The 55,848-nt window shown below is 63.6% G+C and carries 55 protein-coding genes (1 of these 55 only partly in view); 26 read left to right on the top strand and 29 right to left on the bottom strand.

Going from position 1 to position 55,848, the window contains the following annotated elements; all coding sequences use genetic code 11:
- Nucleotides 1-1,550 (top strand): [protein-PII] uridylyltransferase (glnD, locus tag V7P99_RS09140; protein WP_333794500.1); only part of this gene is annotated, 1,550 nt, incomplete at its 5' end.
- Between the two features lie 47 nt (nt 1,551-1,597).
- The gene (locus V7P99_RS09145) at nt 1,598-2,080 is read left to right on the top strand and encodes a nucleoside deaminase (protein WP_333794501.1); all 483 of its coding nucleotides are present in this window, start codon (nt 1,598-1,600) and stop codon (nt 2,078-2,080) included.
- A 40-nt stretch (nt 2,081-2,120) separates the two neighbouring features.
- Here the strand turns inward: V7P99_RS09145 and V7P99_RS09150 are convergent, their stop codons facing one another.
- Complete coding sequence (locus tag V7P99_RS09150; RefSeq protein ID WP_333794502.1) at nt 2,121-3,515, bottom strand: NAD(P)/FAD-dependent oxidoreductase; 1,395 nt, start codon at nt 3,513-3,515, stop codon at nt 2,121-2,123.
- Between the two features lie 236 nt (nt 3,516-3,751).
- On the opposite strand from V7P99_RS09150, the gene V7P99_RS09155 reads away from it, so the two are divergent.
- A complete protein-coding gene (locus V7P99_RS09155) occupies nt 3,752-4,957 on the top strand; it encodes a glycosyltransferase family 2 protein (protein WP_333794503.1) in 1,206 nt (401 codons plus the stop codon).
- 51 nt (nt 4,958-5,008) lie between these two features.
- Nucleotides 5,009-6,160 (top strand): UDP-galactopyranose/dTDP-fucopyranose mutase family protein, encoded by a 1,152-nt coding sequence (locus tag V7P99_RS09160; protein WP_333794504.1) that lies wholly within the window; start codon nt 5,009-5,011, stop codon nt 6,158-6,160.
- Here V7P99_RS09160 and V7P99_RS09165 read toward each other — a convergent pair.
- From V7P99_RS09165 to V7P99_RS09195, 7 genes are read right to left on the bottom strand one after another with little or no spacing between them, the layout of a single operon-like run.
- Complete coding sequence (locus V7P99_RS09165; protein WP_333794505.1) at nt 6,105-6,872, bottom strand: aspartate/glutamate racemase family protein; 768 nt, start codon at nt 6,870-6,872, stop codon at nt 6,105-6,107. The two genes, V7P99_RS09160 and V7P99_RS09165, sit on opposite strands and share 56 nt — an antisense overlap.
- Before the next feature lies 1 nt (nt 6,873).
- On the bottom strand, nt 6,874-7,575 hold the full coding sequence (locus tag V7P99_RS09170; RefSeq protein ID WP_333794506.1) for a class I SAM-dependent methyltransferase: 702 nt from the start codon (nt 7,573-7,575) through the stop codon (nt 6,874-6,876).
- A 21-nt stretch (nt 7,576-7,596) separates the two neighbouring features.
- Nucleotides 7,597-8,841 (bottom strand): DUF711 family protein, encoded by a 1,245-nt coding sequence (locus tag V7P99_RS09175; protein WP_333794507.1) that lies wholly within the window; start codon nt 8,839-8,841, stop codon nt 7,597-7,599.
- Entirely contained in the window at nt 8,838-9,509 is a 672-nt protein-coding gene (locus V7P99_RS09180) for an NTP transferase domain-containing protein (protein WP_333794508.1), read from the bottom strand. Before V7P99_RS09180 ends, V7P99_RS09175 begins: the two co-directional genes overlap by 4 nt.
- The gene (locus V7P99_RS09185) at nt 9,506-9,913 is read right to left on the bottom strand and encodes a hypothetical protein (protein WP_333794509.1); all 408 of its coding nucleotides are present in this window, start codon (nt 9,911-9,913) and stop codon (nt 9,506-9,508) included. Before V7P99_RS09185 ends, V7P99_RS09180 begins: the two co-directional genes overlap by 4 nt.
- A complete protein-coding gene (locus tag V7P99_RS09190) occupies nt 9,891-10,658 on the bottom strand; it encodes an NTP transferase domain-containing protein (RefSeq protein WP_333794510.1) in 768 nt (255 codons plus the stop codon). The genes V7P99_RS09185 and V7P99_RS09190 overlap by 23 nt, the downstream gene beginning before the upstream one ends.
- Complete coding sequence (locus V7P99_RS09195; protein WP_333794511.1) at nt 10,655-12,199, bottom strand: hypothetical protein; 1,545 nt, start codon at nt 12,197-12,199, stop codon at nt 10,655-10,657. Before V7P99_RS09195 ends, V7P99_RS09190 begins: the two co-directional genes overlap by 4 nt.
- Before the next feature lie 276 nt (nt 12,200-12,475).
- On the opposite strand from V7P99_RS09195, the gene V7P99_RS09200 reads away from it, so the two are divergent.
- Both V7P99_RS09200 and V7P99_RS09205 read left to right on the top strand, forming a co-directional pair.
- On the top strand, nt 12,476-12,727 hold the full coding sequence (locus V7P99_RS09200) for a GlsB/YeaQ/YmgE family stress response membrane protein (protein ID WP_333794512.1): 252 nt from the start codon (nt 12,476-12,478) through the stop codon (nt 12,725-12,727).
- 350 nt (nt 12,728-13,077) lie between these two features.
- The gene (locus V7P99_RS09205) at nt 13,078-13,737 is read left to right on the top strand and encodes a methyl-accepting chemotaxis protein (RefSeq protein ID WP_333794513.1); all 660 of its coding nucleotides are present in this window, start codon (nt 13,078-13,080) and stop codon (nt 13,735-13,737) included.
- Nucleotides 13,738-13,833: 96 nt separating this feature from the next.
- Here the strand turns inward: V7P99_RS09205 and rpmB are convergent, their stop codons facing one another.
- A complete protein-coding gene (gene rpmB, locus V7P99_RS09210; RefSeq protein WP_333794514.1) occupies nt 13,834-14,127 on the bottom strand; it encodes a 50S ribosomal protein L28 in 294 nt (97 codons plus the stop codon).
- A 380-nt stretch (nt 14,128-14,507) separates the two neighbouring features.
- Between rpmB and V7P99_RS09215 the strand changes: the two genes are divergently transcribed.
- The 5 genes from V7P99_RS09215 (at nt 14,508) to V7P99_RS09235 (ending at nt 21,283) form a co-directional block, all read left to right on the top strand.
- Entirely contained in the window at nt 14,508-15,365 is an 858-nt protein-coding gene (locus V7P99_RS09215) for a DUF3108 domain-containing protein (protein WP_333794515.1), read from the top strand.
- Between the two features lie 216 nt (nt 15,366-15,581).
- Complete coding sequence (locus V7P99_RS09220) at nt 15,582-18,848, top strand: helicase-related protein (RefSeq protein WP_333794516.1); 3,267 nt, start codon at nt 15,582-15,584, stop codon at nt 18,846-18,848.
- Nucleotides 18,845-19,264, top strand: a complete 420-nt coding sequence (locus V7P99_RS09225; protein ID WP_333794517.1) for an RNA-binding S4 domain-containing protein — start codon at nt 18,845-18,847, stop codon at nt 19,262-19,264. The genes V7P99_RS09220 and V7P99_RS09225 overlap by 4 nt, the downstream gene beginning before the upstream one ends.
- 113 nt (nt 19,265-19,377) lie before the next feature.
- Nucleotides 19,378-19,716 carry a ferredoxin FdxA gene (fdxA, locus tag V7P99_RS09230; RefSeq protein WP_333794518.1) on the top strand — a complete coding sequence of 113 codons (339 nt, stop codon included), beginning with the start codon at nt 19,378-19,380 and terminating at the stop codon, nt 19,714-19,716.
- A 610-nt stretch (nt 19,717-20,326) separates the two neighbouring features.
- Entirely contained in the window at nt 20,327-21,283 is a 957-nt protein-coding gene (locus V7P99_RS09235; RefSeq protein WP_333794519.1) for a CarD family transcriptional regulator, read from the top strand.
- A gap of 105 nt (nt 21,284-21,388) precedes the next feature.
- Here V7P99_RS09235 and V7P99_RS09240 read toward each other — a convergent pair whose 3' ends face one another.
- Both V7P99_RS09240 and V7P99_RS09245 read right to left on the bottom strand, forming a co-directional pair.
- Complete coding sequence (locus V7P99_RS09240; protein WP_333794520.1) at nt 21,389-22,291, bottom strand: thermonuclease family protein; 903 nt, start codon at nt 22,289-22,291, stop codon at nt 21,389-21,391.
- The gene (locus V7P99_RS09245; protein ID WP_333794521.1) at nt 22,291-23,349 is read right to left on the bottom strand and encodes a hypothetical protein; all 1,059 of its coding nucleotides are present in this window, start codon (nt 23,347-23,349) and stop codon (nt 22,291-22,293) included. Before V7P99_RS09245 ends, V7P99_RS09240 begins: the two co-directional genes overlap by 1 nt.
- A gap of 227 nt (nt 23,350-23,576) precedes the next feature.
- Here V7P99_RS09245 and V7P99_RS09250 point away from each other — a divergent pair, with 227 nt between their 5' ends.
- Complete coding sequence (locus V7P99_RS09250; RefSeq protein WP_333794522.1) at nt 23,577-24,020, top strand: hypothetical protein; 444 nt, start codon at nt 23,577-23,579, stop codon at nt 24,018-24,020.
- Between the two features lie 90 nt (nt 24,021-24,110).
- Here the strand turns inward: V7P99_RS09250 and ppk2 are convergent, their stop codons facing one another.
- Nucleotides 24,111-25,037: a polyphosphate kinase 2 gene (gene ppk2, locus V7P99_RS09255; protein ID WP_333794523.1), complete on the bottom strand. Its 927-nt coding sequence runs from the start codon at nt 25,035-25,037 to the stop codon at nt 24,111-24,113.
- 236 nt (nt 25,038-25,273) lie between these two features.
- On the opposite strand from ppk2, the gene V7P99_RS09260 reads away from it, so the two are divergent.
- Nucleotides 25,274-26,590 carry an ATP-binding protein gene (locus V7P99_RS09260; RefSeq protein WP_333794524.1) on the top strand — a complete coding sequence of 439 codons (1,317 nt, stop codon included), beginning with the start codon at nt 25,274-25,276 and terminating at the stop codon, nt 26,588-26,590.
- Nucleotides 26,591-26,646: 56 nt separating this feature from the next.
- On the opposite strand, the gene V7P99_RS09265 is transcribed toward V7P99_RS09260, so the two are convergent.
- The 7 genes from V7P99_RS09265 to V7P99_RS09295 form a co-directional block, all read right to left on the bottom strand.
- On the bottom strand, nt 26,647-27,246 hold the full coding sequence (locus V7P99_RS09265) for a hypothetical protein (RefSeq protein WP_333794525.1): 600 nt from the start codon (nt 27,244-27,246) through the stop codon (nt 26,647-26,649).
- Between the two features lie 200 nt (nt 27,247-27,446).
- The gene (locus tag V7P99_RS09270) at nt 27,447-27,902 is read right to left on the bottom strand and encodes a DoxX family protein (RefSeq protein ID WP_333794526.1); all 456 of its coding nucleotides are present in this window, start codon (nt 27,900-27,902) and stop codon (nt 27,447-27,449) included.
- A 292-nt stretch (nt 27,903-28,194) separates the two neighbouring features.
- Nucleotides 28,195-30,039 carry a succinate dehydrogenase flavoprotein subunit gene (gene sdhA / locus V7P99_RS09275; protein ID WP_333794527.1) on the bottom strand — a complete coding sequence of 615 codons (1,845 nt, stop codon included), beginning with the start codon at nt 30,037-30,039 and terminating at the stop codon, nt 28,195-28,197.
- 4 nt (nt 30,040-30,043) lie between these two features.
- Complete coding sequence (gene sdhD, locus V7P99_RS09280; protein ID WP_333794528.1) at nt 30,044-30,424, bottom strand: succinate dehydrogenase, hydrophobic membrane anchor protein; 381 nt, start codon at nt 30,422-30,424, stop codon at nt 30,044-30,046.
- Complete coding sequence (gene sdhC, locus V7P99_RS09285; protein ID WP_333794529.1) at nt 30,421-30,846, bottom strand: succinate dehydrogenase, cytochrome b556 subunit; 426 nt, start codon at nt 30,844-30,846, stop codon at nt 30,421-30,423. Before sdhC ends, sdhD begins: the two co-directional genes overlap by 4 nt.
- 236 nt (nt 30,847-31,082) lie before the next feature.
- Nucleotides 31,083-32,135 carry a MaoC family dehydratase gene (locus V7P99_RS09290; protein ID WP_333794530.1) on the bottom strand — a complete coding sequence of 351 codons (1,053 nt, stop codon included), beginning with the start codon at nt 32,133-32,135 and terminating at the stop codon, nt 31,083-31,085.
- 105 nt (nt 32,136-32,240) lie between these two features.
- Complete coding sequence (locus tag V7P99_RS09295) at nt 32,241-33,131, bottom strand: HpcH/HpaI aldolase/citrate lyase family protein (protein ID WP_333794531.1); 891 nt, start codon at nt 33,129-33,131, stop codon at nt 32,241-32,243.
- 184 nt (nt 33,132-33,315) lie between these two features.
- Between V7P99_RS09295 and pdxY the strand changes: the two genes are divergently transcribed.
- Together pdxY and nhaA are read left to right on the top strand one after the other, a co-directional pair.
- Complete coding sequence (gene pdxY / locus V7P99_RS09300) at nt 33,316-34,143, top strand: pyridoxal kinase (protein ID WP_333794532.1); 828 nt, start codon at nt 33,316-33,318, stop codon at nt 34,141-34,143.
- Nucleotides 34,144-34,214: 71 nt separating this feature from the next.
- A complete protein-coding gene (gene nhaA / locus V7P99_RS09305) occupies nt 34,215-35,426 on the top strand; it encodes a Na+/H+ antiporter NhaA (protein WP_333794533.1) in 1,212 nt (403 codons plus the stop codon).
- A 65-nt stretch (nt 35,427-35,491) separates the two neighbouring features.
- Here the strand turns inward: nhaA and V7P99_RS09310 are convergent, their stop codons facing one another.
- Nucleotides 35,492-37,054 carry a SulP family inorganic anion transporter gene (locus V7P99_RS09310; RefSeq protein ID WP_333794534.1) on the bottom strand — a complete coding sequence of 521 codons (1,563 nt, stop codon included), beginning with the start codon at nt 37,052-37,054 and terminating at the stop codon, nt 35,492-35,494.
- Between the two features lie 381 nt (nt 37,055-37,435).
- On the opposite strand from V7P99_RS09310, the gene V7P99_RS09315 reads away from it, so the two are divergent.
- Nucleotides 37,436-38,074 (top strand): carbonic anhydrase, encoded by a 639-nt coding sequence (locus V7P99_RS09315; RefSeq protein ID WP_333794535.1) that lies wholly within the window; start codon nt 37,436-37,438, stop codon nt 38,072-38,074.
- 36 nt (nt 38,075-38,110) lie between these two features.
- Here V7P99_RS09315 and V7P99_RS09320 read toward each other — a convergent pair whose 3' ends face one another.
- From V7P99_RS09320 to ccmA, 5 genes are all read right to left on the bottom strand, one after another.
- Entirely contained in the window at nt 38,111-38,731 is a 621-nt protein-coding gene (locus tag V7P99_RS09320; RefSeq protein WP_333794536.1) for a DsbE family thiol:disulfide interchange protein, read from the bottom strand.
- Between the two features lies 1 nt (nt 38,732).
- Nucleotides 38,733-38,912: a heme exporter protein CcmD gene (ccmD, locus tag V7P99_RS09325; RefSeq protein WP_333794537.1), complete on the bottom strand. Its 180-nt coding sequence runs from the start codon at nt 38,910-38,912 to the stop codon at nt 38,733-38,735.
- 4 nt (nt 38,913-38,916) lie between these two features.
- The gene (gene ccmC, locus V7P99_RS09330) at nt 38,917-39,669 is read right to left on the bottom strand and encodes a heme ABC transporter permease CcmC (protein ID WP_333794538.1); all 753 of its coding nucleotides are present in this window, start codon (nt 39,667-39,669) and stop codon (nt 38,917-38,919) included.
- Nucleotides 39,670-39,784: 115 nt separating this feature from the next.
- Nucleotides 39,785-40,453, bottom strand: a complete 669-nt coding sequence (gene ccmB / locus V7P99_RS09335; protein WP_333794539.1) for a heme exporter protein CcmB — start codon at nt 40,451-40,453, stop codon at nt 39,785-39,787.
- The gene (gene ccmA / locus V7P99_RS09340; protein WP_333794540.1) at nt 40,450-41,115 is read right to left on the bottom strand and encodes a heme ABC exporter ATP-binding protein CcmA; all 666 of its coding nucleotides are present in this window, start codon (nt 41,113-41,115) and stop codon (nt 40,450-40,452) included. The genes ccmB and ccmA overlap by 4 nt, the downstream gene beginning before the upstream one ends.
- A gap of 244 nt (nt 41,116-41,359) precedes the next feature.
- Between ccmA and acnA the strand changes: the two genes are divergently transcribed.
- Both acnA and V7P99_RS09350 read left to right on the top strand, forming a co-directional pair.
- Nucleotides 41,360-44,089: an aconitate hydratase AcnA gene (gene acnA / locus V7P99_RS09345; protein ID WP_333794541.1), complete on the top strand. Its 2,730-nt coding sequence runs from the start codon at nt 41,360-41,362 to the stop codon at nt 44,087-44,089.
- Nucleotides 44,090-44,385: 296 nt separating this feature from the next.
- A complete protein-coding gene (locus V7P99_RS09350) occupies nt 44,386-45,132 on the top strand; it encodes a DUF1223 domain-containing protein (protein ID WP_333794542.1) in 747 nt (248 codons plus the stop codon).
- Nucleotides 45,133-45,152: 20 nt separating this feature from the next.
- Here the strand turns inward: V7P99_RS09350 and V7P99_RS09355 are convergent, their stop codons facing one another.
- Together V7P99_RS09355 and V7P99_RS09360 are read right to left on the bottom strand one after the other, a co-directional pair.
- Nucleotides 45,153-45,878, bottom strand: coding sequence for an extensin family protein (locus V7P99_RS09355; protein ID WP_333794543.1), 726 nt, complete (start codon nt 45,876-45,878; stop codon nt 45,153-45,155).
- A gap of 155 nt (nt 45,879-46,033) precedes the next feature.
- Nucleotides 46,034-46,261, bottom strand: a complete 228-nt coding sequence (locus V7P99_RS09360) for a DUF1674 domain-containing protein (protein WP_333794544.1) — start codon at nt 46,259-46,261, stop codon at nt 46,034-46,036.
- Between the two features lie 138 nt (nt 46,262-46,399).
- On the opposite strand from V7P99_RS09360, the gene htpX reads away from it, so the two are divergent.
- Complete coding sequence (gene htpX / locus V7P99_RS09365) at nt 46,400-47,365, top strand: zinc metalloprotease HtpX (RefSeq protein ID WP_333794545.1); 966 nt, start codon at nt 46,400-46,402, stop codon at nt 47,363-47,365.
- A gap of 68 nt (nt 47,366-47,433) precedes the next feature.
- On the opposite strand, the gene hisS is transcribed toward htpX, so the two are convergent.
- Nucleotides 47,434-48,933 carry a histidine--tRNA ligase gene (gene hisS, locus V7P99_RS09370; protein WP_333794546.1) on the bottom strand — a complete coding sequence of 500 codons (1,500 nt, stop codon included), beginning with the start codon at nt 48,931-48,933 and terminating at the stop codon, nt 47,434-47,436.
- Between the two features lie 319 nt (nt 48,934-49,252).
- On the opposite strand from hisS, the gene rlmN reads away from it, so the two are divergent.
- The 4 genes from rlmN to V7P99_RS09390 all read left to right on the top strand — a co-directional run bounded on the left by rlmN (nt 49,253) and on the right by V7P99_RS09390 (nt 52,227).
- Entirely contained in the window at nt 49,253-50,503 is a 1,251-nt protein-coding gene (rlmN, locus tag V7P99_RS09375; RefSeq protein ID WP_333794547.1) for a 23S rRNA (adenine(2503)-C(2))-methyltransferase RlmN, read from the top strand.
- A gap of 6 nt (nt 50,504-50,509) precedes the next feature.
- Complete coding sequence (locus V7P99_RS09380) at nt 50,510-50,932, top strand: hypothetical protein (protein WP_333794548.1); 423 nt, start codon at nt 50,510-50,512, stop codon at nt 50,930-50,932.
- A gap of 129 nt (nt 50,933-51,061) precedes the next feature.
- The gene (locus V7P99_RS09385) at nt 51,062-51,490 is read left to right on the top strand and encodes a hypothetical protein (RefSeq protein ID WP_333794549.1); all 429 of its coding nucleotides are present in this window, start codon (nt 51,062-51,064) and stop codon (nt 51,488-51,490) included.
- Nucleotides 51,491-51,801: 311 nt separating this feature from the next.
- Nucleotides 51,802-52,227: a hypothetical protein gene (locus V7P99_RS09390; protein WP_333794550.1), complete on the top strand. Its 426-nt coding sequence runs from the start codon at nt 51,802-51,804 to the stop codon at nt 52,225-52,227.
- Nucleotides 52,228-52,238: 11 nt separating this feature from the next.
- On the opposite strand, the gene V7P99_RS09395 is transcribed toward V7P99_RS09390, so the two are convergent.
- The gene (locus V7P99_RS09395; RefSeq protein ID WP_333794551.1) at nt 52,239-53,015 is read right to left on the bottom strand and encodes a hypothetical protein; all 777 of its coding nucleotides are present in this window, start codon (nt 53,013-53,015) and stop codon (nt 52,239-52,241) included.
- A gap of 357 nt (nt 53,016-53,372) precedes the next feature.
- On the opposite strand from V7P99_RS09395, the gene V7P99_RS09400 reads away from it, so the two are divergent.
- The 3 genes from V7P99_RS09400 to V7P99_RS09410 form a co-directional block, all read left to right on the top strand.
- Nucleotides 53,373-54,608, top strand: a complete 1,236-nt coding sequence (locus tag V7P99_RS09400; protein ID WP_333794552.1) for an argininosuccinate synthase — start codon at nt 53,373-53,375, stop codon at nt 54,606-54,608.
- 143 nt (nt 54,609-54,751) lie between these two features.
- On the top strand, nt 54,752-55,048 hold the full coding sequence (locus tag V7P99_RS09405) for a hypothetical protein (RefSeq protein ID WP_333794553.1): 297 nt from the start codon (nt 54,752-54,754) through the stop codon (nt 55,046-55,048).
- A 166-nt stretch (nt 55,049-55,214) separates the two neighbouring features.
- Nucleotides 55,215-55,848 carry the 5' portion of a hypothetical protein gene (locus tag V7P99_RS09410; protein WP_333794554.1) on the top strand. 152 nt of this gene lie beyond the right edge of the window, so only the first 634 of its 786 coding nucleotides appear in the window; its start codon is at nt 55,215-55,217; the stop codon falls past the right edge of the window.

The raw sequence follows: 55,848 nt of genomic DNA on the forward strand, positions 1-55,848 counted from the left end.
GCTTCTTCGCGCAGGCCGAGAACACCAACACGTTCCTGCATCCGAACGCCATCCGACAGCTTCGCCATTCGCACCGGCTGATCGACGACAAGCTGCGTGAGGACGCGGAAGCGAACCGCATCTTCCTGAAGCTCCTCACCGGCCGCACCAATCCGGAGCCGACGCTGCGGCGGATGAATGAATGCGACGTTCTCGGCCGCTTCATCCCGGAGTTCGGCCGCGTGGTGGCCATGATGCAGTTCAACATGTACCACCACTATACGGTCGATGAGCACCTGATACGCACCGTCGGGCAGTTGATTGACATCGAGCGCGGCCGTGCGGCCGACGATCTCCCGCTTTCGACGGAGGTGATCAAGACCATACAGAATCGGCGCGTGCTGTTCGTTGCCGCCTTCCTGCACGACATCGGCAAGGGCCGCATCGAGGATCACTCGCTTGTCGGCGCCGAGATTGCGCGCCGGCTCTGCCCCCGGTTCGGGCTCACGCCGGCCGAGACGGAGACCGTGGTCTGGCTCATCGAGCAGCATCTAACGATGAGCAATATCGCCCAGAGTCGGGACATAACGGACCCGAAAACCGCGCGCGACTTCGCCGATATCGTGCAGAGTCCCGAGCGCCTGAAGCTGCTGCTGCTGCTCACGGTCGCCGATATTCGCGCCGTCGGTCCGGGCGTATGGAATGGCTGGAAAGGCCAGCTCCTGCGCACGCTCTACGCTGAAACCGAGCCGCTGCTTTCCGGCGGCCACACGCAGGTGCCGCGCAGCCAGCTCGTAGCTGAGGCTGAGGCCGAGCTCCGTGCCGCGCTTTCCGACTGGCCGCCGGCCGAGGTCGATCGGTTCATCGATCGCCACTATCCCGATTATTGGCTGCGCACCGATCCGCGGCGGCGGGCCGACCATGCGCGCCTCCTCCGGCAAGCCGAGCGCGACGGCAAGACGTTTGCCGCGGAACATCGGACGGATGCCTTCACGGCCATCACCGAGCTTACGGTTTTCGCACCCAATCATCCCCGCCTGCTCGCGCTCTTTGCAGGCGCCTGCGCGGCCAGCGGCGCCAATATCGTTGGCGCGCACATCACGACGACGCGCGATGGCTTCGCGCTCGACACCTTTCTGCTAGCGCGTGAGTTCGAGCATGATGACGACGAGTTGCGCCGCGCCCGACGCATCGAGGAGACGATCGTTCGCCTGCTGCGGGGCGAGACCTGGGTCGCGGAACTGCTCGAAGGGCGGCGCTCCGCACCGCCGCGCGTCGAGGCCTTCACGGTGGCGCCTGAAGTCTACGTCAACAACGCGCTGTCCGATGCCTTCACCGTCATCGAGGTGGCGGGTCGCGATCGAACCGGTCTCCTTTACGAGCTAACCAATGCGCTGTCCGATCTGTCACTCGACATCGCCTCCGCGCATGTGACGACCTTCGGCGAGAAGGCCGTGGACGTATTCTATGTGACCGATTTGACGGGCAAGAAGGTCGGCAGTGAAACCCGACAGGCGGCGATCAAGGAGCGGCTGGCGCAGATTCTGGAAGGCCCGGCTATGCGTGCGTGAGGCCATACGGTGCGGATTTCGAGCGCACCGCCGGACACGAGGTTGGAATGGATATCGATGACAGAGAAAAAAGCTTCCTGCGCAAGGCGATCGAGCTTGCGCAGGCCAATGTCGAGAACGGCGGGCGGCCCTTCGGCGCCGTCGTCGTCAAGGACGGCGCGATCATAGCGACGGGCGTCAACGAGATCCTCAGCACCAACGATCCGACAGCGCATGCCGAGCTCACGGCCATTCGCGTCGCGAGCCAGAAGCTCGGCTCAGCCCGTCTGGACGGATGCGCGGTCTATGCCAGCGGCCATCCCTGCCCGATGTGCATGGCCGCGATGCGGCTCGCCGGCATCGGCAAGGTCGCCTACGCCTATTCCAACGAGGACGGCGCGCCGTTCGGCCTATCGACGGCCGCGATCTATGAGGACCTCGCCAAGCCGTTCGCTGAACAATCCATGGCGATCAACCACGTCCCGGTGCGTCTGGAGCAAGGCCCAGATCTCTATGACGGCTGGAAGCGCCGGCAAGCGGCAAAGCCCTGAGCGGATCGTCTGCGACGCAGAATGGCGCCCTTGCTCAGCGCTACCGTCCCCTTGCCATCAGCCCATCGGCCGCGTCGCGAAGCCGGTACCAGGTCTCGACGATCGGAACCGCGCGTGTCGCCACCGAATGCAGCGGGTAGCTCGGGAAGGTCAGATCGTCGAAAGCAGTGCGGCTGTCCCGATCGCCGAGCACCTGCAGTGCGATCTTGTGGCCGAAGTAGGTGGCGCGCGAAACGCCGGTCCCGCAGTAGCCAAGCGCATAATGGACGCCTGTGGCCGTGCGACCGAGATGGGGCACCTCGTCGTAAGTGTAGCCGATGCGGCCCTCCCAGGCGTGAGTGACGGCGGTGTCCGCGAGGTCCGGGAAGACCTTGAGGAGATTTCGCGCGAGATGTCGGAAAGATAGGGGCGACGTGTCGCCAGCCATCCGCCCCACGCGCCCGCCCCACAGCAGCCTGGGTGAGTCAGGCGCGGTGCGGAAGTAATCGAAAACGCGGTTTGTGGTGCCATAGACGCGGGTGTTGGGCATAAGCCGGGCGAGCATTTCTCGGGGGATGTCTGCCGTCGCGATGAGGCCGGAGCCGATCGGGACGATCCGCCGTGAAAGTTCCGGCACGAGGCCGCCGGTGTAGCCGTTGGTGGCAATGATGACGTTGCGGCAAGCGATTGTGCCGCGCGGGGTCGACACGGAGAAGCCCGCGCCATCGTGCGAGATTGCCTCTGCGGGAGATTGGCCGATCACCGCACCGCCTGCCGCCTCGATCCGCCCTACGAGGCCTTTGTGGTAGAGGCCGGGATGGAGCGAGGCGTCGCCCGGCAGAACGCAGCCGCCGAAGAACGCGTCCGATCCGATCTCGGTGTGCTGCTCTCCGCGCGGCACCATGAAGCTTTCGACGCCGGCGATCTTGTTGAGATCGTCCATGTCGCGTGCCATGGCCTCGTAATGCTGTGGCCGGACGGCGGCACGGAATCGTCCGCAGCGGGTGAAATGACAGTCGATCCGCTCCGACGAAATGAGATGCGTGATGTAGTCGAGCATGCGCACGCCTTCGCGCAGCATGGTTTCAGCCTTTTTGCGCCCGCGCAGCGCGATCAGCTGTTGCACGCGGAATTTCTGGTTTCCGCTGCCGACCTGCCCGCCGTTGCGCGTGCTGGCGCCAAAGCCGGGCGCGTCGCGATCGAGCACCACAACCGATCGCCCTTGACGCAGCAGCGTCAGCGCAGCCGAAAGGCCCGTGAAGCCCGACCCCACGATGGCAACATCCGCCTGGGCCGGGAGAGGCTGCGGCGCATGCCGAGGTGGCGCGGCATCCCACCAGTAAGGCCGATAGATGAGGCCCGCCGACGGCGGAACCGGCCCCCGCGCGAGACTGCGGAGTGCGGGGCCCCGCTCGGCATCGGGTTCAATACCCGGAGTTGGTGAATTATCTGACATGGGACGTGCCCCGAAAGGTGGCAAAGCTTTCCGCCTCGCGTTTCGTACAACAGGCATTTACCACCATCGGCCCCAGGCCGCACGACTCCCGTTTCCCCCGAGGGGCTCCCGGATTGGCGACAGGCGCGAGCAATTCAAACAGCTTCAGCACAAGGTTCGGAAAAGCCAGGCAGGCTCTACTGGCGCGCGACCCGCCGCTGGTTGAAGGCGCACGCCCACCGGAACCGATGAGATCGATGTCCAGACGTGATATCCTGCTGTCGATCTGTGTCCCGACTTACAATCGGCAGTTCCTCCTCGAGAGGAATGTCACCTTTCATCTCGAGGCGTTCCGCCGGCTCGGTGTCCCGTTCGAGATCGTCATCGTCGACGACTGCTCGACCGACAGCACCGACGATTACGTTCGATCGATCGCGAGCGAGCCGGAGGTCAACGCCTATCGCCGCATCAAGAACTCGGGCTTCGTCAGCAACTATGCGTTCGCGATGCAACGCGCGCGGGGCCGTTACGCTGTGTTCCTGGGCGACGACGACCTTCTGATTCCCGACAAGGTCGTCGAATATCTCGACATCATGAAGCGCGACCCGGCGATCGGCATGATCCAGGCGCCCTGGATGCTGGTCGACGGCCGTCCCGGCGGCGGCGATATGGGCCCGTTCTATGGCATTCCCGGCCAGGCGCGGCATGCGAAGGGCGACTTCAAATCGCTTCTGAGCTTCATCTTTAAGCACCACGTCTTCCCGGAGTTCCTGATCGTTCGCCGCGACGTGCTGGCGAGGTCGATCTCGGGTGCGACGCCGTTCATCTTCTGGGCGTTTCTCTACACCACCCGCGCACTGGACAAGGCGGACGTGGTGTTCATGCCGGAACCCTTCGCGCGCGTGACGGCGATCTCGGACGATCCGCGTATGCAGCAGGGAAACACCGAATGCATGTTCCAATGGGACACGTATCGGGGTGGCCTTGAGTATCTCGCGTCCCAAGCGTGGAAAGGCAAAGCCCCGGAGGCGAAGGACCGGCAAGAGGTCCATTCCCAAATCGTGAAGTTCATGCTCGTGCGCCAGTCCGTGGCCTTGCGGTTGCACATTCAGGCGAAGAACTGGGTCGAGGCCTACATCCTCTATCATCGGATGGCGGCCTATCAGGACATCGCTCTGCGCGGCACCTCGATCGATACCATTCAGAAGCTGGCCGCCGTTGTCGTCGCCGCATCGGAAGCGGCGAGCTACAGCGAACATCCGGTCATCGTCGACCCGCTGGTTGGGAATGAGATCGTCGATCTGCTACCGGCGGCATTGAAGGAGAGAATGACGCGAGAGATCCCGGCGGCCGATAACGGGGCCGCCCGCGCTTGGCTTCGTCTCAGCCCCGGGTTTGGCGAACCGATGAAGCAGAAGGACGCCGTCTTCGATCTCGGGAGCTACATGGAGCAATTCATCTGAGGACGATCCTCGGTTTGGATCGTGCCAAAGGGCGGTTTAAAGGGGTGGCCGGTGACACATCGTATCTTGATCGTCGGCGCAGGCCTGTCGGGCGCGGTCATCGCACGTAAGCTCGCCGACGCCGGCCATGCGATCACCGTCATCGACAAGCGCTCCCATATCGCCGGCAACTGCCACACCGAGCGCGATGCCGAGACGGGCGTCATGGTCCACGTCTATGGACCCCATATCTTTCACACCGACGACGAGGAGGTGTGGGCGTACGTCAACGCTTTCGAGCGCTTCAAGCCGTATGTGAACCGCGTGAAGACGACGGTCGGCGGGCGCGTTTACCTGCTGCCGATCAATCTCCACACCATCAATCAGTTTTTCGGCAAGACCTTCCGGCCGGATGAAGCGCTGGCGTTCATCGCGTCGCTGGCGGAACAGACCGATGGCGAGCCCCGCACGTTCGAGGAGCAGGCTTTAAAGTTCGTCGGCCGCGAATTGTACGAAGCCTTCCTCAAGGGATACACCCTGAAGCAGTGGGGATGCGATCCAAGGGAACTCCCGGCGAGCATCCTCAAACGGCTTCCGGTTCGCTTCGATTACAACGACAACTACTTCTTCCATCGCTTCCAGGGCATGCCGGAGAATGGCTACACGGCGATGGTCGAAAAGATCTTGCGCCATGAGCGCATCGCGCTCAATCTCAGCACGGAATTCACCCGCCAAGACGCAGGCAACTTCGATCACGTTTTCTATTCGGGTCCGATCGATGAATATTTCGGCTGCGACCTCGGCCGGCTCGGATATCGCACGCTCGATTTTGAGATGTTCCGCTACGACGGCGACTATCAGGGTTGCGCCGTGATGAACTACGGCGACGCTGATGTGCCGTTCACCCGGATCACCGAGCACAAGCACTTCGCCCCGTGGGAGGCGCACGAGAAGAGCATCTGTTATCGGGAGTATTCGCGTGCTTGCGGCCCGGATGACATTCCCTATTATCCGATCCGGCTCGCCGCAGAAGAGGCGCTAATCGGCCGATATCTCGAGCGCGCCGCGCTGGAGGCGGGCGTCACCTTCGTGGGTCGCCTCGGCACCTACCGCTACCTCGATATGGATGTGACGATCCGCGAGGCTTTGGATGTGAGCGACGCCTATCTCAGGAGTGTGGCGGCGGCTTCTCAGTCGACGCGGGCTTACGAAGCAACCGTATAGCGGCGCGGGCGAGCGCCACGTTGGAATCGAAGCCTTTGAGGCCGTGGCTGGTCAGTCGGTCCAGCAGTGCCGAAAGCTCCGTGCAGCCGAGCAGGCATGCGTCGACGCCCTCGGCCAGCAGTTGAGACGCGAGGCGGTCGATGCGCACTAACGCCGCTTCCGAAGGCGCGCCGGTCTGTTTGACCTCTTCGATGATCGTTGAAATGAGATGTTGCTCGCCGGTGTTGAGGCGCCGGCATTTGAGGCCGTGGCGCTCGGCGATGCGACCATAGAGGTCGAAACCCGCAAGCGACGATGAGGTGAAGAAAGCGGCATGCGTTGCTCCGGCCTCGGCTGCCAGCAGCACAGTTTCCTCCACGATGTGAGGAACAGGAACCGACGCATCCTTCGCCCATGTCTCATAGAGTACATGGGCGGTGTTACACGGCACGACGACGACGTTTGCCCCTTGCATATGGAGCTCGGCGATCGTTGCGGCGATGAACGGCGAGGGATCATCCTCGCCCAGTTGGAAATGCCGGCCACGGCTCGGGATCTTGGGATTGATGTCGGCGATGATCCGAGGATAATGCCAGTCCTTGGTTGCCGGGATTTGCGCGTAGAGCGTCTTGCAGAAGTCGAGAGTGGCCCAAGGCGCAACGCCTACGACGCCGATCGAGCCCTCATCCTCAGGCCAATCGACATCTCCGCCTCTCGGTTTGATGGTCGGCATATCAGCGGGCCGGCCGGAAGCGATAGATCCTGAGGCGCGTCTCAGGATATTTGTTCAATGGGCAGCCATCGTCGAACATGTTCTCGTCCTCGATCAGCTCGAAGCCGGCTGCCTCGAAGAGACGGATATACTCTTCGCGCGTCCGGTAAGTCGCCGAATACAATGTCTGGAGGTGCTCGGAAGGGCGATCGTCGATCTCGTGCCGCTTTTCGAGGCCCGTGCCGTCCCTCAAAAGTACAACGGTATCTGACCCACAAGCGCGAGGTAGATTGCGCAGCAGCTCCTCAGCCTGCTGGTCGGTCATATAAACGAACAGGCCCGAGATGAAGGCGACATCGTAGGGCTCTTGCGCAATGAATTTCTCGGCTGGCGAGCAGACGAAGTCCAGATTGGTCGTTTCCCGTACGGCTGCCTCCGCACGGCCGATCTCGACAAGAGGCGCAGAATATTCGACGGCGGTGACATGCCGGGCGTCCCGCTCAACAAATCGAAACGCCCATTGCCCGACGCCGGCGCCGAGATCGAGAATGCGCCGACCCTGCACGTCGCCCAGCCACCGGAAGACCTTCTCTGTCTCGAGCTTGATCTTGAGGTCGAGGTTCGCCGGATCCTGTTCGAGATTCGCAATGCTCTCGAACGGGAGAGACTTGTACATTGCAGCGCGGCTATCCCAGAAGCGCTTCACTTTGACTTTGTCGATCATGGAAGTGGCCCTGTCTGGCAATCAGCGGGGAAGAACGCGCGGAGAGAGCAGACCGAACGCATGGTCGTGGGTCGTGAGTGAGCGATCATGGCCCGCCAGACTCAGGATGCGGCTGTCGCAGAGAAATTCCATATTGAAGTTCGTGAACTCGTTGGCCGCCCGATTGGGAATGGGAAGCAGGCGAACACCGAGCGGCTTCCGTAGCGAGATGGCCATGGCCGCAATATCGAGCATGACGGCGGCGATCTCTTCCGGGAAGCTGGTGCCGCTCACGGGCACCATGTCGATGCCGCATCCGCAAACAGCCGATGCCGCCATCAGCGAATCGAAATTCATATGGCGCCGGCTGTTGGCGGCGGCCAGCATATTGTCCTCGAGCAGAGAGAACATGACGCCATTGAAGCCCACGGCCCTGGCGCCGCTGCGCTCGATGGCCGCGCGCAACGCATCGGTCAGAACGCCGGTGATGAAGACGCTTCCCTGGCTGCCGAATTCGGCGCCTAGCAGTTGCGCAATGAGCGCAGCGACGGACATGCGCCCGTCCGGAAAAGGCGCGAGGGACGCGTCCAGGCCTCGGTAAATGCAATCGGTGCGGTGCTCGATCTCGAGGCCTAACTCGTCAACTCGCGCGAGCATTTCGGACAACCGCTCTACGAGCCGGTCGCGATAGCTGTCGATGGGCGCTGCCTTGGCAAACTCGTCGGCCACGGCGAGCGCCAGACCCGTCGTTTCCAGCGCGAAACTGAAGGCGATGCGCTCTCCCTCATGACGAGAGAACGGAAAGAAGGGCGCATTGGCCGGGCAACCGCAAGAGGCGCCGACGCGGAAGTTGTCGAACCCGTTGTTGCTCTTGCGCGCAATGCGGCTGACGAGCAGCGCAGCGTCGTTGATCGCCGGAACGGAGAGCGACCGTTCGTCGCTGACGATCAGGTTCATGAAGAGGCGCGGGAAGCGGCTTACGATATCGAGCGCTGTTTCGAGCCGGTGGGTGCGCCTTGCGTCGCTCAGAAAATCGAAGGGAAGGCAGTACCAGCGCACATCCGTTTCCGCGGCCAGGCTGTCGACCCAGCGTAGGAGCGACTGCACGACCCCTTCGTCTTCGCCTTCCGGCCCAACGGCCGGTAGTGTGTAGCGAAACGTTCTCGGCGCGATATCGTGTGCGTCGAGGATCGACCGGGCGGTGGAGATAAGATGGCGTGTTCCATTGCCGATCTCGACAGGCGAGGCCGCGCCGACGGGAATGCCGATTGTCAAAGATCTGATCATCGTGCGCGCTGCTGCTCGAGAAAGCGGAGGTAATCGGCGGCCGTGTTGATCTCCACGAACGCGTGGTCGTTGCGCGGCACGGCAAATATTGGCGCACCGTCGCATGGCAGCGCCTGGCCGACGAAGAGGTTTCCATGCCGGATGCAGAGATGTTTCCAGCGCTTCAGCAGCTCTCGATCGGTGATCTTGAAGAGACCGATGGCTTCCGGATGCCGAACGTCCCGAACCGGACCCTGGTACGTTTCGGAGATTGAGCCGTCATCGCGAAGGGCGCAATGGATGGCTGTCAGCGTGCGGTTTTCGCGAAGTTCCGTCAGCGCCAGGTTCGGCGCGGCCTGATCAAGCTCCTCAATCAGGGGGCGGTCAAAAAAGATGTCGCCGGATGTGACGTAGCTTGGCTCGTCGCTCAGCGCGAGGCCCAGGCTCATGGCGTTATTGGTGACGGCCCACTCGTGATTGATCACGTAGTCGAGCTTGGGATACTGCTCCATGATCTGGATGGCGCGGAAGCCGACAACGACCGTGATTCGCTTGCCCGCAAAGGCTTCGATCAGGTGATCGAGAATCGTCTTGCCGGTTCCTGGATGCCTGATCAGGACCTTGGTCGCCCCGTCGAGCTGATGTCCGCGTCCCGCAGCGAGGACGATGACCCGATCGACGCTACTCATCGAAGATCATCCAATGTGAAGCGGCAGGCGGGAAGTGGCACCGGGAAAGCATGTTTCACGGTCTTATAAGGATAGATGTCGCCTGCCAGGGCCCGCTGCGTCACCATCCGCCAATCGAACGAGTATTTTTCAGGCCGCAAGCTCCAAATGGTGACGTCCGCATAGCTGTACTTTATCGCAGGAACGCATCGCAGCTCGAGCGCGCGCGCGACTTCCATGCGGTGCTGGCCGTCCATGACGAGGGCATGTCTGTCACACAGCGCGAGCGGCTTGTTCCAGATTCCTTCCCTCAGGATCTTGTCTTTCAGCCAGTCCACGCGGCGTTGGCTGAAGCCTTCGATATGACGCAGGTCGGCAACGGCAACAAGCTCCACGGTGGGTTCAACCAACACCTCTTGTTCCATGAGAACCACCCCCTTTCTGATACTCATGATCGACGCGACGGTAGGTTTCGATATCGTTGAAGGATGCGCCGTAGCAGCCTGTGAGATCAAGCTGGCGGCAGGGCAGACCTTGGAGATGGTCGACCCAGGGCGCCATGTAGTATTGCGCGATTGAACGATCGATCGCTTCGCGGCGGAGCGCTCGATCGCTCGCGACCTCGCACTCGCCGACGTAGAGAGCTCCGAGAAGCTTCGGCCAGCCTTCGAACTGTTGATCGTAGTGCGGCGCGTAGACGATTTGCTGGACAGCCCCGGTGTCGTCGGCCTTGAGCGCGCCGCCGGTGAGCTGCGCGTGGTAGTGGCCGAGCGTCGCCCATTTCGATTGAGGCTCCTTGCAAGAAGCAAACAGCCGTCGCCAGCCCTCAGGAACCATCACGACATCGGTTTCAATGATGAGATAGCCCCGCTCGGGTGCGGCGAGCGCGTCGACGCCGATCTGTGTCGAGAGAATATTGGTATCCTCTGCGTAGCGGGGGTTGAGCACGCAGCGGATGGCGCGTCCGTATCGCCCGGCGATAAGCGTCTCGATGTCGTCGTGGCGATAGCCTGTTACGATCACGATATCCTGGGCATCGGCTTGCATGATTTCGTCGAGCAAATAACTCAGGGCCGGCTTGCCCGAGACCGGCAGCAAGGATTTGTGCGTTGCCTGTGTCAGCTCCGAGAGGCGGCTGCCTCGTCCCGCGGCGAGGAGAACGATATTCATGAACCGCTCCCTCCTCGAATGCCGTCATGGATTGAATCCAGGATCACGCTGGCTGCGGGCTTATCGTTCGGAAAGAGCATGCTGAGGAGCTGTTCGCGCTCCGCCTCGAATGGCCAGGCTTTCCCTGCCTTGTAGGCGAGCGCCGCCTGCTTCATGTCATCGAAGGATCCCACGCGGTGCGCGCACGCCTCGGCAAGCGCTCCGATGGTGTTGAAGGGCACGTGCCGCCCGGAATCGATGAAGATCAGCGGCTTGCGGAAGAGCTGGTATTCCGTGAGGAACGAAAGCCCGTCGGTGATCATCAGATCGGAGGCCGCAAAGAGCTCGGCATACTGCCCGGTGCGAACGCAGCAGTTGTCGAGGCTTTCCCACTCCCTCAGGTAGGTGTCGAGAGTGTCCTGCGTGAGCCTCCCCTCGAGGATGAGGGATTTCATGAGAGCCGGATGGGGCTTCAGAACGAAGTCGATATCCGGTGCGCTCCGCGCCCAGTCGAGCATCTGGCGATACATGAGATGGAACACGCCAAACGCCAGCCACCTGTCGCCGACGGAATGATGCGGCGCCCAGATCACGCGAAAGGCGCGCTCGCCCCTTGGGGGAAGCGGCCAGTCTTCTCGTTGTCCGGCACGCTGCAGGCTTTCGAGCTTTGGAAACCCCGAGAGCACAAATTTTTCAGGATCCGAATGCTGAAAGCCCTGGAAGTAGGATCTCGTGACGTCCGTCTCGCAGAAGATCCGCCAGGCCACACGATGATAGGTCTGATCGAACGCAAATGAGCTGACGTCTCCGTCAACACGTTCGTCGACCATGAACCTTTGGACCAACGATGTGCCGTAGGGCACCGAGCAGAGACGAGCGAAGCCGAGTTCCGGCGTCCTGAATCCCGGTGGGACGTCGTTTTCCCAATGCGATTGCCGAAAGATGACATCGGGCGCGAGGGATCGGAGGATGTCGAGCGCCTCCATCGAATCGCTCAGTCCCAGCCGCAGGTGACGCACGCCGATGTCGCTCAGCGCCTTGCTTGTGCTCTCCTCGCCGCCATAGCCCTTATCGCCCGGAAAGCGCCGATGGATGGTGGCGACCAACGGCTCGAATCTCTCATCTTCGAGCATCGCCTGATAGACGTCGGAGAGGGCATCCCAGGCTTCGAAGACGTGCACGAGAAACACGCAGCGGATGCGACCGGAGGGCGGAAGCTTGCGGACGGCCGCATTCGCAGCTTGCTTGACTTGATGGATCTGCCTCAGCAGTTCTACCGCCACGCGTTCGGTGTTTTTCTGAGTTTGATCCGAATAGCGGGCGATGATCTCGGCCAGCCCACGCCCGGCATCCTGTGAGCCGGCACCGGCGTCGCTGCGGGCTTTGTCCTTGATCGCGGCGAGCATGGTCTCGTGTCGTGCTCTGCCTTCGTCCCGCGTCGCCTGGAGGAACTTGACCAATTCGAGTTGAAACTGATTGTCGACAGTCTGCTGGGCCCGTATCGCTGCAACTTCGGCGGCCAGCCGGTCCACCGTCTCGGTCAGACTTTGAAGCACTGCCATCGCATCGGAAGAAGCGGTCGGTTGCATTATGCGAATTTCACCCGAGGGAACCCAAGGCGCGATAGCATTCTAAGCTTGCGCCAAGCTACAGCTCCACGATGCCCGTTGGTTCCCCCTCGCCGATGTGAGCACCTGCACACAAGGCAGGTATCGGCCTGCCGCGAACTCAAGTAACGTCGCGCTACCTGCTCGAAAGCGTCCTGCTTCGAGGCAGATGGAGATGTATGAGCGACTGAAGCACCCGTCTTGCGTCACGTTGAAACGGAGGGAAGACTTATGGCTTTGGAAGGCCTCATCATTTGGCTGATTATCGGCGCAATCGCGGGCTGGCTGGCTGGCCAGATCATTGCGGGCGGCGGCTTCGGCTTAATCGGAAACATCGTGTTGGGTATCGTCGGTGCGGTGGTAGCGGGCTGGCTGCTGCCGAGGCTCGGCCTCTACATCGGCGGCGGTCTGATCGGCGATATCGTCAACGCGGTGATCGGTGCCCTAATCGTAATCTTCATATTGCGTTTGGTCGCGCGTTAGCGCGCTCCCAGCGGCGCCGCACGCAAAGGCGGCCCTTAGAGCCGTTCCGATTTAAGTGGAAACCGGGAACGGCTCTAAGTTTTTGTTTCTTCGTGCTTCTTGTCGGAAAACTGGTTCCCGCTTTTCCGGAAGCACTCTCGAGCCAGATCGTTCTCGGTGAGCGCGCACGCGCCGAGAATGTGATCAATCTCAAACAGGAACTTAAAAGTACGTTCGCGCCGCAAAGCCGGGCCCATCAAGCATGAACGTCCTCTCGGGGGTGGCCCTGTTCCGGACATGGCGCATGCATTTTCCGCGCGAATCGGTGCAAATTGAAGTGTACGTCTACGGAACTTCGGAGCGCGGCGGTGATGGCGCAAGAGCCGGCGATCTTTTCTGCCGAGGACTTTCTGAATAGCATCGGCATCCGCATCGACGGATTTATGTACCGAGGCTACAACAGCGACGACTACGCCATGATGTGGCTGTCGGACGGCTTCACGCGTCTCACCGGCCATGACGGCGCGTCTTTCATCCGCAACCGGACGGGCTTTGCCTCGCTGATCGTGGCGGAGGACCTTCCAAAGGTGGACGCGGCAGTTTCCGAAGCCCTATCGCGGCATGGCAACTGGCAGATGAGCTATCGCATCCGTCACCGTGATGGACATATCCTTTACGTCCACGAGACCGGAGGCGCCTCGGCCACCATCAATCCGGAGACCGGCGAGCCGGCCTATCTGGACGGCATCATTCTCGAGGCCGGTACGATGTCCCGGCTCGCCGAACGTCTGACCCACGGTGCGTCCGCGCTCGATAAGGTCGACATCGCTGCCGGCGACATCCGGACCACGCTGAAGACCCTGCGGCTCCTGGCCCTCAATGCGCGCATTGAGGCCGCCCGCGCCAATGAGCATGGCGCCGGTTTTGGTGTCGTGGCCCAGGAGATGACGAGCCTTGCCGATCAGGGCGAGCTGGTGACCAATCGGATGGCGAGCGAGCTCGAAGGTCTGCGCGGCGCGATCGCGATGTAGCCAGGGGCTCTCCCCCGCACACCGCAACGAAACATGCGCCGAACCGCTTGCCGGCCGGCGCATGCAATGTCTCTAACGAAGATACTCAGAGCGTTTTTAAGCGGCCTGTTCGGCCTTCGCCTTGGCGATCTGGCGCTTGAGCTTCTGGCATTCGAGCGAAAGGTCGTCGGCCTTCGCCTTGGCGAGGAAGGCATCGAGCCCGCCGCGATGCTCGACCGACTTCAGAGCATGCGCGGAGATGCGCAGCTTCACGGAGCGATCCAGCGTCTCGCTGATCAGCGTCACGTTCACGAGGTTCGGACGGAACTTGCGCTTCGTCTTGTTCTCGGCATGGCTTCTGAGCTGGCCCGAAAGCGGCAGCTTGCCCGTCAACTCACAGCGCCTGGTCATAGTAGGATCCCTAGCTCGGTCGCCCCACGACCAAGCGCCCGCCTCCTGGCGGACCCGAAATCACGGGGAAAATCAATGAAAATAGCCCGCCGATCGATACCGGCGGGGCAATTGGGGTTTTCTATACGCGAGCTGTGTTCTTGTCGTCAAGTCGGCGCTCACGCCGATTGAGCGGCTGAAGCGCAACAGGGCGCCCAAATGCCGACCGAACAATATGCGATGCTTGTGGATTGATGCTGCAGGTGCGTTCCAGCGCGGCGCATCCGTGAGCGAATTATTAAGCGTTGGGCGCGCATACTGCACGCCGTGTTTGAAGTTCCTGTGTAACAGCTGGCCCTTTCCGCGAGGAGCATGCGCGGCGGGGGTGGGTGAGAGTGATCATGTACCAAGTCTCGTCCCGTCGCGTTCTTGCGTATTCTGCTGGTTTTGGCGCCCTGATCCTGGCCGCCTTTTTCCTCGCTCCCCCGCCGCTAGCCACCGCCGCGCCGCCTCCGGGCGTTTCGCCGCTGCGTGTGCAGGCCACCTACAAGATTTCCCTGAACGGCTTCAACCTGGGCTCCTTCCAGTTCAAGTCCAACGTCGGCCGCACGCGCTACACGCTGGAGACGGACGTCGAGATTTCGGCGCTTCTCGGTGTGTTTAAATGGAAGGGAATCACGCACACGTCCGGCTCGCTCAGCGAGCGGGCGCCGAAACCAGCCGATTTCCGCTTCGATTACGAGAGCACGGTGCGAAACGGCTCCGTGTCGATGGGGTTCGATAAGAACGGCATCGAGCGCGTGACGGTGCTGCCGGTTACCCTGGAGGCGCCCGATACCGTGCCGCTCGGCCCGGCTCATCTCAAGGGCGTGGTCGATCCGTTGAGCGCCATTCTGGCCCTCACCCATTCCGATGCCCCCACGCCGTGCGGCCGCAAGGTTGCGATTTTCGATGGCAAGCAGCGCTTCGACCTCGCGCTGCGTTTCGTCCGCAACGAGCCGGTTGCAGGCATTCCGGGCGAGACCGCGATCGTATGCCGGGTCAAATATACTCCCATCGCCGGCTATCGTCCGACCGAGGAGACGCGGCAGCTCGCCGCGACGAACGATATCGAAATCTCGTTCCGCATGGTCCCCGCGGCCAAGCTGATGCTGCCCCAGTCCGTCGCCTTGCCGACGATGGCCGGTGCCGCCCGCATCGATCTCGAGCGCGTGAGCATCGAGGTTCCGGATCGCGGACAGCTGGCTTCGGCCGACTGACCGCCGGATTGTGGGACTGGTTCCGTAAGGGCACCGCCGGCCAAGGTGGTGCCCTTATCATCTTGAAGAAGTGGGGCCCGGCAGGCCCATGCTGCGACTTTTTCCCGATCGTATCGGACGCCTGCGGTGAAGCGTGGCGTGCAGCGGAACGAAAAGCTTGATCTCCACGCACACCAATGCAATGCCAAGGCGACTTCCCCTTTGGAGATACCGCGTATGGCCAGCGATCTGGAAGCGCGCATCCGCAATGTGACTGCGGTCCTCGGCCCCACGAACACCGGTAAGACGCATCTCGCCATCGAGCGTATGCTCGGTCACGAGAGCGGCATGATCGGTCTGCCTCTGCGTCTCTTGGCGCGCGAGGTCTATGACAAGATCGTCGCGCGCATCGGAGCCGACAAGGTGGCTTTGATCACCGGCGAGGAGAAGATCAAGCCGGAGCACGCCCGCTATTGGGTGGCAACGGTCGAGGCCATGCCGCGTGATGTGGATGTGGACTTTCTCGCCATCGACGAGATCCAACTCGCGGCCGACCCCGAGCGCGGGCACGTCTTTACCGACAGGCTGCTCCATGCGCGCGGCCGCGCGGAGACGCTGCTTCTCGGCGCCCAGACCATGCGCGATGCGATCCAGGATCTGATCCCCGGCGCCAACTTCATTTCGCGTCCGCGCCTCTCCCGCCTCACCTACGCCGGCCAGAAGAAGATCACGCGCCTGCCCGGCCGCTCGGCCGTCGTGGCGTTCTCCGCCAGCGAGGTCTATGCCATCGCCGAGCTGATCCGCCGCCAGCGCGGCGGCACGGCGGTCGTGCTCGGCGCCTTGTCCCCGCGCACGCGCAACGCCCAGGTGGCGCTCTACCAATCCGGCGATGTCGACTTCCTCGTCGCCACCGACGCTATCGGCATGGGCCTCAACCTTGACGTGGATCACGTGGCCTTCTCGGCCGCGCGCAAGTTCGATGGCCAGAACTTCCGCAATCTCACGCCCGGCGAGATTGGCCAGATCGCCGGCCGCGCCGGCCGCCACATGAACGATGGCACGTTCGGCGTCACCGGCAATTGCGATCCCTTCGAGTCCGATCTCGTCGAGCGCCTCGAGACGCATACCTTCGACAGCGTGCGCCTGCTGCAGTGGCGCAACCGTCGTTTGGATTTCGCAACGCTGGACCGCCTGCGCGACAGCCTGCGTGAAATGCCGGGGGAGCAGCGCCTCGTGCGCGCCCGCATGGCCGACGACGTGGCGGCCCTCGAAACGTTGGCGAACGACCGCGAGGTGGCGGGCCGCGCCACCACTCCATCCGCTGTCGCCCGCCTCTGGGAGGTCTGCCAGGTTCCCGATTACCGCAAGATTTCCTCGCAGAACCACGCGGAGCTCATCGGCACGCTTTTCGGCTACCTGATGGGGCCCGAGGGCCGCATTCCCGAAGACTGGTTCGCCAAGCAGGTGGCGTTTGCAGACCGCACCGATGGCGACATCGACACGCTCGCCAACCGCATCGCCCACATTCGTACCTGGACGTTCGTCTCCAACCGCGCCGACTGGCTCGCCGATCCGGCGCATTGGCAAGGTCGCACGCGAGCCATCGAGGACAGCCTCTCGGATGCGCTGCACGAGCAGCTCACGCAACGTTTCGTCGACGCCCGCACGAGCGCGCTCATGAAGGGCCTGCGCGACAAGGAGGAGCTGACGGCCGAGATCGCTGAGGACGGCACGATCCACGTCGAGAACCATTTCGTGGGCCGGCTGCGCGGCTTCCGCTTCACGCCCGAGACGCAGGCAGATGGCATCCACGGCAAGGCGGCCCGCAGTGCCGCGGCTCAGGTGCTCTCGCGCGAGCTCGGTATGCGCGCCCGCCGCGTCGCCGCCGCCAAGGTCGAGGCCTTCAAGCTCTCGCGCACCGGCCACGTGCTCTGGCGCGACGAGGAGATTGCCCTCTTCGAGCCGTCGGACGATCCACTGAAGCCGCACGTCACTCTGCTCGCCGACGAGCACCTGTCGGCGCCGGACCGGGAGAAGGTCACGGCTCGGATTGAGGCCTGGCGCGATGAGATCATCGCCGAGCGCCTGAAGCCGCTGGTTGAGATCGCCAAGGCGGAAGACGTCACGGGCCTGGCGCGCGGCATTGCCTTCCGCCTCACTGAGAGCTTCGGCATGCTGAAGCGTGAGCTGGTGGCCGAGGACATGCGGCACCTCGATCAGGAGGCGCGGGCGCAGCTGCGCAAGTACGGCGTGCGGTTCGGCGCCTTCAACATTTATTTCCCCGCGCTGCTGAAGCCGGCGCCGGCGGAGCTCTCCGCCACGCTCTGGGCGTTGAAGAACGCCGCTCAGCACGATTGCGCGCTCGAGGCGCTTTCCGATCTACCGCGGGCCGGCCTCACCTCAGCCGCGGTCAATCCCGCGCTCCCCGAGGAGCTCTATCGCGCGTATGGCTTCAACGTTTGTGGGCCGCGCGCCATCCGCCTCGACATTCTCGAGCGCCTCGCCGACCTGATCCGGCCGCTGTTGGCCTGGCGGGCGAGCCCCGATGGCGCCACCATGCCGCCGAAAGGCTCCACGGGCGATGGCGGCTTCGTCGTGACGCCGGAGATGATGTCGATTCTCGGCTGCTCGCCGGAGGAACTCGGCAATGTGCTGAAGGCCCTCGGCTTCCGCCTCGATCGCAAAACCGTGCCGAAGCCGGCCGAGCCGGTAAAGACGGAACCGGAGGCGGAACCAACCGTCGCCGACGCTGCCACGGCGGCAGTGCCTGAAACGGCGGCTGCGGTCACTGAGGAAGCCGGCGAGCCAGCACTCGCCTCAGCGCCGGCTTCGTCGGTCGCGCCGGCCGAAACACCGGCCGCTGGTGAGACCGTGTCATCGGCGCAACCAAGTTCAGCTCCCATCATCGCCCCGGCTGAGCCGGAGATGGCTGACGATCAGAACGCTAGCATGCCTGAGGCTTCTGCCGCCTCGGCGCCTCCCAAAGAAGAAGAGGCGTCGGCTTCGGTGGAAGACGCAGAGACGATTGTCATCGAGGTCTGGCGTCCACGGCGCCACCACCGCGGCGACGAGCGCCCCCGACACGAGAGAGAGCGGCGCGAGGGTCCCGGCCGGGGTCGGCGTCCGCACCAGGGACGCCCGCGTCGGAATGGAGCGCCGGCAGCGCCTGGCCCTCAGGGCTCCACGCCGGCCGCCGGACCTGCGCCCGAGGCTGGAAGCGTCTCTGCGTCTGCGGTTCCCGATGCCGGCGGCGCACAGGAGGCACAGTCTCCCCGCGCCCGTGAGCGTGGGCCGCGGGATCGCGATCATGGGCGAGACCGGCCCCAGCGGCGCGACGGCAAACGCCGCCGTGACGAGCGCAGGGATGGGCCTCACGAGCGGCCTATGACGCGCTCGGCCGGACCGCCGAAGAAGGGCGGTGTCGACCCCGATTCTCCGTTCGCCTCTCTGGGCGCTTTGCGTGATGCGCTGGCCAAGCAGGCGCAGGAGAAGAATCCTTCATGACGCGGCCCGCGCCCCGCGGCGTGGCGGCCCCGGAGCGTGAGGCGTCCCAGCGTCTCGACAAGTGGCTCTGGTACGCGCGCGTTGCCAAGTCCCGCACGCTGGCCGCGGCCGTCGTCGCGGAAGGCAGGATAAAGGTCAACCGCGTGAAGGCGGCGAAGGCGAGCCAGCAGATCAAGGTTGGCGATGTCATCACCTCGCGCCTGCCCTCGGGCATCCGGATTTTGAAGGTGATGGGCCTGGGTGCGCGCCGCGGCCCTGCCGATGAGGCGCGAGGCCTCTACGAGGATCTGACCCCTCCGATCCCACGTAATGAGGCGGGCCAGGATGCTTTGGCGTGGGGTGACCGTGCGCCGGGCTCCGGGCGGCCGACCAAACGTGACCGCCGGCGGCTCGAGGAGTTCAAAGGCGGCCAATGAGCCGGCGAGGCCCGGCCCTGCAAAACATCCCCGTGACGTTCCGGGGGCTTGCTATGCGCTCGCGCATTTGGCACACCCCCGGCGCTCCCCTCCAAGACCACTCGGGACCTGCTATGACCTACGTCGTCAACGAAAAATGCATCAAGTGCAAATACACCGACTGTGTGGAAGTCTGCCCCGTCGACTGTTTCTATGAGGGGGAGAATATGCTGGTCATCCACCCTGACGAGTGCATCGACTGCGGGGTTTGCGAGCCTGAATGCCCGGCCGACGCCATCAAGCCGGACACCGAGCCGGGCGTCGAGAAGTGGTTGGAAATCAATCGGGAATACGCGGACAAATGGCCGAACATCACGGCCAAGAAGCCCTCGCCGCCTGACGCGGACGACTTCAAGGATGAAGAGGGCAAGTTCGATAAATATTTCTCGGCTGCCCCGGGTGACGGGGACTGATCTGCGTGCCGTGAAAGGCACGGACTAGAAGCGTGCGTGCGAAAAAGGCATGTCGCAGCTCTCAGCCATAAAGTTGTAGGTGCCGGTCACCTCCTTGAGATGGGCGAACGGCTCTGCACGGGGCCGCGATGCAGCCGTGAAATTGAGGCTTGCGGCCATCCAATAAAGAACTTGAACGGGTTCTTTAAGGGCTCGGCCATCCTACATTTCAGACGCCACTTCAATTTTCCCAAAAATTATGTTACAAGAATGCCTCGGGCCAGTTTGGAACCGAGCGGGAACACATTGCGGACAAATCGTGCGCAAGGGGTCGCGGACCCGAAATGGAGTTCGAGGCCATGCCTTACGCTGTGTCGCTGAAGTTTCCGTGTCGGTACTGTGACTTATCGTCCGATATGAATTAAGTCGGCTAGCGGTTTCGCATGCGCGACCCAACATGATGGGAGGTTTCCCGGAACGGCGGCAGGGTTAACGTGCCGACGTGCCGGGTTTGTGTGTGACTGGACGGATGGCGCACCTGGGAAGGTCTGGCGCCGTCCTGTGATGATCATGAGAGGCGATTCGGCCCCGGTGGGTCGAGTCTGGTGTGACAAGCGAGAGTGAGAAGTCTATGGCTCAAAAGAACAAGACGCACGTGAAGGCTCGGACGACGCAGCCGGCCGTGTCCAAGACCACTCCCCGGCCTACCAAGACGAAGTCCGCTGCCAAGACCGGCGTCAGCAAGGCCAGTGTAAAAAAGCCGGCAGCCGCTTCGACCAGTCACGCTACAAAACCGCCCTCTGTCAAGACTCCTGTCGCCAAGGCGAAGAAGCCGGCCGCTGCCACCGCGTCTCGGACGAAAGTGGCTGCGAAAGCTGCAGCAGCCCGGCCGGCGGCTCCGGTGCGGGCCGCGGCGGCGCTCGCCAAGGGCAGCCAGAAGCTAACCGCCCCCGTACAGGCGGCGGCTCCGAAGGAGGCTGCCGAGAAGACCTCGGCTGCGCGCCAGGTCATGGCGGCGCAGAAGAAGTCGGTCAGCCAGCGGCATGGTTTCAAGACCAACGAATACATCGTCTATCCTGCCCACGGCGTCGGCCGTATCGTCGGCATCGAGGAGCAGGAGATTGCGGGCATGTCGCTCGAGCTCTTTGTCATCACCTTCGACAAGGAGAAGCTGACGCTGCGTGTCCCGACGGGCAAGCTCGAGAGCGTAGGCATGCGGAAGCTCGCCGAGGAAAACGTCGTCAAGAAGGCCATGGAGACGCTGAAGGGTCGGGCCCGCGTCAAGCGCACCATGTGGAGCCGCCGCGCACAGGAGTACGTGGCCAAGATCAACTCCGGCGATCTCATTTCCATCGCCGAGGTAGTGCGCGATCTCTATCGCTCCGAAGCCCAGCCCGAGCAGTCCTACTCCGAGCGCCAGCTCTATGAGGATGCGCTCGACCGGATGGCACGCGAGATCGCAGCCGTCGATAAGCTCGACGAGCGCGGTGCGGTTCAGCGCATTACAGATGTGCTTTCGAAGAGCGCCCGCGGCCGGCGCCTGGCTGAGGGCGCGGACGAAGATCCTGCGGATGCGCGCGCCGCCTGACGCTCTGGGAATCTGATTTTTTGAAGCTCCTCGCCGGTTCGCCGGCGGGGAGCTTTCTTTTCTGCGCTTGCGCCGTTTCGCGCTGCCCGCGCTTGAAGGTCCACATCACCGCTGCAACGCTTCGCCAGTCTCTTCCAGGGCTTCGATCTCCTCCGGCGAGGAGAGCACCATCATCGGCCCGTTACGCTGCTCGATCCAGCCACGGACGCGGATTGTCAGGCCCTTGAGACCGGTCAGATTGTCTGCCCCGCCTGGACTTCGGTCGACGGCGGCGTTGGCCAGGCTTGCCGTGAAGTCGCGTCGCCAATCGGCGTCGAAATTGAGATAGGTGAGCCGCCGCGCGCGGGTCACTCCGGCGACACGTCCCTCGACGATGACGAACCGGCCGACAAGGCGCGACAGTGCTTCGACCTCCTCGGCGGACCGAATGCGGTGGGCTTCGTCTCTCCACAAACCGCGCCGCGCATCGCGGGCTTCTTTTTCCGCCGCCACGAGGGCGTGGAGGCAGCGTGTATGTCCTGGAAGAGCGTAAGCGCGGCCATGACCTTCGCGGATCAGATGTTCTTGCACCCAGACCTCGCCGTCTGGCGTGCCGACGTACACTTGGGCGAGGCCGCGTCCGTATCGATCCCGGCGCCGGCTATCGTAGCGAAGCGTCACCCGGCGGCCGGCCGCCAGCGCGTCGAGGGCACGGGCGGCATCCCGTGCCGGAGGCCATCCGAGCGCATCGTCTCCCACGAACGGATCCGCTTTCGGCGCCAGCGATCCGACGAGACGCACGTCGCGCCCGTCTTCGAGCCGCAACGTTTCCCCATCGATGACTTTGAGAACGCCGTGGGACGAGCCTGCCTCTGGCGCGCAGGTTTCATCGGCACCGGCCGCAGACGGCAGGGCGTATATGAGAACGGCGGCCGCAAATGCCGCGCGGGCAGTGGAGCTCCTTTGCATGTCGCCCTCGATCCATGATGTCGCCAGCATGTCACGCCGGTGGCGGCCGGTCACCCGCATCAGCCGCCGAAGATGAAGTTGAATGGCGAGATCCCGCGCAGAGAGAACAGGCCGTTGCCGGCTGGCACGCCGTGAGCATCGAGGCCGGAGGGGCGGAGATCCGGGGCATCGAGCCGCGCGTCCTCGGGGACGGACGTCGGCTCTGTGAAGGGTTGCAGGATGAGATCGACGCCGGCGTCAAGCTGGATGCGGTCGCGCGCGCCGTCCCAGATAATCTGCTCGATCGAGAACAGATAGTCGCGGCCCGTTGCGTGGTGAACGATGAAGTCCGGCTGCCGATGCGGCTTGCCCCGAGGCAGCGCCTCGATCCGAATTTCTCCCGCACCTGTGTAATCGACCGTGTCGATGCCGTCCTCGGCATAGGAAAGGCCGGGCTGCCCCCCATGCAGAATATTGATGCCGGGAGACCATAGGAAAGTGTCGTTCCCTGCTCCGCCGTAGAGCTTGCTGACGGACCCCGTAGCGTCGTTGCCGACGAGCACGTCGTCGCCGTATCCGCCCATCAGCGTCGAAAAACGGTCGGTGGCCCGAAGCCGATCCTCGCCGGATGTGCCGAGCAGTGTCGACGTCCCCGGCGAAAAGCGCAATCCGTTCGGCGTGGCCTCCATGATGTCGACCTCCGCATGATACAGGAGGGAGGCGACCAGCGATGAAGAGTTGACGGTGGGCAGCGGAGAGGCCGGCAACGTGGCGGGAATATAGGGAAACCGCTGTGCGTCGATGTCCGCGGCATACGCGACGAGCTTCGCCCATAGCGTTATCGCCTGGCGCCCTTCCGCGATGGTGCGGGCTCCGCGACTGCCGCTGGTTCCGATTTTGTCGGCGAGCGCGCGACCGATGAGGCCGCCATTGGCGTCCGAAAGTGTCGTGCCCCCGGCCCAGCCTTCGACGGCGAGACGTGTTCCGGAGATGCCCGGCTCGCGCAGGCCTTCGATTACGAACCAATGGTCCTGGGTGCCGGAAGGTAGGCCATGCCGAAAGACGATCTGAAGGTGATCGAATCCGAAGATGCCGAGCCCGAAAAGTTGCACGGGCAGCCTCTCCACCGTAACGGACATGGTTTGGCGCGCTTCAAGCCTTTGCGCCAGGGCCTGATTCAGACCGACAGCCTGTGGCAGACAACAACAATCGATGACGACATACGCGCTACAAGCGCACGCAAGAATAGATAATTTTGTACGCAACAATCACCGAGCATGCCCTTTCCAAGTCTGCGTCTCCAAGGCAATACTGTCGTAAAAAGCGCATAGAAGGCTTTATTTTCAACAGGGAAGGGGAACACGTCATGGAGGGACCGTCTTTTAAGGGCCTCGTGCTCGGAGCCATCGCCGGGGCGATCGCCTATGTCACGGTACACGAAGCGATCATTTTTTGTCTGGCGAGCAATGGCTATACGACGCGGGTTCCATGGTCCATGGAGCCATCGCTCTTTACCGGGTATCCGCAAGTCGTCTCCGGCGCCGCCTGGGGCGCGCTGTGGGGCATAATCTTTGCCTTCATTCTCGGCAGCGTTCCGCGCGGCGCACTGACCTTTCGCGGCGCACTTCTCGGCGTGATCGGCACGGCCGTGGTTGGCGTGCTGGTGCTGGTGCCCCTGATCCGAAGCGAGCCGCCGTTTCTCGATGGAAACGTCGATCTAATCTGGCCGGAACTCGTTCTCGGGGCCGGTTTTGGTGCCGTCACCGCCTGGCTCTATGGCTTCTTCACGTCCGGCCTTCGCCTTCCGTAGCGGCGGCCGGGCCGTTTTCACGTGAATCTTTGAGCCCGATCGTTTGATGGCCTCAAGCCGCGCCGAAGAGCCTTGGCGCGGCTTCCATCCTCACGCCTTTCCGTCGGTGCCGGTGGTACGGGCGAGATAGTCTGCGCCGCCTTCGGTGAGTTTCGGATCGATCGCGCCGATGGCGTCCGCATCCTTGCCGGCGTAATCGAGCGCCGAGAGGAGCACGCGCATAGCCTCGAGGCGAGCCCGCCGCTGATCATTGGCGTTGATCACGGCCCACGGGCTGGCCGCCGTATGTGTGAAACGCAGCATGTCCGCTTCGGCGCGGGAGTAATCGTCGTATCGCGAGATGGCTGCGAGATCGATATCCGTCACTTTCCATTTCTTGAACGGGTCATGGCGGCGCTCATGGAAGCGCTTGAGTTGCATCTCGCGCCCGACCGTCAGGTAGATCTTGAAGAAACGGATGTTATCGCGGATGAGCAGCGCCTCGAACTCAGGCGCGTCGCGCAGGAAGCGGGCCGTCTCGTCCTCGCTGCAGAAGCCCATCACGCGCTCGACCCCGGCGCGGTTGTACCAGGACCTGTCGAACAGCACGATGTCGCCCTTCGTAGGAAGGTGCGCGACGTAGCGCTGGAAGTACCACTGGCCGCGCTCTGCCTCCGTCGGCTTGGAGAGAGCTACGGACCTCGAATGGCGGGGGTTGAGGCGCGCGAGAATGCGCGAGATGCAGCCGCCCTTGCCCGATGTATCGCGCCCCTCGAAGATGACGACGATACGCTCGCTTTCGGCCTCGACGTGATCCTGCAACTTGATTAGCTCGAGCTGAAGGCGGTGAAGCTGCTCTTCGTAAGGCGTCCGCTTAAGCTTCGCGTCGTACGGATAGCCGCCGGATTTCAACGCCCGTGCCTTGATTTCCTTGGGCAGCTCAGGGTTGTCGATATCGAAGCTCGGGTAGAGCCCGCTCGCCTCGCCAGATGCAGCCTTGGCAGGCCGCTCCGCTGCGGTGGTCTTCGCTTTTGCCATGATGCCTTCGCTGGCCGGACGGGCGGCGGCACCGCCTCGCACGGGCTGTCACACGAGTGTCGTCTGGCGGTGTCCAATTGGCATGCGGAAAACCGCAGAGGGCGACCTCTTGAAAACCATAACGTTTGAAGAGCCGCAAGGTTTGTACCATGGAAGTTGAGGCTCTCATGCGGATTGATGCAATATCCGCTCCCATGATGGAGCCCCGGCGGCGTGCCCTTCCCGAAACAGCTAGATTGAGTTTAGAGCGCATTCTTGCGGCCGTTGGCGCGTTGCGCCGCCGCCTGCGCTCCCGGGCGCGAACGCTCGTGGTGATCGCGCTGTTCTTCACGAGCGCCTGGTTGGCAGGCGCCCTCGCGGGATGGCTCGCCGCGGCCGGCGCTCTCATGATGGCGATGGTTGCCGCCGGGCGCGGCACGACCGATGCAGACGACGAGCCCGCGCGGTCGGTTTCCGCAGAGCACGGCCGATCGCCGTCATCCAAGGGCCAGCAGCGCGAGGCGGATAGCTGGCGCCTCCTGCTCGATGCCGTGCCCGACGCCGTCGTCGCTCTCGATCACAACTTCAACATCATGCATTTCAACGCACGCCTCGAGGAGCTGTTTCCGAAAGCGCGCATCGGCCAGCCCCTGAGCCAGCTTTCCCGTCACCCCGAATTGAACGCTGCGGTTGACGCTGCGGTGACGGCCAGCCAGCGCATCGTCGTCGATCTCTACGAGCGTGTTCCCGTCGAGCGGCGCATTTCGGCCAGCATCTCGCGTATCGGAGGACGGGAGATCCGGCGCGGCGTACCGTTCCTCATCGTCTCGTTCCGCGACCTCACCGAGCAGGACAAGCTCGCGCAGATGCGGGCGGACTTCATCGCCAACGCCAGCCACGAGCTGCGCACGCCACTCGCGTCGCTCAGAGGCTTCGTCGAGACGCTTCAAGGGCCGGCGCGCGACGATCCCGAGGCGCGCGACCGCTTCCTCGCCATCATGTCGAGCCAAGCCAACCGCATGACACGCCTGATCGATGATCTCCTGTCGCTCAGCCGCGCCGAAATGCGCGTGCATCTTCCGCCGCGCGGGATCGTCGATCTGAATGATGTCGCCTCATACGTCGCTCAGGCACTTGATCCCGTCGCCGCGGCAAGCAAGGCCAGGATTGTTGTCACCAAAAGCGAGGAGCCCGTCCGCATCCGCGGCGATCGCGACGAGATCGTGCAGGTGATTCAGAACCTCGTCCACAATGCCATCAAGTACGGCCGCGAGGGGGGGAACGTCGAAATCGCCGTCTCACGCGTGCTCGACGGATCGCCGCCGCAGCCCCGCGCGCTGGTCGCCGTCGCGGATGACGGCCCGGGGATTGCGCCGGAGCATCTCCCCCGCCTGACCGAGCGCTTCTACCGCGCAGGCCAGGGCGGGCGGGAGAAGAGCGGCACCGGGCTTGGTCTCGCCATCGTCAAGCATATTGTTCTTCGCCATCGGGGCGAGTTCAGGATCACGAGCACGCTCGGCAAGGGCTCGACGTTCTCGGTCCTGTTCGATGAGCTCTCCCCGGCCGGAGCCTGATCGTTTGAGGCGGGCGCGGACACGCGCCGCAAGACGGATTATCCGTCATCCGCGGTTCAATCGGTCCGGTATGTCTTCAGATCCCGCACGAGTTCGGTGAGCCGCTCGGCGACTTCCGCTCCGGTATCAACGCAGGCTTTGAGCGTTGCCCGGTTCTGAATCAGCTTGTTCAGACGATCTTGGCAATCGCCGAAACCGAAGAAGATGTCCTCGGGCGCATCGACGGCCCCGTCCTCAACGGCGCACATCGCCTCGAACGTACTCTGCGAAGCGAGCACCAGCATGGAGGCCACGTCATTGATCGCCTGCTGGTAGAGCTTCGCCGTGTCTGTATCCACGCGCGGACCGTGCATGCCGAACTTCAAAGGCGACGACACTTGTGCGCCCTCACCCATGAAAAGCTTGGGGTTACGCTGGAAACGGCGGAAGATCTCGGCCAGATGCAGGCAGCAGGTTTCGAGTTCGCGGAGCGCCGTTACGGTCTTGCGTTTCGGCCGCGCCTGCTCGCTGCCGCGCTCGCGCGCTGCCCAGTTTATGGATGCGATCGACGTGATCGTGCCGAGCGCCGCGATGGCTGGAAGCACGGCCGCGAACGGATCGGGGGCGATCCGCGTATCCGCCTCGGCAGGTTCCTCTGAATTGCGCTTTCCCGCCAACGCGTGAACCCCTCCGCCCGATTTACAGGGCTGCTCTGCTTCTACACCCCGGCGGAGGGAGGCACCAGCGCCAGAGTGTTTCCGGAAAAGTGAACGACAGTTTTCCGATAGGAAGCACGAGTAAAAGAGTGCCTCCGGCCCGGAGTGCGGGGAACAGTGGCCCGCCGGGGACGGCTGTCAGTTCTCACTCCGGAAGCCCTCTAAAAGGTTTTGCCGAGACGCGCGTCGACGGAGTGAGCATTGGCCCCGCGGATCACGAAATAGAACATGATCGCGGCCCATAGGATCGACTTCTCGGCCCCGGCATAGCCTTGGCTGCTGAAGATCCAGTGGAAGTAGACGGTCACGAGCAGAACGATCATCGCTCCGAACGCAGCCGGGCGCGTCAAGAGGCCGATCGTGATGAGAATGCCGCCGAAGAACTCCGTCAGCGAGAGCAAGATCGACCAAACTTCGGCTGGGCCCGGAAAGAAGCCCAGGTTCTCGACCATCCCCATCGCTCCGAGTGGGTTCATGATCTTCGGGAACCCGTGCGTGATCAGCGCTACGCCGGCAACGACACGGAGAAGCGTCTCCGCGAATTCCCCAAGGCTCCCGTAAATCGGACCGAGGAAAGGAATGATGAGGCGGTTGGACGGATGGATCGGATCGTTCATGGTCTCGTCTCCCTCGGATGTGGCGGCAGGTGCAGCCAGCTCACCTTGCATACTTTCCCCGTCGCGAAACATGCCAGCACCACGATCGGGAGTCTTCGCCCAAACCCGTGGTCCGTTCCGCCCTTTCGGAACGATGCGCCGGTCCACTGCAGACTGATCGTTTGCCTGCGCGTAGTAAAGCCGGAACCGCTCTGACGAGCGTCCGCACCGGAGGGAACCGGTTTTCCGACAAGAAGCACGAAGAAACAAAAGCTTAGAGTCGTTCCCCGTTTCTACTTAAATCAGAACGGCTCTAATAAACCCGTGCCTTGGGCTCGATGTATTGGACCTCGTTGGTCAGCGTGTGCGTGTGCACCGGCCGATAGGCGATCTCGACCGTCTTGGCCTCATAGTTGGCGAACGCCAGCGTGTGCTTCATCCAGTTGGCGTCGTCCCGGCTCGGATAGTCCTCGCGCGCATGCGCCCCGCGGCTTTCCTTGCGATTGGCCGCGCCCGTGACCGTCACCGCCGCCTGCGAGATCAGGTTGTCGTACTCAAGCGTTTCGATGAGATCCGAATTCCAGATCAGCGACCGATCCGTGACTTTGATGTCGGCGCTCGCCTGCCAGATCTCGGTAATCTTGCGTATGCCTTCCTCAAGCACGGGCCCGTCGCGGAACACGGCGCAGTTCGCCTGCATGACCTTCTGCATGCGCAGCCTCAGCGCCGCCGTCGGCTCGCTTCCGTTCGCATGCCGGAAGCGATCGAAGCGAGCAAGCGCCTTGTCGGTTGCGAGCTGCGAGAACTCGGGCTGCGCGGCGCCCTTCTCCACCGACGATGCGCACCTGAGTGCTGCCGCGCGGCCGAACACCACGAGATCGATGAGCGAGTTGGACCCGAGTCTGTTGGCGCCATGCACGGAAACGCAGGCGGCTTCTCCGATGGCCATCAGGCCGGGCACGACGTGATCGGAATTCGAGCCTTTCAGCGTCAAGACCTCGCCGTGATAGTTCGTCGGGATGCCGCCCATGTTGTAGTGCACCGTCGGCAGGACGGGGATCGGCTGGCGGCGCACATCGACGCCCGCGAAAACCTTGGCGCTCTCCGTGATGCCCGGCAGCCGCTCCGCCAGAATCTCCGGATCGAGATGGTCGAGATGCAGATGGATGTGGTCCTTGTCCGGCCCCACGCCGCGCCCTTCGCGGATCTCGATCGTCATCGAACGCGAGACGACATCACGCGAGGCAAGATCTTTGGCGTGCGGCGCGTAGCGCTCCATGAAGCGCTCGCCCTCGCTGTTGGTGAGATACCCGCCCTCTCCGCGCGCCCCCTCTGTGATGAGCAGGCCGGCGCCGTAGATGCCGGTAGGATGGAACTGCACGAACTCCATGTCCTGTAGAGGCAGTCCCGCCCGCAGCACCATGGCATTGCCGTCGCCCGTGCACGTGTGCGCCGATGTGCAGGAGAAGTAGGCCCGCCCGTAGCCGCCCGTCGCTAGGATGGTGCGCTTGGCGCGGAAGCGGTGGAGGGTGCCGTCCTCCATCGAGAGCGCGATGACGCCGCGGCACGTGCCGTCATCGTCCATCAGGAGGTCGAGCGCGAAGTACTCGACGAAGAACTCCGCCGAATGGCGCAGAGACTGGCCATAGAGCGTGTGCAGCATGGCGTGGCCGGTGCGGTCGGCCGCGGCGCAGGTGCGCTGGGCGGGCGGGCCCTCGCCGAACTCCGTCGTCATGCCGCCGAACGGCCGCTGATAGATCTTGCCGTCGGCGGTGCGAGAGAACGGCAGCCCGTAATGCTCGAGCTCGTAGACGGCATTCGGTGCATGTCGGCAGAGATATTCGATTGCGTCCTGGTCGCCGAGCCAGTCCGAGCCCTTGACCGTATCGTACATATGCCAGCGCCAGTCGTCCGGCCCCATGTTGCCGAGCGATGCGGCAACGCCCCCTTGCGCCGCGACTGTATGCGAGCGCGTCGGAAATACCTTCGTGATGCACGCCGTCGCGAGACCGGCCTCCGCTGCGCCGAGTGTCGCGCGGAGCCCCGCTCCGCCCGCTCCGACAACCACCACGTCGTAGGTATGATCGTGCGTCGGATAGGCTTGGCCGTTGATGGCGGGCGCCGCAACTGGGCTCGTCCCGTTGGTCTTGGCAGCCATCTCGCTAGCCTCCGAACGCGAGCTTGAGGATGGAGAGGCCGCCCGCCGCCGCAACGATGATGGCGAAGAACGTGTTGAGCATCAAGAGTACGAGCTTGAGAGCCGTCCCGTGCACATAGTCCTCGATGATGACCTGCATGCCGATGCGCATGTGGATTGTCGCGGAGGCGAGAAAGAGCAGCGCGAAAAGCGCGACGGCTGGATGTCCGAGAGCCGTCTTTACCGTGGCATGGTCTGCACCGATGTGGCAGATCGCAAATCCGATGGCGAAGATCACGAGGATGAAGTTGGCGGCGCCCGTCAGCCGTTGCAGCCAGAAATGATCCGAGCCTTCCTTCGCCGAGCCCAGCCAGCGCGCCTCCTTGAGCGGCGTCCGCATGGTCATGATGCGGCCCCTCCCCAGGAGAGCAGCACATAGCCCCAGATCAGGATCGTTCCCGCCGCTGAAAGCGCAAGCGTGATCCAGCACAGGCGATCGATCATCGGGATCGTATAGCCGCGGCCCGTATCCCAGATGAAATAGCGGATCCCGCCGAGCGCATGATGCAGCAACGCCCACGTGTAGCCGAACAGCACGATCTGTCCTGGCCATGTTCCGAGGAGACCCGTCACGAAGTCGAACTGCTCCGGCCCGCTTGCTGCCGCGGCCAGAAGCCAGACCACGAGAAGCGTGCCGACGTAAAGCGCCGCGCCCGTGATGCGATGCACGATCGACATCGCCATGCTGATGGTCATCGAGTAGATCTGCAGGTGCGGTGAAAGCGGACGTTCCGCCTGTGAGCCGCGCTTCGCACTGGCCTCAGCCATCTGTCCCCGATTCCCTGGATGTCCCGGCCATCATGAGGGGCCACTGACCTTATTAACCCGCCGGCCGATGTGGAGCAATTCGCCAATAGGTGCGTCACAGGTGTCGACCGTGGCGCGAGATGCTGTGTTCGCCATCTGGGAAGCACGTGCGCGGGCTTGATCGTTCGCTCGCGGCGGGAGCCTTTCTGAGCCAGCGTTCGTGTCAAACTTTCTACTTGCTCGAGCGCAAACGCCGCTCACCGCGGCAGCAGCACCCAAATATCGAGATCGAGAATGACGCCATCGGCGTAGCCTCCACCTTCCGTCTTGAAGGGGAAGGTGCTGCAATCCTGATTTTTGACCGCCACGAGCCGTGTTCTCAGCGCACCGACGTCCGTGCGTCCCGGCAGCTCGGCTTTTTCGAGCACCTCCGACCACGCATAGACCGTATCGCCAGCGAACAGCGGCGCCACGTGCCGTCCGCCGTTGATGGCGGCGATGTGGAAGGCGTTGTTCATGCCGTTGAAGGACAGCGCGCGGGCGAGCGAGATGGTGACGCCGCCATAGACGATGCGCTTGCCGAAGCGGCCCTTGGCCTCGGTGTGCTGGTTGAAGTGCACTTTGGCCGTGTTCTGATAGAGGCGTGTGGCCATCTGGTGCTCGGCCTCTTCGAGCGTCATGCCGTCCACGTGATCGATGCGCTCGCCCGCCTCGTAGTCGCCCCAGCGGTAGGGAGCGCCGGCTTCGGCAAGGTTGTAGGCAGCGATGTCGAGCTGTGGCACTGCCCCGCCGATCTCCCTTGGGTCAACCCGGTCCGGAAGCTCCGGCACGACCGTCTCCGGCGCGGGCGAAGCCTTGTCGCGTTTGCGCACCATTACCCAGCGTATGTATTCGAGGACGACCTCGCCCCTCTGGTTCGTCCCCGTCGAGCGGACGTAGACGGTGCCCGTCTCGCGGTTCGAGTTTTCCTTGAGGCCGATCACCTCGGACACGGTTGAGAGCGTGTCGCCCGGGTACGCCGGCCTGAGGAAACGCCCCCCCGCATAGCCGAGGTTGGCGATGGCGTTGAGCGAGACGTCGGGCACGGTTTTGCCGAACACGACGTGGAAGAGGAGAAGATCGTCGACTGGCGAGCGCGGATAGCCGATGGCGCGGGCGAACTCGTCCGAGGATTGAACGGCGAAGCGCGGACCGTAAAGGCTCATGTAGAGCGCCGTATCGCCTTCCGTCAGCGTGCGCGGCGTCGCGTGGGTGAGGATCTGGCCGAAACGAAAATCCTCGAAGAAGTTGCCCGGATTGGTCTTGGTCATTCGTCGGCCTCGCGTCTCAGGTCAGCGTCCGTGCTATGCCATTTTTGGCTTCCCGATGCGAGTGCGCGATTCCGCCCGTGGCCCGTTGCGTGCGGAAGGCCACCGTCAAAACCAGTCCTCGATCTCCTTTATGGCGCCTGCGATGGCCACCGTGCGCTTGGCCTGCACGAGGTGCAGCCGCTCGACCATCTTGCCGTCCACCGTGATGACGCCCTTGTGCACGTTCTCCGGTTCGTCGAAGGTGCGGATGATCTTGATGGACCAGGTGATCTCCTCGTCGGTCGGGGCGAAGATCTCGTTGCACGGAGCCACTTGCGAGGGGTGGATCAGCGTCTTGCCGTCCATGCCGAGGGTGCGGCCCTGCTCGCATTCCTTGCGGAACCCGGTTTCGTCCCTGAAATCGTTGTAAACGCCATCGATGATGTCGAGCCCGTAACCTCGCGCGGCCACAACCGTCAGCGCCAGCCACGGCACCACCGCGAACCGGTCATGCAGCGCCCTTGCCCGGCTTTCTTTGAGAAGATCGTTGGTGCCCATGACGAGGCACACGAGGCGGTTTTCGGGATCGGCCCCGACGGCGGCAATCTCGGCAGCATGCAGGATGGCCTGCGGCGTCTCCATCATCGCCCACAGCTTGGTCTTTTCGGGCACGTTGACGGATTTCAGGATCTTGGCTGCGCTGATGATGTCGCCGGCGCGCTGCACTTTGGGCACGAGGATCGCATCGGGCGCAGCCGAGGCCGCCGCAAGAATATCGGCTGTTCCCCAGGCGGTCTCGAGCGCATTCGGCCGGATCACCACCTCGCGTCGGCCGTATCCCCCTTTGCGAACGGCCGCTACAACCTTCTCCCGCGCCTCGTCCTTGGCTTCAGGCGCCACTGAATCTTCGAGATCGAGGATCAGCGCATCGGCCGCGAGCGAGCGGGCCTTTTCGAGGGCGCGGTCGTTGGCCCCCGGCATATAGAGCACGCTGCGGCGGGGGCGGATGGGAGCCATGAAAGCCTCATGCGTTTTCAGAAGGTCGAAGACGATGCTGCATTGCAAAAACGATAGCCCAAGCCTCCCCTCTCACCAATGCAACTATGGGCCATGACAAAAGACGGCTTTCCGTGAGGCCGTGTGCGCGGCTAATCAGGGTGGCGCGCCGGCTTGGGTGTGGCGAAGCGATCAGAGGTGAGACATGGCCACGGTCATTGCGGTTTCGTCGTTCGTGGCCCGCGGCACGGTAGGATTGCGGGCGATCATGCCTGCGCTCGACCGTATGGGTCACGAGGCCCTGGCCTGCCCCACCATTCTGCTGTCGAATCACCTCAGCCATCCGCATGCGGCGGGCAGCGCCGTCGATCCCGGCACGCTGACGGCGATGTTCGACGGCCTCGAAGGCAATGGCTGGCTACGCGATGTGGATGCGGTGCTGACCGGCTATCTGCCGAGCCCCGATCATGTGCACGCCGTCGAAGTGCTGATTTCGCGTCTGCTCGCTGTGCGCCCGGATGCTTTGATTGTGTGCGATCCGGTGCTCGGTGATCATCCGGAGGGGCTCTACGTTCCACGTGAATCGGCCGAGGCCGTGCGCGACCGCCTGATTCCGCTCGCAACACATGTCAAGCCGAACCGGTTCGAACTATCCTTCTTGACCGGCCGTCCGGTGGAGACGATTGCAGATGTCGTCGCCGCGGCCCGCTCGCTGGGCCCGTCCACGGTCCTCGCAAGCTCGATTCCTGCCGCCGATGACCGGTTGGCCAACATCGTGGTGACGCGCGAGCGGGCGGCACAATGCACCGTGCGCCGGATGCTTCATGTGGCTCGTGGCACAGGGGACCTCCTGGCCGCGCTCTTCGCCGCCCATGTGCTGCAGGGTAAGGATGAGTTCGCGAGCGCTGCCTCTGCGGCGGCGGGCGTGAAACACGCGATTGCGTTGAGCCGCGGCTCGGATGAGCTGCGTCTCTTCGGGCCGGCAGCCTGGCATGAAGCCCCGGCGCTGCCGATGCAGGGACTAGAGTCTTGATCGCGAGTTGACGCGTCGGGCGCTCTGCGCCACGACGGGACGAGGAAATTTCAAGAAGGATGGATGGGCGAATGGCTAGGCGGCGCCGACTGCGGGACGCGATGAATTTCATCCAGCATCACGAGGCGTCGGGAGGGATCGTCCTGCTGTTGGCGGCGATTGCGGCGCTCGTCCTCGCAAACTCCGATCTCGCCCCTCTCTATGGCGCATTGCTCGACACGCACCTTTCCGTTCGGGTCGGCGAGTGGGGCCTCGACAGGAACCTGCTGCACTGGATCAACGACGGCCTGATGGTCGTCTTCTTTTTCAACGTCGGGCTCGAGATCAAGCGCGAGTTGGTTGAAGGCGAATTGTCGACATTCCGCCAGGCCGCGCTCCCCGCCATTGCAGCGCTGGGAGGCATGCTGACGCCCGCGCTCATCTACACCTGGATCAACTGGGGCGATCCGCATGCGCTGCGCGGCTGGGCCATTCCCACCGCGACCGACATCGCCTTCGCCATCGGCGTTCTGGCTCTGCTCGGACCCCGCATTCCGTCCTCTCTCAAGATCTTCCTGCTCGCGCTCGCCATCATCGACGACCTTGGGGCGATCATCATCATCGCGCTCTTCTACACGTCGAATCTTTCGCTCACGGCGTTGTCGCTCGCAGCTATTGGCGTGCTCGCATTGTTCATCCTGAACGCGCGGGGCGTGACACGGACCGCAGCCTATGTGCTGGTCGGCGCCTTTGTCTGGCTCTGCGTTTTGCAGTCGGGCGTGCATGCGACACTGGCGGGCGTCATCACGGCCATCGCGGTGCCGCTGCTGCCTGTCCGCAATGGTAACGGCGCGTCCGATACCATGGCGGCCAAGCTTCAGGACAGCCTGCACCCATGGGTGACGTTCGGTGTGCTGCCGGCATTTGCCTTTGCCAACGCCGGTGTTTCGCTTGCCGGCATCTCGCTCGAGAGTCTCTTGAGCCCGGTCCCGCTCGGGATTGCGCTCGGCCTGTTGATCGGCAAGGCGCTTGGCGTGTTCGCGTTCACGAGCACGGCCGTCGCGCTCGGGCTGGGCGCGCGCCCCGAGGGCGCCTCGTGGGTTCAAGTGTTCGGTGTCAGCGTCCTCGCCGGCATCGGCTTTACGATGAGCCTGTTCATCGGCATGCTGGCCTTCCCCGAGCCGGCGCACGCAGCGGATATCCGCATCGGCGTGCTCGCGGGGTCGTTGGTCTCTGCTCTCTTCGGATTGGCAATCCTCAGGTTCGCCAAACGCCCGCCACTGCCGATCGGCCGCATGAGCTGACCGCTGGACGATGCTCCCGAGCGGGAACCACACGCTCGGGAACGTCGCGAGGACTTGGAGCGCTTTTAGACGCCGACCGGCCCTGCGCTGTCGCGTGCGGCTTCCTTGGCTGCTCGGAACGAGGCTGCGCTGCGCGCCTTGTACTTCTCCGTGAGCCCATCCCACTCGATCTCGAGCGAGCCCCCGCTCACCTTGTGCTGACGGTCCCAGCTCGACAGCAAATCGATGCATGCATGATCGATATAGTCGAGCGCGTCGATGTGCACGTGAACGTGTGCGTCGGGCTTGAGGCTCTCGAGCGTGCTGGCCAGCAGCGGCAGCCGGATCAGTGTCGCGGAGCCGCTGAGATGGAGGTCGACGCGCCCGTCCGGCCCCTCCTCCTTGCGGATGACGAGATGCGAGAACGCATAGAGCAGCTTGAGCAGCGATAGCGCGAGGCCAAGCACGACGCCCTTGAGCAGGTCGGTGAGCACGATGGTCACGACCGTCACCGCGAAGATGAAGACCTCGCCCTTGCCGAACTTGAGGAGGGTCGGCACGATCTTCGGATAGGCAAGCTTGTAGCCGGTATAGACGAGCACGGCCGCGAGCGTCGCGACCGGCACGTAGCGGAGCGTGAACGGCAGGAGGCTCGCAAAGACGAGCAGCCAGACGCCATGGAAGATCGCCGAGCTGCGGCCGACAGCTCCCGCCTCGACGTTGGCGCTCGAGCGTACGATGACGCCGGTCATCGGCAGCACGCCGAGGGCGCCGCAGATCGCGTTGCCGATGCCCTGCGCCGAGAGCTCCTTGTCGTACTTGGTGCGCGGCCCGCTGTGCATCTGGTCGACGGCGGTGGCGCAGAGCAGCGTTTCGGCGCTGGCGATGAAGGCGATGGAGATGGCGCCGACGAGAATGGCCGGCTCGAAGATGCGCATCAGCCGCTCGGGCGTCGGAAGGATCGTCACTGACCAGATGTTGTCCGGGACCTCGACGTATTTGATGGCGTCGAGGTGGAGCACGGCGGCGGCGATCATCCCGACCAGCACGCCGACCAGCGGTGCCGGGATGATCCTGATCGATTTGGGCGCGAAGCTGCCCCAGGCGAAGATGGTTGCAACGGTGAGCACGCCGATCATGCCGGCCGCGAAATGCGCATCCTGCGTGGCGAGGGCGCTCCACAGCGCACCTGGGATGCCGACGAGGTTGTCGATCCCCGTGCCGATTGGCTGCAGGTCGAGCATGACATGGAATTGCGAAGCGAGGATCAGCACGCCGATGCCGACCAGCATGCCGTGAATGACGGCGGGCGAGACGGCGCGGAACCATTGGCCGAGCTTGAAGACGCCCGCCGCGACCTGCAGGAGGCCGGCGAACAGCACGATGACACCAAGCATCTCAAGGCCCTGCTTCTGCACGATCTCGAGCACGATGACGGTGAGCCCGGCAGCGGGTCCGCTCACCTGCAAGGGCGAGCCGGCGATGACGCCGACGACGAGGCCGCCGATGATGCCTGTGATGATGCCGGCCGTCGGCGGTAAGCCCGAGGCGATGGCGATACCCATGCAGAGCGGCAGCGCGACGAGGAAGACGACGACGGAGGCGAGCAGGTCCCGCCCGTAAGACGATGTCGCGGCGTGCGAAGTCATGAAAAATCGCGCCAGGCTGTGTGTGCCGGCGCGCCCCTCAAAGTGCTTCCGGAAACAGGGAGACAATGTCCCCAAGAGAAGCACGGCGAAACACAAAGATGTGAGGCCTATCCGCATCCTGATGAAGAAGGGAATGGTCCACGGGCAGGACGCGAAAACCTCTGGATTGTCGTCAGAGCGGCGGACGATAGCGGCTGCCCTGGCCGGCCGCAACCGCTACGGACAGGTCCTAATCTGGACGCTCCGCGGGGCGTCGATCCCCTCTCAGGGTGGGGTGCGACGATTGCAGTGTGGCGAAAGCGTCTCCGTAGGGTAAAAAGATGATGTCTGAATCTCATCTATAGATTGCTTGGCGCCTCCCAACCTACGAGCGCATTCCGCATGTCCAGCTTCCCAGAAGTTCTCGCTGACCGCTTCCGCCGCTTCAAGCACCGTCATTTCGTTCCCAACGCCGATCACTACGAAGAGCTCGCCACGTACGGGCAGGACCCGGAGGTGATGATCATCTCCTGCTCCGACAGCCGGGTCGATCCGGAGACGATCTTCACGGCGATGCCCGGCGAAATGTTCGTAGTTCGCAACGTGGCGAACCTCGTGCCGCCCTATGAGACGGGCGGTCGCTTCCACGGCGTCAGCGCCGCAATCGAGTTCGCTGTGCTGAATCTCCGTATTAAGCATTTGATAATTATGGGCCATTCGGGATGTGGGGGGGTTAAGGCTGCCCTCGATCAGAGCGCCGCAATCCAGACCGAAGCGCAATTCATCACTCGTTGGATGTCGATGCTCGATGACGCGCGCCTGCGCGTGGTGGCCGCCAATCAGATGTCGCCGCGGGCCGAGAAGCAGCGCCTTCTCGAGATGGAATGCATCAAGACGTCCATCGTCAACTTGCGCACGTTCCCGTTCGTGAAGCAGGCCGAGGACAAAGGGCGGCTTTCGCTACACGGCGCGTATTTCGACATCGCGAGCGGCATACTGAAGGTGCTGAACCATTCCCGCGGGGAGTTCTTCCCGCTGTAGGTCTGTTCCGGTTTAAGCGGAAGCGGGAAAACGGCTCTAATTCTGTGCGCTGGCCTGGGCGGCCGCGATGGCAGGCATCAGTTGCGCCTCGAGGCTCTCCTTCGAGATCGGCCCGACGTGCTTGTAGGCGATCTCGCCACGCCCATTGATGACGAACGTTTCGGGCATGCCGTAGACACCCCACTCGATGGCATTGCGCCCGGCGCGATCCGTTCCGACGGCGGTATAGGGATTTCCGAGGCGGCCGAGGAAGCGGCGTCCGGCCTCCGGCTGATCCTTGTAGTTGACGCCATAGACCGCCACGCCCGTGCGCTCCTTGAGGGCGATAAGCAGCGGATGCTCCTCGATACAGGGCACGCACCACGACGCCCAGAAGTTCACCACCGAGATCTTGCCCTGGGCGAGATCGGCGGCGGCAAAGCCGGGTACCGGCTGGCCTTGATCGAGCAATCCTTCAAGCGGCGGGAAGGTCGTCTGCGGCACCGGCCGCCCGATCAGCGCGGACGGCAGCTTGCTCGGGTCGCCCGAGGTCAGAGCGAAGGCGAACAAGGCCGCAATGGCCGCGAAAACGAGAAACGGCGCCGCCATCCATCCAAAACGCTTGCGGATCCCGGAGGGGCGCGCCTGCAACTTATCCGCTTCTGGTTCCAAGCTCATGCTACGTCCCATCCGCCCGGCCCTCTGCCGAGCGCCGCTTCAGGCCACGCCTTTCGGCATCGGCAAGCGCTTTTCCCTGCCGCCATCCGTCGAGCAGAATCCAGAGTATGAGCAATCCGATGATCAGGGCGAAGGCGCCGTAAGACGCCCATATAAACGCCGCGTGGGGTCCAAGGTCCATGGCTCTACTCCGACGGGGCCGAGAACAGCCGCTCGCCGCGCTCGACGTCGGCAAGCCGCCGCGTCTTGACGCGCCGCCTCAGGATCTCGTTCTGCATGCCCTTGAGATGGAGCGCGATGAATAGAAGCGTAAAGCCGGCGGCCGATATGAGGAGCGGTGTGCGCATCGAGGGATCGACGCTCGAGGTGAAGCCGGTCGATGGCTGATGCAGCGTGTTCCACCATTCGACCGAGAATTTGATCACGGGAAGAATGGCGACGCCGACGAGCGCCAGGACTGCCGTGAGCTTTCCGGCGAGCGCCTCGTCCTCGAGCGAGGAGCGGAGCGCGATCAGCCCGAGATAGAGAAAGAACAGCAGCAGCACCGAGGTGAGCCGGGCGTCCCAGACCCAGTAGGCGCCCCACATCGGCTTGCCCCAGAGCGATCCGGTGACGAGGGCGGCGAGCGTAAAGGCCGCCCCGATGGGGGCCGCGGCCTTGGCAGAAACGTCGGCGAGCGGATGGCGGAAGACGAGCAGCCCGAAGCTCGAGACAGCGATGATCGAATATCCCATCATCGCGAGCCAGGCCGCAGGCACGTGGATGTACATGATCTTCACCGTCTCACCCTGCTGGTAGTCCGGCGGTGCGACGAAAAAGACGAGATACATCGCATAGGCGATAAGCAGGGCCGCCGCTGAAGCCACCCACGGCAGGACGGCGCGCGACATCTCCATGAAGCGGGTCGGATTTGCGAGGCGCTGGGTCAGGGTCTGCATGGCGTCTCATCTAAAGTGCTTCCGGCAAAGTGGAAACCGGTTTCCGGCGCGGAGGCACGTTAAACAAAATTAAGGAGCGGCCGTGGCGGGTGCAATTCGTGCGGGCCACGGTTCGTTACGACATCTGGAGCCGGAGCGCCGCCGCCGCCGCCACTGGCGCCAGGGCGGCCGATGCCACCGAGATCGCCGTCAGGATCAAGAGCGAGGCGCCGTAGCCCTCCTGTTCGAGACCGGCAAATCCGACGGCCGAAATGCCGAAGATCAGGCTCGGTACATAGAGTGGCAGCACCAGAAGTGCCAGCAATAGCCCGCCGCGGCGAGCTTTCAAGGTAAGTGCGGCCCCGATACTCCCGAGAAAGCTGATGGCCGGCGTTCCGGCGACCATCGTCGCCACAAGTGCGGGTGCGAGCCCGAGATCGAGATTGAGCATGAGCCCGAGCACAGGCGCCGCGAGTGCCAGCGGAATCCCCGTCGAAATCCAGTGCGCAAGCGCCTTTGCCGCCACCGCCAGTTCGAGGGGTAGCGGCGCCATCGCCATCACCTCGAGCGATCCGTCCTCGTAATCGGCCTCGAGCATACGTGGCAGCGAGAGCAGCGCCGCCAGCAGGAGTGCGATCCAGAGAACGCCAGGCGCAATGCGCGAAAGAAGATTGAGGTCCGGCCCGAGCCCGAGCGGCAGCATGGCGACCACGACGAGAAAGAAGCCGAGCGCAGTGCCAAGAGCCGCGCCTTCGCGCACCGCGAGCCGGAGGTCGCGCATGAGCAGCGCGAAGAAACGCCTCATGGTGCACGATCTCCCACAGAGGCGTCGGGGCTGGGCTGTGCGCCAAGTCGCAAGTAGCGAGGCTCTTCGATGCCGAGCGGCAGATGCGTGGCGGCGATGACGAGGCCTCCGTTTACCAAATGCTCGCCGATCAACCGGGCGAGAAGCTCTGCGGATGCTGTGTCGAGCGACACAGTCGGCTCGTCGAGCAGCCAGAGCGGACGCTCGGCAAGACAGAGGCGCGCAAGGCCGAGCCGCCGTTTCTGCCCCGCTGACAGGAGTCCCGCCGGATAGTCGGCGAGTGCTGCGAGGCTGAATCGCGAAAGCGCGGTATCGACACGCTCCTCGATCGTGCGGCCGCCGCCATCGAGATACGTCGCCCAGAAGGCCAGGTTCTCTGCGGCCGTAAGGCTGGCTTTGATGCCGCTGAGATGGCCGACATAGTGGCAGTGCTCGGCGACGTCATCATCGGTGATATCCCGAGTCTGGCCGTCGCCTTTGAGCGCAATCGTACCGGCGGAAGGCGCGATGAATCCCGCAATGGTCCGGATAAGCGTCGTCTTTCCAGCGCCGTTTGGGCCGACGACGAGCAGCGCCTTTCCGGCTTCCGCTGAGAACGAGAGGCCAGAGATGATCGTGCGCACGCCGCGTTCGATCGTCAGATTGTCTGCATGAAGTAGCAAGCGCTCGACCGGGGCTGGGCTTCGGCGCGTTTCGCGGAGTGCGACAAAGCGAGTTTGCGGGAATTTGCGGCGACGTACGTTCTGGTTCTCCACTTTGGCTAGCTATATACTTGGCTTGCTTCAAGGTTCGCCACCGCAAAAATATGTTCCGACGGGCCGGCGTTGACGCGGTTCCGGCCAGCACATCTCGATCCGTGCGGCTGATGCCCATCCATCGGACACAGATCTCAAGGAGAAGAAGAACGTGAGCGCTTCCACGACTGTCACGTCTGCGCCAGCCTCTCTCGACAGCTTCGAGTGCCGCAGGACGCTCACGGTCGGAGACAGGACCTACGTCTACTATTCGCTGCCGGATGCGGAGAAGAACGGCCTCCCGGGCATCTCGAAGCTTCCCTATTCCATGAAGGTCCTGCTGGAGAACCTCCTGCGCCACGAGGACGGTCGCTCGGTGACCAAGGCTGACATCGTCGCCATCGCCGATTGGATCAACAATAAGGGTACCGCCGAGAAGGAGATCGGCTTTCGCCCGGCACGCGTCCTGATGCAGGATTTTACGGGCGTTCCCGCCGTGGTCGATCTCGCGGCTATGCGCGATGGTATGCTGACGCTCGGCGGTGATGCCCGCAAGATCAACCCGCTGGTGCCCGTCGATCTCGTCATCGACCATTCCGTCATCGTCGACGCGTTCGGCAATCCGGGCGCTTTCACCACGAACGTCGATCTCGAGTACAAGCGCAACGGCGAGCGCTACGTGTTCCTGAAGTGGGGTCAGGATGCGTTCGCCAATTTCCGCGTCGTGCCGCCGGGCACCGGCATCTGCCACCAGGTTAACCTCGAGTATCTCGCCCAGACCGTATGGACGGCAACAGCGCCGGATGGAGAAACGCTTGCCTATCCCGATACGCTCGTCGGGACCGACAGTCACACCACGATGGTGAATGCGCTTGCCGTGCTCGGCTGGGGCGTCGGGGGCATCGAGGCCGAGGCCGCGATGCTCGGCCAAGCGCAGTCGATGCTCGTTCCCGAGGTGATCGGCTTCCGCATGACGGGCGCGCTCAAGGAAGGCGTCACCGCGACGGACCTCGTGCTCACCGTCACGCAGATGCTGCGCCGAAAAGGCGTGGTCAACAAATTCGTCGAGTTCTACGGCCCCGGCCTCGACAGCCTGTCCCTCGCCGACCGCGCCACGATTGCCAACATGGCGCCCGAGTATGGCGCCACATGCGGCTTCTTCCCCATCGACGGCGAGACGCTGGGCTATCTCACGATGTCAGGCCGCGAAGCCTCGCGCGTCGCTCTTGTCGAAGCGTACGCCAAGGCTCAGGGCCTGTTCCGCACCAAGGATGGCGGGGACCCGGTCTTCTCCGATACGCTCGAGCTCGATCTTGCGAGCGTCGTGCCGTCCTTGGCCGGTCCGAAGCGTCCCGAAGGGCGCATCGCACTGCCGGATGCGAGGGCCGGCTTCCTCACGGCGCTCGAGGCCGAATACAAAAAGCCGGGCGAGGAAGCAAAGCGCGTCGCCGTCGAAGGCTGCAATTTCGATCTCGGCCACGGCGATGTGGTCATTGCTGCCATCACGAGCTGCACGAACACATCCAACCCGTCCGTGCTGATCGCGGCGGGGCTGCTCGCGCGCAATGCCGTTGCCCGCGGCCTCACCGCGAAGCCGTGGGTGAAGACGTCGCTCGCGCCGGGAAGCCAGGTCGTCGCCGCCTACCTCGAGAAGTCGGGCCTGCAGAAGGATCTCGACAGTATCGGGTTCAACCTGGTCGGGTTTGGCTGCACCACGTGCATCGGAAACTCAGGCCCACTCGCGCCTCCGATCTCGAAGGCCATCAACGATAACGGCCTCGTGGCCGCGGCCGTGCTCTCCGGCAACCGCAATTTCGAGGGCCGTGTCAGCCCCGACGTGCAGGCAAATTATCTGGCCTCGCCGCCGCTCGTCGTCGCCTATGCGCTCGCGGGAACCATGATGCGCGATCTCTCGAGCGAGCCGCTCGGGATGGACCGCGACGGCGCCCCGGTCTATCTCAAGGACATCTGGCCTTCGAACCAGGAGGTGCAGCAGTTCATCGCCGAAAACATCTCGCGCGATCTGTTCAAGGCCAAGTATGCGGATGTTTTCCGCGGCGACGATCACTGGCGCACCATCAAGGCCGGCACAGGGCTCACCTACGCCTGGGATTCGCATTCGACGTACGTGCAGAACCCACCTTACTTCAAAGGCATCACCGCCACGCCGAAGGCCGTCGCCGACATCAAGAATGCGCGTATCCTCGCGCTTTTCGGCGACAAGATCACGACTGACCACATCTCGCCCGCGGGCTCGATCAAGGCCGCATCGCCTGCGGGCCGGTATCTTCTGGACCAGGGCGTGCAACCTGCGGATTTCAACCAATACGGCACCCGCCGCGGCAATCATGAGGTGATGATGCGCGGCACATTCGCCAACATCCGCATCAAGAACCACATGGTGAAGGACGCCGCCGGCAATGTGATCGAGGGCGGCTACACCATTCACCACCCCTCGGGCGAACGGCTTGCGATTTACGATGCCGCGCAGCGCTACGGCGAAGAGGGGGTGCCGCTCGTCGTTTTCGCCGGCGTCGAGTACGGCAATGGGTCATCGCGCGACTGGGCGGCCAAGGGCACCAACCTGCTCGGCGTCAAGGCCGTCATTGCCCAATCGTTCGAGCGCATCCACCGCTCGAACCTGGTCGGAATGGGCGTCGTGCCGTTCGTGCTCGAGCCGGGAACGAGCTGGCAGTCGCTCGAGCTCGACGGCAGCGAGCGGGTCACGATTCGGGGCCTCGCGGGCATCAAGCCGCGCCAGGTCGTGGAAGCCGAGATCACGAGAGGCAATGGCACCAACTTGGTCGTCCCGCTGATCTGCCGGATCGATACGCTCGATGAGATCGAGTACTTCAAGAACGGCGGCATTCTGCAATACGTGCTCCGCAATCTCGCGGCTTAGCCGGGCGGCGGTTCCACTCTGCCGGAATGGCTCCAGAGTGCTTCCGGAAAAGTGGGAACCGGTTTTCCGATAAGAAACACGAAGAAACAAAAATTTAGAGCCGTTCCCCGATCCGCTTAAATCGGAACGGCTCTAAGCCGTTGTGACGATAATTAAAAATTGTCCAGGCCGCGCGTTTTCTCCGCTGCGCGGTCTGGACCGCCGCTGCGTCAGCCCCTATCACTTGAAAGAGGGGATATCCGCTTCCTGCGGGAGTTGGGGCCGTGTCGAAGTCACGTGGTCGGATGCGACGCAGAGTGAGTTTCATTGCAGGCATCCTGGCCTTGCCAGTGCTGGCCGCCGCCGAGACGGCGCCGCGGCATGATGACGGGGAAGAGGCTGGCCCGCCGCGCGCGGTCATCGAAATGTTTACGAGCCAGGGCTGCTCGGATTGTCCCGCGGCCGACGCGCTTCTTAAGCAATACATCGACCAGCGGAACATCGTCGGCCTGACGTTGCCCGTCGACTATTGGGACTATCTCGGCTGGAAGGACACGCTCGCCGGTTCCCGCAATGCCGAGCGCCAGCGCGACTACGCGGAGCGTTTGGGCATCGGCACGGTCTACACGCCGCAAGCCGTCGTCAATGGCGCCGTTGAGGTCGTGGGCTCGAGCGCGTCCGAGATCGATCGCGCGATCAACGCGACGGAGACGGCCCTTGCCAGCAGCCGGGTGCCCGTCCATTTCTGGCATTACGGCAACAGCGTCATCATCGAGACTGGCTCCGCCCCCCGCGATGCCGAGCCCAAGGAGGCGACCATCTGGCTCGCCGTGATCCAGAAGGCGGTGCAGGTGACAGTGAAAGCCGGCGAGAACAAGGGCAAGACGCTGACCTACTACAATGTTGTCCGGGAGTTGACGCCCGTCGGCGTGTGGAACGGGCGGCCGGCGACGATCCGCCTCGCCCGAGCCGATATCATGCGCCCGGAGACGGAGGAGCTGGTGGTGCTCATCCAGGAAGCCAGCACCGGCCCGATCATCGGCGCCGCTCGCCTCGGCGATTGAGGCGCCGCACGAGGCCTGACTCACCGGCACGCCCACATGAGGCCGCGGTCGAAGTGGAAGTGATTGGCGTGGGCGGCGTTGAAATCCGGGCTGAGCGCCACGCGGAAATAGCGGCACGACCGCCGGTGCAGCTCGCGCAGGAAAATGCTGTCCTTGCCCTTACGCTTCCAGTCCTTGAGCAAGGTAATGGTGCGGCCGCCGGCAAGGGTGAAACCTGAGATGTCGATGGCGTTTGCCGAGGCGTGTTGGCTCCGCACGCCCTTCCAGAAGGGATTGCCGACGATGTTGCGGCAGTCATAAGTCCCCATGTCGCCGAGGCGGACCACCTCCTGTCCATACATCTCGCGGGCGAGGGGCTGGACCTCATGCTCGACCCAGAGCGCAAGCGCCGCCGCCATCTCGCACGTCAGCGGCTCGACGCCGATTCGCGCCCCGCCCACGTGCGTGAACTTCACGGCATTCGTCCATCCGCAATTTGCGCCCGTTGTCTGGTCGGGAACGGGGGACGCATCGATATGCGGCGGTTTCAGTACGGACCGGCAGAGATCCCGATCGAAGCGCAGCATCGCGAGCCTCGCATCGACGAAGATCGACGGTCGCGCATCGAGCGAGACCGGGCTAAGCGGGATCCACCGCTGTGGAATGACGCCGAACCAGAAGCCGCCCCCGATGGCAATGAGCAGGACGAGGATGAGCAGGATTTTTGCAAGAATGCGGCGTGGCCGCTGACGCGCCGGCTCTGACATAGGCCCCCGCCTGGATGGACGAACGATCTCTCAATGGAACGTAAACCTGTTCGCCAAGCTAGAGTGCAGAAGCACGATCAAACAAAAACTTAGAGCCGTTCTCCACCTGAAGCCGAACGGCGCTAGAGAACGGCGTTCGGCGGCAGGGTAGCCCATCAGAAGTCGCTGGCGATGCCGGCTTTCTCCCAGTCTCCGTAGCGCGTGGGCTCCGGCCCGGACGGACCGCCAACTTCAGCCGCCTTGGCCCGCGTGTCGTGCTGAGCCGCGGCGCGCCGCTCGGCTGCCTCCGCGAGCGCCCGCCCCGCGGCGGGCGACAAAGGAGGTTTCGCTGCCGGCTCCGAAGTCTCCGATACTGAGGGGTTTTGATTGTCGGGCGACGTCATTTTTCGGCTGCATCCGGCTGCTTCGAGTTCTGGCGATAGGCCTGCCTCCTCCTTATATAGCAGGTCCGAAGCCTCGCGCCGGCCGATGTGCGGCCACTGTGCGCTGAGATCGACATCTGGGAGCCCGACCGAATGCCGATGAACTACACCAAGACCGCAATGCTGCTCGCAGCACTCACCGCGATTTTCGTCGCCCTGGGCGCTGCGATCGGCGGCCAGACGGGCATGGTGATTGCCTTTATCGTCGCCTTGGCCATGAACGTCTTCAGTTTGTGGAATTCGGACAAGATGGTGCTGAAGATGTTCGGCGCCCACGAGGTCGACGAGCGCACCGCACCTGAATATTACGGGCTGGTGCGGGACCTCGCGCAGCGCGCCGAGCTGCCGATGCCGCGCGTCTACATCATGGACAACCCGCAGCCGAACGCATTCGCGACGGGGCGCAGCCCTTCGCACGCAGCCGTTGCCGCGACGAGCGGCTTGATCGACGCGCTCCCGCGCGAAGAGCTGGCGGGCGTGATCGCGCACGAGCTGGCCCACATCAAGAACCGGGACACGCTGACCATGACGGTCGCCGCCACCATTGGTGGCGCCATCTCGATGCTGGCCCAGTATCTCCAGTTCGGCATGCTGTTCGGCGGCAACCGTGACGACAGAAGCGGTATCGGCATGATTGGCGCGATCCTCGCCATGCTGGTGGCTCCGTTCGCGGCCATGCTGGTTCAGATGGCCATCAGCCGCTCGCGCGAATATCAGGCCGACCGCCTCGGCGCCCTCATCTGCGGCAACCCGCGCTGGCTCTCCGCCTCGCTGCTGCGTATCGAGCGGGCGGTGAAGCGCATCCCGAACGAGGAGGCTGAGGAGGTCCCTGCCGCGGCCCATATGTTCATCATCAATCCGCTGACGGGCCAGGGCATGGACAACCTGTTCTCGACCCATCCCAACACCGCGAACCGCGTCGCGGCGCTCGAAGCGCTGGCCGAGGAGATGACGCGCAGCGGCATCGATCTCGGCGGCGGCCCGACCGGATCCAGCGCGGCCGATCAGGATGGCCCCTGGTCTTCGGGGTCGTCCCGTGGCGCCGCACGCGGCCCTTGGGGCTGACAGTCCGGCTGATCAATTGAAGAGAGCGCGGCCGCGAACGGTCGCGCTCTCTTTATCTGCACGCGGCATCACGCATGACGGGCGAGGATCTTGCGCACCTCGGCGACGAGATCGGCCTCTTTCACGGAGACTTGCGCCGGGCGCGTCTCCTTCCATTCCTTATTGTCCTTGATGGCGGCGGCCGCCTTGGCGCCCTCGATTAGATCCTTGAGGATCACTTCGCCCGCGTCGCGCTCGTTCGAGCCTTGGATGACGACCAGCGGCGCGCCGCGCTTGTCGGCGTATTCGAGCTGGCGGCCGAACTTCTTCGGGTTGCCGAGATAAAGCTCGGCGCGGATGTTCGCGTCGCGCAGCATCTGGACAAATTTCTGATAGTCCGCCACGCGGTCGCGATCCATCACCGTAACGACGACCGGACCGGGAACGGAAGCTGGCGCCCTGCCGATGAGAGTGAGCGCGGCCTGAAGGCGCGACACGCCGATGGAGAAGCCCGTCGCCGGCACCTTCTGGCCGGTGAAGCGCGCGACGAGATCGTCATAGCGCCCGCCGCCGCCGACCGAGCCGAAGCGCACGGGATTGCCCTTCTCGTCAGTGGCCGGGATCAGCAGCTCCGCCTCGAAGACCGGCCCCGTATAGTATTCGAGACCGCGCACGACGGACGGATCGATGCGGATACGGTCGGGTCCATAGCCGGCGGCCGCCACGAATGCATCGATCTCCTGAAGCTCGGCCAGCCCCTGCGCACCGCCGTCATTGCCCGAAACCAACGGTGCGACGGCTTCGAGCACCGGCCCGCCGTTGGCCCCGGCTCCAACGAATGCGAGCACTTTGTCGATCGCTTGGGCCTCGAGGCCTGCGCCTTTCGTGAAATCGCCGCTCTCGTCCTTGCGCCCCTTTCCGAGAAGCTCGGCGACACCAGCGGCGCCGAGGCGATCGAGCTTGTCGACGGCGCGAAGAACGGTCATACGCGTGGCGCTGTCCGCATCATTCGCGGGATCGATGCCGATCGACGCCAGCACGCCGTCGAGCACCTTGCGATTGTTCACCTTGACCACGTATTGCCCGCGCGGAATGCCGAGCGCCTCCAGCGCATCGGCCGCGAGCATGCACATCTCGGCGTCGGCCGCGACGCTCTCGGCGCCCACCGTATCGGCGTCGAACTGCGTAAACTGGCGGAAGCGGCCCGGCCCCGGCTTCTCGTTGCGCCACACGGGCCCCGTCGCATAGCGCCGGAACGGCTTTGGCAGATCCTGAAAATTCTCCGCCACATAGCGCGCGAGCGGCGCCGTCAGATCGTAGCGCAGGCTGAGCCACTGCTCGTCCTCATCCTGGAACGAGAACACGCCCTCGTTGGGCCGGTCCTGATCGGGCAGGAACTTGCCAAGCGCGTCCGTATATTCGAAGGCCGGCGTCTCGAGCGGCTCGAAGCCATAGCGCTCATACACTCCCCGGATCGTCTCCAGCATCGCCTGCGTCTGGCGCAACTCCGCCGGGCCGATGTCGCGCATGCCCTTGGGAAGGCGCGCGACAGGACGCTGGGACGCGGATTTCTTTTCGGTTTTGGCCATGGAGCAGGGGATCTTTCGGTCGATAAGGGGGATGAGTTGAGCGTGCCGCCTTATACCGGATCGGCATTCCACGGAAAAGGTTACCAAGGGGCCGCATCTTGGCGGGCTTCCGAAGCTGCCGCGAAGCCGCTACATAGAGGCGTGTTTTGCGAGGCCCGCGATGATGGGCGCCGCCGGCCGTTCACGCGGCGTCATCCCGGCGACGGCCGGGGCCCGCAAGGTTCTAAGGATTTATGGCGGGTGCGGGATCGAGGCGCCGTCTGGTTCCCGTGAGCGGCACGCATGAGAGAGCGGCGCCTATGAGATTGAAGCGAAAGCAATGACACTGGTTCTGGATCAGACGCAGCCGCAAAACGGCGGAGAGAGCGCGGAGACTTCCTCCGTTCGCCCCACGCTTGCCGGCATGAACCGGGCGCGGCTCGGCGACGCTTTGGCTGCGGCCGGCGTTTCGGAGAAGCAGCTCCGTATGCGTACGACGCAGCTTTGGCGCTGGCTGTACGTCACGGGCGCCACGTCCTTCGATCAAATGACGGACGTGTCGAAGGATCTGCGCCGCGAGCTTGGCGCCCGCTATACGCTTGACCGGCCGGAGATTGTCTCCGAGCAGGTCTCGGTTGATGGCACGCGCAAATGGCTGCTCCGCCTGCCGCGGCGTGGGCATGAGGCGCGCGCGCCCGAGGTCGAGACCGTCTACATTCCGGAAGCGGACCGCGGCACGCTGTGCATCTCCTCGCAGGTGGGCTGCACGCTGACCTGCAGCTTCTGCCACACGGGCACGCAGCGCCTCGTGCGCAACCTCGAAGCATCCGAGATCGTTGGCCAGATCCTGCTCGCGCGCGACCGCATCGGCGATTGGCCGCTGCCGAAGGCGGGCCAGGAAAGAGACGCTGAAAGGCCTAACGACGGCGGCCTGTTGCCCGACACCGAGCGCAAGATCACCAACGTCGTGCTGATGGGCATGGGCGAGCCGCTCTACAACTTCGACAATGTGCGCGACGCCATGGACGTGGCCTCCGATGGCGAGGGGCTGTCGCTCTCGAAGCGGCGCATCACGCTCTCGACGTCAGGTGTCGTGCCGGAGATCCGCCGCTGGGGCGAAGAGGCCGGCACCATGCTCGCCATCTCGCTGCACGCCGTGCGCGACGACCTGCGCGACGAGCTGGTTCCGATCAATAAGAAATATCCGATGGCCGAGCTGCTTGAGGCATGCCGCACCTATCCCGGCGTCTCGAACGCTAAGCGCATCACGTTCGAGTATGTGATGTTGAAGGGCGTCAACGACAGCGACGCCGACGCCCGCGAGCTGGTGCGGCTTCTCGCCGGCATTCCGGCCAAGATCAACCTCATCCCGTTCAATCCATGGCCGGGATCGCGCTACGAATGCTCCGATTGGGAGACCATCGAGCGCTTCGCGGACATCGTGAACAAGGCCGGCTACGCGAGCCCGGTACGCACGCCGCGCGGCCGCGATATTCTGGCTGCGTGCGGCCAGCTCAGGAGCGAGAGCGTGAAGCTTCGTGCGCGCGAGCGGGCCGCTCAGGATGTGTCGTCCGCCGGGACGGGAGCTTGACCGCGCATGGTGTTGAGAACCATCGCGCGGCTGATCTGGCTGCCCATCGCATTCCTGATCGCCGCCGCGGTAGCGATGCTCGTGCTGGTGACGTTGGGGCTCGAAACCCTCACACACGCCTTTTACGAGCTCGATGAGCTCGACGGCATGTCCGTGGCTTATGACGTCGCCTGGCAGGGAACGATCATTGCGTCCGGGGCAACGCTCATTCCCGCCGTGATCGTCGTCATTGTGGGCGAGGTGGTCCGCATTCGCTCGTGGCTCTACTACATGGTGGGCGGCGGCATAGCCCTGGCCATCATTCCGCTCTTGGCCCGCATCGATCCCGCGACACTGACCTATGCGCTCCCGGCCATGTGGCATGTCTTTGCCACGGCTGGCTTCGCAGGCGGCTTCGTCTATTGGCTGCTGGCCGGGCGCAACGCTTGAGCGGACGCACCGTCTTTAGCGTACTGCGGCTCTGACGGCTCGCGTCGCAAATCATCGGGTTTTTGGATAGGATGGATCGACGCTTGCCGCGTGCGTTGCATCAGCGCGATGCGAAGCTCGGGGGGCTTGATGCTCGTTTCTCTCATCCGTTTCATATTCGGCTTTGTCGCTGCCGTTCTGGTGGCCGGCGTCGTGCAGGTGCTTTTTGTCGCAGGCGACGGCCTCGTCTCCGGCCTGTCCATGCCCAGGCTGCAAAGCCTCGGCCTCCTCTCTCTGCTGGCTGCGACGCAATCCGCAGTCTTCTCGGCGCCGTTCGCGATCTTGGCCGCGGCCGTCGCCGCTTTGCAGCCCATCCGCTCGCTCGCCTATTTTACGGCGGCAGGCGTGGCCATCGCACTTGCAGGCTTTCTCGCCCAATACGTTGGCGAGACCGGACCGGGCACAATTTTCAACCTTTACGCGCTGTCTGCCTATCTCGTGTCCGGGCTAGCCGGCGGCGTGGCTTACGGGCTGCTCGCACGCCCCAGGCGGGCGCCACTCGTTGAAGAAACTAAGTAAAATCGCTTTGAGCCCTTAGCCGAACTTGCTGAATTGTGCATTGCCCCACTGCCGCGTTCCGCTTACTCTTGTGCGGCGCACAATCGCGCTGCGGGCGCAGCGCCGCCCTCAAGCCGAGGCCGATGATGATGTTCAGCCCTGTCGATACTGAGTTGTCCCGGAGATTTGCCACGAGCTATGCGACGGCGGCGTTCGGCTATGCTCGTGCCGCGTCCGCAGCTTACGCAACGCTCGCAAATCAGGCTTTGGAGTTCTGGGGAGGGATTGCCCGCCCGGCGTCCGGATGGGAAGAGCCCGGCCGCGCAAAGCCCATGCAACTCGTGACCGGTCCACGTCCTTACCGGTCGGCGGTGACCGAGCCTGTGCTGGCCGCGCCGCCATCCCAGGCCCAGGCGACGGACTTTGCCCGCAACCCCTATGGATGGGCCGCACCGATGTTCGCGTCCGTCCGCGCGTGGTGGGATCTGTTCCCTCTCGATGGCAACCCGGCCAGTTGGCCCATGGCCTACGCGATGATGACGGCAGGCGTGCCACGCACCGTAGCGTTGCCGGTCGCGGAGGCGAACGTTGCCGCTCTGGATGCCGTCGATGCGGCGCAGACGTCGATCAGCAGGGCATTCTCGGCCTATAGCCCGGCGAGCCGGTACGCCGCGCCGCAAGTGACAATGCCAAACGTCTGGCTCGGCACGCTTTTTCTCGCGCCCTTTACGGGATCGTACAAGGTATCCTGGAACTGACGTGAAGCGGCTCAGTTGGCGCTCGGCGGAACGGTGACCACGATGGCGTTGTCCCCTCCGAACCCCGAGATCGAGCCGAAGGACGGCATCGTGCTCGGTGCCTCCTGAGCGGTCTTTTCCTTCGCCTTCGGTGGCTCAGGCGCTTGGTCGGCCGCCGGTGCCTCGGCCTGAGCGACCGGCTCCGGCTCAGCTTTTTTCGGCGCAGCTGCCTCTGTCTCTGTCTTGGGCGGAGCCTTTTCAGGCGGCGGGAGCGTGCTTTCGGCAGCGGGCACGACTGCAGCCGGCTTTTCCGGCTCGACCCGGGTGACGGACGCCTTCACGGCCGGGGCTTTTCCTTCTGTCGATACAGCGGCCTTTTTCGGAGGGGATGATTTTTTAGCGGCGGCCTTCTTCGGCGGTGCCGCAGGCCGCGCGACGCAGTGGGCGGCGGTCACCGTGCCGTCACCGCGGGAAATGTCGGCCAGCCAGGCGCAGGCCTTGAGATCCCGGCAGGCCGCTTCGAAAAGCCCGTTACATTGCGCCGCCGATACATCGGTCGCCGTGCCCTCGCCTTCCGGCAGCGTAGCCATCGGGGTGAGCGGTTTGCCGGTCCAAGGCAGCACTTCCTCGCCGGACGTTTCGGCGGCGGCCGCTGGCGGGCTGGCCGCCTCCCCCGGCTCGCTCGTGTCGGCGGATCGGCTGATCGAGATCTGAGGCGCCGGAGACTGGGCCCCCGCCGGAAGCGCGCCGAAGACGGTCCCAGCCGTCCAGAGACCGGAAATGAGCAGTGCGGCCGTCGTCCGTTTCACAATCGTTCCCCCCGAAACGTTGGAATTCCGTAGAAGCGCGAGGCCTCTTTACGCATACGCCCGCCAGACTATCGCCTTTGACGCAGAAAAACACGGCAAGACCATGGAGATTTCCCCGCCGGTGGAATAAAGGCAGGGCGCACCACGCAGATTCACTGTGGGTATGCTGAGACGGAGTGCGCCTTGCGGCCCCGAGACCGGTGCCTATAGTGCCGCGCTTCAGAGTGCTTCCGGAAATGTGGGAACCGGTTTTCCGAAGAGAAGCACGATCAAACAAAAGCTTAGAGCCGTTCCCCGATTCCAGTTAAATCGGAACGGCTCTAGGACGCACGCGGAGAGAGGAAAGAGGTCGGAGCGATGAGCACGAAAGACGGCAAGCCTGAGATCAAGAAGGTGGTGCTCGCCTACTCCGGCGGCCTTGATACCTCCATCATCCTCAAGTGGCTGCAGGAGACTTATGGCTGCGAGGTGGTGACTTTCACCGCCGATCTCGGCCAGGGCGAGGAGCTGGCGCCGGCGCGCGAGAAGGCGCTAATGCTTGGCATCAAGCCCGAGAACATCTTCATTGAGGACCTGCGCGAAGAGTTCGTGCGCGACTATGTGTTCCCGATGTTCCGCGCCAATGCTCTTTATGAGGGCATCTACCTTCTCGGAACGAGCATCGCGCGTCCGCTGATCAGCAAGAAGCAGATCGAGATCGCACGCGCCACCGGCGCCGACGCCGTCTGCCACGGCGCGACCGGCAAAGGCAACGACCAGGTGCGCTTCGAACTCGCCTACTACGCGCTCGAGCCTAGCATCAAGATCATCGCGCCTTGGCGCGAGTGGGTCTTCAAAGGCCGCGAGGATTTGCTTGAGTTTGCGCGCAAGAACCAGATTCCCGTCGCCAAGGACAAAGAGGGGGAGGCGCCCTTCTCAGTGGACGCCAACCTTCTGCACTCGTCCTCCGAGGGCAAGGTGCTCGAGGATCCCGCCTTGAAGGCGCCCGAGATCGTCTATCAGCGCACCATCTCGCCCATGGCCGCGCCCGATAAGGTCACCACCATCAAGATCGGCTTCGAGAAGGGCGATGCCGTCTCGATCGATGGCAAGAAGATGAGCCCCGCGACGCTCCTCAAGGCGCTGAACGATCTCGGCCGCGACAACGGCATTGGACGCATCGATCTCGTCGAGAACCGTTTCGTCGGTATGAAATCGCGTGGTGTCTACGAGACGCCGGGCGGCACCATCCTGCTCGCCGCCCATCGCGCCATCGAGAGCCTCACACTCGACCGCGGCGCCATGCATCTCAAGGACGAACTGATGCCGCGCTACGCAGAGCTCGTCTATTTCGGCTTCTGGTTCTCGCCCGAGCGCGAGATGCTGCAGGCCGCCATCGACAAAAGCCAGGAGCATGTCGAAGGCGAGGTGACGCTCGAGCTCTACAAGGGCAACGTCATCATTGTCGGCCGTGAAAGCCCCAAATCTCTGTACGCACCGAATCTTGTCACATTCGAAGATGATAAGGGTGCGTACGATCAGAAGGATGCGGAAGGCTTTATCAAGCTCAATGCGCTCAGGCTACGGACGCTCGCGGCACGCGACCGGAGGTAGAGTTAGCTTACAAATATGTTCAGGTAAGCGAAGAGACGGAAAATGCCGCTTTCGCGCGTTATTGATGCACGGTGCTAGGAACAATCGTTCCGCACGCTCCGTTGTTCGGACATACGCCGGAACTAAAATAAGGAGATTTCACGTTGAAGATTGCTGCTTATGCACTTTCTGCCGCGCTGCTTGGGCTGATGAGTGCAACTCCCGCCAGCGCTCTGCCGTCCAAGGCGGGCACCGCTGTCCAGAATGACGGCATCGTCCTTGTGCAGCACAAGCACAACCAGAGAAAGTATCACGGCAAAAAGCACCGTCATAATCACAAGTACCGTCCCGGCGGCCGTTACTCGAAAGCTCCTCCGGGCTGGAAGCGCCACTACAAGCGCCCGAGCTATTGGCAGACGCGCGGCTGCGTGATTGTGGGGCCGGTCTGGTTCTGCCCGTAAGCACGATCCGGATTGCTTTTATGAAGTGCCGGGGAGGAGCGTCCTCCCCGGCACTCTCTTTTTTGTGCGCCGCTTTACGTAAATCGCCCCCATGCTTTGCCCTTGAAATGCCGTCGTCGCGCGGTCACGGTCGCGGCTTGAAATTCAGCCGCCCAGACCCGGATCCATGACTCGCGCCTCACTCAATCGCACGCTCCGACGCGTCTACATCGCACTTGGTTTCGTGCTGGTGCTCGCCCTCGTCCTCCGGTTCGCTCATCGCCTTCCGGGCATTGGCGGCACGGCCGCCGAAGCGGCTGCCGGCGACCTTTACGGTTACCTCAAGGACATGGCGTTGATCATCGTGGCGCTGGCCGCCGCCAGCCTTGCCAACGCGTTCCAGAAGCGCTCCCGCTTTGTCGCGAGGCTGGAGGAGCAGTGGCGCGCCATTGCCCGCACGAAATCGGCGCTCGTCACCTATTGCGAGAAGCCCTACGTCGCGACGGACGATTATCTCGCCGCCCTCAGCCGCATCTCCGAGACCATCGACAACGTGCGCAGCGTCTACGCTAATGTCGGTGAAACCGGAATGCTGGCCGGGCTCGATCCCTATGCGCCGCTGCACGATATGCGCCGCGCCCTCCAGTCCCTCGACCCTCGTTTGCGCAAGGACATCCCGCCCGAGGCGAGGCGGCTGGCGCGCGATGCCATTCTGCAATCGTTCGAGGCTCTGCGGGAAGCCATGCTCGAAGAGCTCGACCTCGAAGAGCCCACACGTCCGCTCCTGGTCGCGGGAGGGCACCTGAGTAAGCGGCCGGGCG

The organism is Hyphomicrobium sp., from assembly GCF_036780825.1.
Taxonomy (GTDB): domain Bacteria; phylum Pseudomonadota; class Alphaproteobacteria; order Rhizobiales; family Hyphomicrobiaceae; genus Hyphomicrobium_C.

What these genes read in the sequence shown, in the direction of transcription:
- V7P99_RS09145 (WP_333794501.1), top strand. Translation starts at nt 1,598, where the DNA reads ATGGATATCGATGACAGAGAAAAAAGCTTCCTGCGCAAGGCGATCGAG.
- V7P99_RS09150 (WP_333794502.1), bottom strand. Translation starts at nt 3,515, where the DNA reads ATGTCAGATAATTCACCAACTCCGGGTATTGAACCCGATGCCGAGCGG.
- V7P99_RS09155 (WP_333794503.1), top strand. Translation starts at nt 3,752, where the DNA reads ATGTCCAGACGTGATATCCTGCTGTCGATCTGTGTCCCGACTTACAAT.
- V7P99_RS09165 (WP_333794505.1), bottom strand. Translation starts at nt 6,872, where the DNA reads ATGCCGACCATCAAACCGAGAGGCGGAGATGTCGATTGGCCTGAGGAT.
- V7P99_RS09170 (WP_333794506.1), bottom strand. Translation starts at nt 7,575, where the DNA reads ATGATCGACAAAGTCAAAGTGAAGCGCTTCTGGGATAGCCGCGCTGCA.
- V7P99_RS09175 (WP_333794507.1), bottom strand. Translation starts at nt 8,841, where the DNA reads ATGATCAGATCTTTGACAATCGGCATTCCCGTCGGCGCGGCCTCGCCT.
- V7P99_RS09180 (WP_333794508.1), bottom strand. Translation starts at nt 9,509, where the DNA reads ATGAGTAGCGTCGATCGGGTCATCGTCCTCGCTGCGGGACGCGGACAT.
- V7P99_RS09185 (WP_333794509.1), bottom strand. Translation starts at nt 9,913, where the DNA reads ATGGAACAAGAGGTGTTGGTTGAACCCACCGTGGAGCTTGTTGCCGTT.
- V7P99_RS09190 (WP_333794510.1), bottom strand. Translation starts at nt 10,658, where the DNA reads ATGAATATCGTTCTCCTCGCCGCGGGACGAGGCAGCCGCCTCTCGGAG.
- V7P99_RS09195 (WP_333794511.1), bottom strand. Translation starts at nt 12,199, where the DNA reads ATGGCAGTGCTTCAAAGTCTGACCGAGACGGTGGACCGGCTGGCCGCC.
- V7P99_RS09200 (WP_333794512.1), top strand. Translation starts at nt 12,476, where the DNA reads ATGGCTTTGGAAGGCCTCATCATTTGGCTGATTATCGGCGCAATCGCG.
- V7P99_RS09205 (WP_333794513.1), top strand. Translation starts at nt 13,078, where the DNA reads ATGGCGCAAGAGCCGGCGATCTTTTCTGCCGAGGACTTTCTGAATAGC.
- rpmB (WP_333794514.1), bottom strand. Translation starts at nt 14,127, where the DNA reads ATGACCAGGCGCTGTGAGTTGACGGGCAAGCTGCCGCTTTCGGGCCAG.
- V7P99_RS09215 (WP_333794515.1), top strand. Translation starts at nt 14,508, where the DNA reads ATGTACCAAGTCTCGTCCCGTCGCGTTCTTGCGTATTCTGCTGGTTTT.
- V7P99_RS09220 (WP_333794516.1), top strand. Translation starts at nt 15,582, where the DNA reads ATGGCCAGCGATCTGGAAGCGCGCATCCGCAATGTGACTGCGGTCCTC.
- V7P99_RS09225 (WP_333794517.1), top strand. Translation starts at nt 18,845, where the DNA reads ATGACGCGGCCCGCGCCCCGCGGCGTGGCGGCCCCGGAGCGTGAGGCG.
- fdxA (WP_333794518.1), top strand. Translation starts at nt 19,378, where the DNA reads ATGACCTACGTCGTCAACGAAAAATGCATCAAGTGCAAATACACCGAC.
- V7P99_RS09235 (WP_333794519.1), top strand. Translation starts at nt 20,327, where the DNA reads ATGGCTCAAAAGAACAAGACGCACGTGAAGGCTCGGACGACGCAGCCG.
- V7P99_RS09240 (WP_333794520.1), bottom strand. Translation starts at nt 22,291, where the DNA reads ATGCGGGTGACCGGCCGCCACCGGCGTGACATGCTGGCGACATCATGG.
- V7P99_RS09245 (WP_333794521.1), bottom strand. Translation starts at nt 23,349, where the DNA reads ATGTCCGTTACGGTGGAGAGGCTGCCCGTGCAACTTTTCGGGCTCGGC.
- V7P99_RS09250 (WP_333794522.1), top strand. Translation starts at nt 23,577, where the DNA reads ATGGAGGGACCGTCTTTTAAGGGCCTCGTGCTCGGAGCCATCGCCGGG.
- ppk2 (WP_333794523.1), bottom strand. Translation starts at nt 25,037, where the DNA reads ATGGCAAAAGCGAAGACCACCGCAGCGGAGCGGCCTGCCAAGGCTGCA.
- V7P99_RS09270 (WP_333794526.1), bottom strand. Translation starts at nt 27,902, where the DNA reads ATGAACGATCCGATCCATCCGTCCAACCGCCTCATCATTCCTTTCCTC.
- sdhA (WP_333794527.1), bottom strand. Translation starts at nt 30,039, where the DNA reads ATGGCTGCCAAGACCAACGGGACGAGCCCAGTTGCGGCGCCCGCCATC.
- sdhD (WP_333794528.1), bottom strand. Translation starts at nt 30,424, where the DNA reads ATGACCATGCGGACGCCGCTCAAGGAGGCGCGCTGGCTGGGCTCGGCG.
- sdhC (WP_333794529.1), bottom strand. Translation starts at nt 30,846, where the DNA reads ATGGCTGAGGCCAGTGCGAAGCGCGGCTCACAGGCGGAACGTCCGCTT.
- V7P99_RS09290 (WP_333794530.1), bottom strand. Translation starts at nt 32,135, where the DNA reads ATGACCAAGACCAATCCGGGCAACTTCTTCGAGGATTTTCGTTTCGGC.
- V7P99_RS09295 (WP_333794531.1), bottom strand. Translation starts at nt 33,131, where the DNA reads ATGGCTCCCATCCGCCCCCGCCGCAGCGTGCTCTATATGCCGGGGGCC.
- pdxY (WP_333794532.1), top strand. Translation starts at nt 33,316, where the DNA reads ATGGCCACGGTCATTGCGGTTTCGTCGTTCGTGGCCCGCGGCACGGTA.
- nhaA (WP_333794533.1), top strand. Translation starts at nt 34,215, where the DNA reads ATGGCTAGGCGGCGCCGACTGCGGGACGCGATGAATTTCATCCAGCAT.
- V7P99_RS09310 (WP_333794534.1), bottom strand. Translation starts at nt 37,054, where the DNA reads ATGACTTCGCACGCCGCGACATCGTCTTACGGGCGGGACCTGCTCGCC.
- V7P99_RS09315 (WP_333794535.1), top strand. Translation starts at nt 37,436, where the DNA reads ATGTCCAGCTTCCCAGAAGTTCTCGCTGACCGCTTCCGCCGCTTCAAG.
- V7P99_RS09320 (WP_333794536.1), bottom strand. Translation starts at nt 38,731, where the DNA reads ATGAGCTTGGAACCAGAAGCGGATAAGTTGCAGGCGCGCCCCTCCGGG.
- ccmD (WP_333794537.1), bottom strand. Translation starts at nt 38,912, where the DNA reads ATGGACCTTGGACCCCACGCGGCGTTTATATGGGCGTCTTACGGCGCC.
- ccmC (WP_333794538.1), bottom strand. Translation starts at nt 39,669, where the DNA reads ATGCAGACCCTGACCCAGCGCCTCGCAAATCCGACCCGCTTCATGGAG.
- ccmB (WP_333794539.1), bottom strand. Translation starts at nt 40,453, where the DNA reads ATGAGGCGTTTCTTCGCGCTGCTCATGCGCGACCTCCGGCTCGCGGTG.
- V7P99_RS09355 (WP_333794543.1), bottom strand. Translation starts at nt 45,878, where the DNA reads ATGTCAGAGCCGGCGCGTCAGCGGCCACGCCGCATTCTTGCAAAAATC.
- V7P99_RS09360 (WP_333794544.1), bottom strand. Translation starts at nt 46,261, where the DNA reads ATGACGTCGCCCGACAATCAAAACCCCTCAGTATCGGAGACTTCGGAG.
- htpX (WP_333794545.1), top strand. Translation starts at nt 46,400, where the DNA reads ATGAACTACACCAAGACCGCAATGCTGCTCGCAGCACTCACCGCGATT.
- hisS (WP_333794546.1), bottom strand. Translation starts at nt 48,933, where the DNA reads ATGGCCAAAACCGAAAAGAAATCCGCGTCCCAGCGTCCTGTCGCGCGC.
- rlmN (WP_333794547.1), top strand. Translation starts at nt 49,253, where the DNA reads ATGACACTGGTTCTGGATCAGACGCAGCCGCAAAACGGCGGAGAGAGC.
- V7P99_RS09380 (WP_333794548.1), top strand. Translation starts at nt 50,510, where the DNA reads ATGGTGTTGAGAACCATCGCGCGGCTGATCTGGCTGCCCATCGCATTC.
- V7P99_RS09385 (WP_333794549.1), top strand. Translation starts at nt 51,062, where the DNA reads ATGCTCGTTTCTCTCATCCGTTTCATATTCGGCTTTGTCGCTGCCGTT.
- V7P99_RS09390 (WP_333794550.1), top strand. Translation starts at nt 51,802, where the DNA reads ATGCAACTCGTGACCGGTCCACGTCCTTACCGGTCGGCGGTGACCGAG.
- V7P99_RS09400 (WP_333794552.1), top strand. Translation starts at nt 53,373, where the DNA reads ATGAGCACGAAAGACGGCAAGCCTGAGATCAAGAAGGTGGTGCTCGCC.